The 55442-nt window shown below is 62.0% G+C and carries 55 protein-coding genes (2 of these 55 running past the window's edge); 26 read left to right on the plus strand and 29 right to left on the minus strand.

The features are described 5' to 3' along the window. Together BMI86_RS17340 and BMI86_RS17345 are read left to right on the plus strand one after the other, a co-directional pair. On the plus strand, window positions 1-527 hold the 3' portion of the coding sequence (locus tag BMI86_RS17340; protein WP_078542450.1) for a hypothetical protein. Its footprint begins 25 nt before the window's first position; only the last 527 of its 552 coding nucleotides appear in the window; the start codon falls outside the window, past its left edge; its stop codon occupies window positions 525-527. Window positions 528-602: 75 nt separating this feature from the next. Further along, on the plus strand, window positions 603-980 hold the full coding sequence (locus BMI86_RS17345) for a hypothetical protein (protein ID WP_168173885.1): 378 nt from the start codon (window positions 603-605) through the stop codon (window positions 978-980). 63 nt (window positions 981-1043) lie between these two features. Here the strand turns inward: BMI86_RS17345 and BMI86_RS17350 are convergent, their stop codons facing one another. Both BMI86_RS17350 and BMI86_RS17355 read right to left on the minus strand, forming a co-directional pair. Continuing rightward, window positions 1044-1511 carry a hypothetical protein gene (locus BMI86_RS17350; RefSeq protein WP_078542452.1) on the minus strand — a complete coding sequence of 156 codons (468 nt, stop codon included), beginning with the start codon at window positions 1509-1511 and terminating at the stop codon, window positions 1044-1046. After that, on the minus strand, window positions 1508-4660 hold the full coding sequence (locus BMI86_RS17355; RefSeq protein WP_078542453.1) for a type ISP restriction/modification enzyme: 3153 nt from the start codon (window positions 4658-4660) through the stop codon (window positions 1508-1510). Before BMI86_RS17355 ends, BMI86_RS17350 begins: the two co-directional genes overlap by 4 nt. A 395-nt stretch (window positions 4661-5055) precedes the next feature. Between BMI86_RS17355 and BMI86_RS17360 the strand changes: the two genes are divergently transcribed. Then, window positions 5056-5586 carry an RNA 2'-phosphotransferase gene (locus BMI86_RS17360; protein WP_078542454.1) on the plus strand — a complete coding sequence of 177 codons (531 nt, stop codon included), beginning with the start codon at window positions 5056-5058 and terminating at the stop codon, window positions 5584-5586. Window positions 5587-5633: 47 nt separating this feature from the next. Here the strand turns inward: BMI86_RS17360 and BMI86_RS17365 are convergent, their stop codons facing one another. The 4 genes from BMI86_RS17365 to BMI86_RS17380 are packed head-to-tail and all read right to left on the minus strand — an operon-like array spanning window position 5634 to window position 11049. Further along, window positions 5634-7418, minus strand: a complete 1785-nt coding sequence (locus BMI86_RS17365) for a TniQ family protein (RefSeq protein ID WP_078542455.1) — start codon at window positions 7416-7418, stop codon at window positions 5634-5636. 12 nt (window positions 7419-7430) lie between these two features. After that, window positions 7431-8399 carry an ATP-binding protein gene (locus BMI86_RS17370; protein ID WP_078542456.1) on the minus strand — a complete coding sequence of 323 codons (969 nt, stop codon included), beginning with the start codon at window positions 8397-8399 and terminating at the stop codon, window positions 7431-7433. Beyond that, window positions 8396-10348, minus strand: a complete 1953-nt coding sequence (locus BMI86_RS17375) for a Mu transposase C-terminal domain-containing protein (protein ID WP_078542457.1) — start codon at window positions 10346-10348, stop codon at window positions 8396-8398. The genes BMI86_RS17370 and BMI86_RS17375 overlap by 4 nt, the downstream gene beginning before the upstream one ends. Next, window positions 10345-11049, minus strand: a complete 705-nt coding sequence (locus tag BMI86_RS17380; RefSeq protein ID WP_078542458.1) for a hypothetical protein — start codon at window positions 11047-11049, stop codon at window positions 10345-10347. The genes BMI86_RS17375 and BMI86_RS17380 overlap by 4 nt, the downstream gene beginning before the upstream one ends. A gap of 494 nt (window positions 11050-11543) precedes the next feature. Between BMI86_RS17380 and BMI86_RS17385 the strand changes: the two genes are divergently transcribed. Together BMI86_RS17385 and BMI86_RS17390 are read left to right on the plus strand one after the other, a co-directional pair. Then, entirely contained in the window at window positions 11544-12539 is a 996-nt protein-coding gene (locus BMI86_RS17385; protein ID WP_078542459.1) for an HNH endonuclease signature motif containing protein, read from the plus strand. An 80-nt stretch (window positions 12540-12619) separates the two neighbouring features. Then, window positions 12620-13861 (plus strand): hypothetical protein, encoded by a 1242-nt coding sequence (locus tag BMI86_RS17390; protein WP_143594854.1) that lies wholly within the window; start codon window positions 12620-12622, stop codon window positions 13859-13861. A gap of 84 nt (window positions 13862-13945) precedes the next feature. Here the strand turns inward: BMI86_RS17390 and BMI86_RS17395 are convergent, their stop codons facing one another. The 3 genes from BMI86_RS17395 to BMI86_RS17405 form a co-directional block, all read right to left on the minus strand. Continuing rightward, window positions 13946-14569: a transmembrane anchor protein gene (locus BMI86_RS17395; protein ID WP_078542461.1), complete on the minus strand. Its 624-nt coding sequence runs from the start codon at window positions 14567-14569 to the stop codon at window positions 13946-13948. A gap of 13 nt (window positions 14570-14582) precedes the next feature. Further along, on the minus strand, window positions 14583-15275 hold the full coding sequence (locus tag BMI86_RS17400; protein WP_246831763.1) for a HupE/UreJ family protein: 693 nt from the start codon (window positions 15273-15275) through the stop codon (window positions 14583-14585). 88 nt (window positions 15276-15363) lie between these two features. Continuing rightward, on the minus strand, window positions 15364-15726 hold the full coding sequence (locus tag BMI86_RS17405; protein ID WP_078542463.1) for a hypothetical protein: 363 nt from the start codon (window positions 15724-15726) through the stop codon (window positions 15364-15366). A 78-nt stretch (window positions 15727-15804) separates the two neighbouring features. Between BMI86_RS17405 and BMI86_RS17410 the strand changes: the two genes are divergently transcribed. Together BMI86_RS17410 and BMI86_RS17415 are read left to right on the plus strand one after the other, a co-directional pair. Continuing rightward, window positions 15805-16062: a metal-sensing transcriptional repressor gene (locus BMI86_RS17410; protein ID WP_078542464.1), complete on the plus strand. Its 258-nt coding sequence runs from the start codon at window positions 15805-15807 to the stop codon at window positions 16060-16062. 7 nt (window positions 16063-16069) lie between these two features. Further along, window positions 16070-17389, plus strand: a complete 1320-nt coding sequence (locus tag BMI86_RS17415; protein ID WP_078542465.1) for an MFS transporter — start codon at window positions 16070-16072, stop codon at window positions 17387-17389. A 3-nt stretch (window positions 17390-17392) separates the two neighbouring features. Here the strand turns inward: BMI86_RS17415 and BMI86_RS17420 are convergent, their stop codons facing one another. Then, window positions 17393-18769 (minus strand): ATP-binding protein, encoded by a 1377-nt coding sequence (locus tag BMI86_RS17420; RefSeq protein ID WP_078542466.1) that lies wholly within the window; start codon window positions 18767-18769, stop codon window positions 17393-17395. Further along, the gene (locus BMI86_RS17425) at window positions 18766-19491 is read right to left on the minus strand and encodes a response regulator (protein ID WP_078542467.1); all 726 of its coding nucleotides are present in this window, start codon (window positions 19489-19491) and stop codon (window positions 18766-18768) included. The genes BMI86_RS17420 and BMI86_RS17425 overlap by 4 nt, the downstream gene beginning before the upstream one ends. A gap of 172 nt (window positions 19492-19663) precedes the next feature. On the opposite strand from BMI86_RS17425, the gene BMI86_RS17430 reads away from it, so the two are divergent. The 3 genes from BMI86_RS17430 (at window position 19664) to BMI86_RS17440 (ending at window position 21251) form a co-directional block, all read left to right on the plus strand. Beyond that, complete coding sequence (locus BMI86_RS17430; RefSeq protein WP_078542468.1) at window positions 19664-20191, plus strand: hypothetical protein; 528 nt, start codon at window positions 19664-19666, stop codon at window positions 20189-20191. 56 nt (window positions 20192-20247) lie between these two features. Beyond that, a complete protein-coding gene (locus BMI86_RS17435) occupies window positions 20248-20742 on the plus strand; it encodes a cytochrome b/b6 domain-containing protein (RefSeq protein WP_078542469.1) in 495 nt (164 codons plus the stop codon). A gap of 80 nt (window positions 20743-20822) precedes the next feature. Further along, a complete protein-coding gene (locus BMI86_RS17440) occupies window positions 20823-21251 on the plus strand; it encodes an EF-hand domain-containing protein (RefSeq protein ID WP_078542470.1) in 429 nt (142 codons plus the stop codon). Between the two features lie 364 nt (window positions 21252-21615). On the opposite strand, the gene gyrB is transcribed toward BMI86_RS17440, so the two are convergent. The 9 genes from gyrB to mutM all read right to left on the minus strand — a co-directional run bounded on the left by gyrB (window position 21616) and on the right by mutM (window position 31608). After that, entirely contained in the window at window positions 21616-24066 is a 2451-nt protein-coding gene (gene gyrB / locus BMI86_RS17445; RefSeq protein ID WP_078542471.1) for a DNA topoisomerase (ATP-hydrolyzing) subunit B, read from the minus strand. 81 nt (window positions 24067-24147) lie between these two features. Beyond that, window positions 24148-24768 carry a LysE family translocator gene (locus BMI86_RS17450; protein WP_078542472.1) on the minus strand — a complete coding sequence of 207 codons (621 nt, stop codon included), beginning with the start codon at window positions 24766-24768 and terminating at the stop codon, window positions 24148-24150. Beyond that, complete coding sequence (locus BMI86_RS17455) at window positions 24765-25193, minus strand: VOC family protein (RefSeq protein WP_078542473.1); 429 nt, start codon at window positions 25191-25193, stop codon at window positions 24765-24767. The genes BMI86_RS17450 and BMI86_RS17455 overlap by 4 nt, the downstream gene beginning before the upstream one ends. After that, the gene (gene recF, locus BMI86_RS17460; RefSeq protein WP_078542474.1) at window positions 25190-26248 is read right to left on the minus strand and encodes a DNA replication/repair protein RecF; all 1059 of its coding nucleotides are present in this window, start codon (window positions 26246-26248) and stop codon (window positions 25190-25192) included. The genes BMI86_RS17455 and recF overlap by 4 nt, the downstream gene beginning before the upstream one ends. 52 nt (window positions 26249-26300) lie before the next feature. Beyond that, window positions 26301-27419: a DNA polymerase III subunit beta gene (gene dnaN / locus BMI86_RS17465; RefSeq protein WP_078542475.1), complete on the minus strand. Its 1119-nt coding sequence runs from the start codon at window positions 27417-27419 to the stop codon at window positions 26301-26303. Window positions 27420-27533: 114 nt separating this feature from the next. Beyond that, a complete protein-coding gene (gene dnaA, locus BMI86_RS17470; RefSeq protein ID WP_078521686.1) occupies window positions 27534-28925 on the minus strand; it encodes a chromosomal replication initiator protein DnaA in 1392 nt (463 codons plus the stop codon). Between the two features lie 497 nt (window positions 28926-29422). Then, window positions 29423-29689, minus strand: coding sequence for a 30S ribosomal protein S20 (rpsT, locus tag BMI86_RS17475; protein WP_078542476.1), 267 nt, complete (start codon window positions 29687-29689; stop codon window positions 29423-29425). Between the two features lie 210 nt (window positions 29690-29899). After that, window positions 29900-30676, minus strand: coding sequence for an enoyl-CoA hydratase (locus tag BMI86_RS17480; protein ID WP_075776776.1), 777 nt, complete (start codon window positions 30674-30676; stop codon window positions 29900-29902). Between the two features lie 86 nt (window positions 30677-30762). Then, the gene (gene mutM, locus BMI86_RS17485; protein WP_078542477.1) at window positions 30763-31608 is read right to left on the minus strand and encodes a bifunctional DNA-formamidopyrimidine glycosylase/DNA-(apurinic or apyrimidinic site) lyase; all 846 of its coding nucleotides are present in this window, start codon (window positions 31606-31608) and stop codon (window positions 30763-30765) included. A 76-nt stretch (window positions 31609-31684) separates the two neighbouring features. Between mutM and ubiE the strand changes: the two genes are divergently transcribed. Both ubiE and ubiB read left to right on the plus strand, forming a co-directional pair. Then, on the plus strand, window positions 31685-32437 hold the full coding sequence (ubiE, locus tag BMI86_RS17490) for a bifunctional demethylmenaquinone methyltransferase/2-methoxy-6-polyprenyl-1,4-benzoquinol methylase UbiE (RefSeq protein ID WP_078542478.1): 753 nt from the start codon (window positions 31685-31687) through the stop codon (window positions 32435-32437). 3 nt (window positions 32438-32440) lie between these two features. Then, window positions 32441-33970: a 2-polyprenylphenol 6-hydroxylase gene (gene ubiB / locus BMI86_RS17495; protein ID WP_078542479.1), complete on the plus strand. Its 1530-nt coding sequence runs from the start codon at window positions 32441-32443 to the stop codon at window positions 33968-33970. Here ubiB and BMI86_RS17500 read toward each other — a convergent pair. After that, the gene (locus tag BMI86_RS17500; RefSeq protein ID WP_078542480.1) at window positions 33967-34650 is read right to left on the minus strand and encodes a flagellar hook capping FlgD N-terminal domain-containing protein; all 684 of its coding nucleotides are present in this window, start codon (window positions 34648-34650) and stop codon (window positions 33967-33969) included. The two genes, ubiB and BMI86_RS17500, sit on opposite strands and share 4 nt — an antisense overlap. Before the next feature lie 9 nt (window positions 34651-34659). Then, window positions 34660-36765, minus strand: coding sequence for a flagellar hook-length control protein FliK (locus BMI86_RS17505; RefSeq protein ID WP_078542481.1), 2106 nt, complete (start codon window positions 36763-36765; stop codon window positions 34660-34662). Window positions 36766-36874: 109 nt separating this feature from the next. On the opposite strand from BMI86_RS17505, the gene BMI86_RS17510 reads away from it, so the two are divergent. From BMI86_RS17510 to BMI86_RS17535, 6 genes are all read left to right on the plus strand, one after another. After that, the gene (locus BMI86_RS17510; protein WP_078542606.1) at window positions 36875-37159 is read left to right on the plus strand and encodes a rod-binding protein; all 285 of its coding nucleotides are present in this window, start codon (window positions 36875-36877) and stop codon (window positions 37157-37159) included. Then, entirely contained in the window at window positions 37152-37490 is a 339-nt protein-coding gene (locus BMI86_RS17515) for a flagellar export chaperone FlgN (protein ID WP_078542482.1), read from the plus strand. Before BMI86_RS17510 ends, BMI86_RS17515 begins: the two co-directional genes overlap by 8 nt. Window positions 37491-37698: 208 nt before the next feature. Further along, on the plus strand, window positions 37699-38919 hold the full coding sequence (locus BMI86_RS17520) for a flagellin (RefSeq protein ID WP_078542483.1): 1221 nt from the start codon (window positions 37699-37701) through the stop codon (window positions 38917-38919). 42 nt (window positions 38920-38961) lie between these two features. Further along, window positions 38962-39381: a flagellar biosynthesis regulator FlaF gene (gene flaF / locus BMI86_RS17525; protein WP_152845463.1), complete on the plus strand. Its 420-nt coding sequence runs from the start codon at window positions 38962-38964 to the stop codon at window positions 39379-39381. Next, entirely contained in the window at window positions 39378-39782 is a 405-nt protein-coding gene (gene flbT, locus BMI86_RS17530; protein WP_078542484.1) for a flagellar biosynthesis repressor FlbT, read from the plus strand. The genes flaF and flbT overlap by 4 nt, the downstream gene beginning before the upstream one ends. After that, a complete protein-coding gene (locus tag BMI86_RS17535; protein WP_078542485.1) occupies window positions 39779-40597 on the plus strand; it encodes a DUF1217 domain-containing protein in 819 nt (272 codons plus the stop codon). The genes flbT and BMI86_RS17535 overlap by 4 nt, the downstream gene beginning before the upstream one ends. Before the next feature lie 3 nt (window positions 40598-40600). Here the strand turns inward: BMI86_RS17535 and BMI86_RS17540 are convergent, their stop codons facing one another. After that, on the minus strand, window positions 40601-41593 hold the full coding sequence (locus BMI86_RS17540) for an asparaginase (RefSeq protein WP_078542486.1): 993 nt from the start codon (window positions 41591-41593) through the stop codon (window positions 40601-40603). A gap of 166 nt (window positions 41594-41759) precedes the next feature. Between BMI86_RS17540 and BMI86_RS17545 the strand changes: the two genes are divergently transcribed. From BMI86_RS17545 to BMI86_RS17560, 4 genes are all read left to right on the plus strand, one after another. Then, window positions 41760-42275, plus strand: coding sequence for an invasion associated locus B family protein (locus BMI86_RS17545; RefSeq protein WP_078521682.1), 516 nt, complete (start codon window positions 41760-41762; stop codon window positions 42273-42275). Window positions 42276-42408: 133 nt separating this feature from the next. Beyond that, complete coding sequence (rlmN, locus tag BMI86_RS17550) at window positions 42409-43590, plus strand: 23S rRNA (adenine(2503)-C(2))-methyltransferase RlmN (RefSeq protein WP_078542487.1); 1182 nt, start codon at window positions 42409-42411, stop codon at window positions 43588-43590. Window positions 43591-43649: 59 nt separating this feature from the next. Further along, window positions 43650-44609: an amidoligase family protein gene (locus BMI86_RS17555; RefSeq protein ID WP_078542488.1), complete on the plus strand. Its 960-nt coding sequence runs from the start codon at window positions 43650-43652 to the stop codon at window positions 44607-44609. Then, complete coding sequence (locus BMI86_RS17560) at window positions 44606-45316, plus strand: gamma-glutamyl-gamma-aminobutyrate hydrolase family protein (protein WP_078521588.1); 711 nt, start codon at window positions 44606-44608, stop codon at window positions 45314-45316. The genes BMI86_RS17555 and BMI86_RS17560 overlap by 4 nt, the downstream gene beginning before the upstream one ends. 10 nt (window positions 45317-45326) lie before the next feature. Here BMI86_RS17560 and BMI86_RS17565 read toward each other — a convergent pair whose 3' ends face one another. Next, window positions 45327-46148: an LOG family protein gene (locus tag BMI86_RS17565; protein ID WP_078521586.1), complete on the minus strand. Its 822-nt coding sequence runs from the start codon at window positions 46146-46148 to the stop codon at window positions 45327-45329. Window positions 46149-46229: 81 nt separating this feature from the next. Here BMI86_RS17565 and dapD point away from each other — a divergent pair, with 81 nt between their 5' ends. The 3 genes from dapD to BMI86_RS17580 all read left to right on the plus strand — a co-directional run bounded on the left by dapD (window position 46230) and on the right by BMI86_RS17580 (window position 48774). Next, on the plus strand, window positions 46230-47057 hold the full coding sequence (gene dapD, locus BMI86_RS17570) for a 2,3,4,5-tetrahydropyridine-2,6-dicarboxylate N-succinyltransferase (protein ID WP_078521584.1): 828 nt from the start codon (window positions 46230-46232) through the stop codon (window positions 47055-47057). Then, window positions 47050-47415 carry a hypothetical protein gene (locus BMI86_RS17575; RefSeq protein ID WP_078542489.1) on the plus strand — a complete coding sequence of 122 codons (366 nt, stop codon included), beginning with the start codon at window positions 47050-47052 and terminating at the stop codon, window positions 47413-47415. Before dapD ends, BMI86_RS17575 begins: the two co-directional genes overlap by 8 nt. 198 nt (window positions 47416-47613) lie before the next feature. Then, window positions 47614-48774: a lytic murein transglycosylase gene (locus BMI86_RS17580; protein ID WP_246831761.1), complete on the plus strand. Its 1161-nt coding sequence runs from the start codon at window positions 47614-47616 to the stop codon at window positions 48772-48774. 33 nt (window positions 48775-48807) lie between these two features. On the opposite strand, the gene BMI86_RS17585 is transcribed toward BMI86_RS17580, so the two are convergent. The 4 genes from BMI86_RS17585 to ade all read right to left on the minus strand — a co-directional run bounded on the left by BMI86_RS17585 (window position 48808) and on the right by ade (window position 53464). Then, window positions 48808-49683 (minus strand): DMT family transporter, encoded by an 876-nt coding sequence (locus BMI86_RS17585; protein ID WP_078542491.1) that lies wholly within the window; start codon window positions 49681-49683, stop codon window positions 48808-48810. 87 nt (window positions 49684-49770) lie between these two features. Further along, window positions 49771-50058: an HU family DNA-binding protein gene (locus BMI86_RS17590; RefSeq protein ID WP_075776797.1), complete on the minus strand. Its 288-nt coding sequence runs from the start codon at window positions 50056-50058 to the stop codon at window positions 49771-49773. Window positions 50059-50189: 131 nt separating this feature from the next. Next, entirely contained in the window at window positions 50190-51665 is a 1476-nt protein-coding gene (locus tag BMI86_RS17595; protein ID WP_078542492.1) for an AMP nucleosidase, read from the minus strand. Then, on the minus strand, window positions 51662-53464 hold the full coding sequence (ade, locus tag BMI86_RS17600) for an adenine deaminase (RefSeq protein ID WP_078542493.1): 1803 nt from the start codon (window positions 53462-53464) through the stop codon (window positions 51662-51664). Before ade ends, BMI86_RS17595 begins: the two co-directional genes overlap by 4 nt. Window positions 53465-53565: 101 nt before the next feature. On the opposite strand from ade, the gene BMI86_RS17605 reads away from it, so the two are divergent. Further along, window positions 53566-54417: an SDR family oxidoreductase gene (locus tag BMI86_RS17605; RefSeq protein WP_078542494.1), complete on the plus strand. Its 852-nt coding sequence runs from the start codon at window positions 53566-53568 to the stop codon at window positions 54415-54417. Here the strand turns inward: BMI86_RS17605 and BMI86_RS17610 are convergent. Continuing rightward, window positions 54405-55442, minus strand: partial view of an MFS transporter gene (locus BMI86_RS17610; protein ID WP_078542495.1) — the 3' portion only. It continues 198 nt past the right edge of the window; the window shows 1038 of its 1236 coding nt (coding positions 199-1236); its start codon lies beyond the right edge, outside the window — the gene reads right to left on this strand; the stop codon is at window positions 54405-54407. The two genes, BMI86_RS17605 and BMI86_RS17610, sit on opposite strands and share 13 nt — an antisense overlap.

A 55442-nucleotide genomic window follows, 5' to 3' on the forward strand; every position in this document is an offset into this window, starting at 1 on the left:
GCATCCGTTTCCTCGACTTCGAGGCATGTTCCGTGAGTGCCGCATCCTGGCCCATCGAGATCGGGGTCTCTCGTCTGCTGTTCGGAGAAGAGGGCGTCAGTGTTGCTACTTGGGACAGCACGATCCGACCGGATACAAGTTGGCCGATTTCCGAATGGTCGGAGAAGAGTGCGAAGGTCCACAACATCCCTTTCAATGAGCTTCTTGATGGGCCCGACGCGATCGCCGTCGCGGAAAAGGCATTTGAAGAGCTCCGGGGGTGCGTGGTTCTGTCCGATGCGCCGCCTTATGAGACACTATGGCTGGATCGTTTGCTTGCGCTCATTGGACGCGAGGGAGAGATCTTCATCGAAGACTTTCATGCGGCGTCGTTCCGCTCGTTTTCAGGGCGTGTGCTTGATGATCTCTATGAGTTTCTGGAGCGCCATCGCGCGCCGCACCGGGCGGGGCGAGATAGCGCACGCTTGGCTCGGTCTTGGATGCGGGCATTGGCAAGTGACGCGCAAGGGACGCCTGGCAACAGGTAGTGCGAGGGCGATACTCCGCGTTGCCGTCTACGATCTTGATGGGTTCGTCGAGCGTCTTGAAGCAGACCTATGTGTGTGAATGGCGGATCGATAAGCCGCGACATCGTCGGGCGCCGGCATTTCGCCGGTCAGCGCTTTGCACGCCTGAACATCTTCGAGCGACAACTCGGACAGGGTTGCAATCTGGTCCTGTGTCAGGTTCGCGGCGTCGCGCAGAGCTCGAAGCTTTATCGCAAGATGGATCTTATCTCGAAATTCGGCTTCGCGCTCGGCTATCTCTGGGCGCGCCTCAAGGATGGCGTCTCGGAAACTCTTCATAACCCAATCTTAACACGGTTCGAGCGTCCACGGGAGCCGCGAGTTCCAGAAAGACTGAACGGCGGGCGCGAGATGCAGGTGGAGTTTTTCGGCGGAACAAATGCGATAAACAGGTCGACCCTCGTCGATGCTTAGAGGCTGAGAGACAAAGCGTTGCGACACGAAACGTCGCAAGTGGCTATAAGCTTTCGGAAGCTATCAAAGTTTCGGGATCGAGTAGATATAGCCGCGTGTTCGCATGGTGCCATCTTCAAGCTCAAAGCCACAAACGGCATCGAGGCGCGCGCCTATCAGATCGTTGCGCAGCTTATCTGGCATGGATGCTTCGATCTGGATCTTCGCATTTGCATTCTCGGCCTCATCTCCCGAGTAGCATTTCGACCACTTGTCAGCCAGCCAACTTGGCACGTCCAGCGGCACGCCCAAGTAGTTCCGATCCGGGGTTTCCATGGCAAGACGACGAAACAACTTCGGTATGGGTGCGGACTGCTTCCGGTCCTCTGGCAACGAAACGATCGCCCTAAATCCACTCGCAAAGGAAATGGGATACTCGTTGTCGGCAAGGTCTGGGAGGCTGAAATACCCGCCGCGATGGAGATCATAGCCCACGTAACCGACATAGCCCAAGACACCGACCACCGCTGCACGCCAAATCCACTTCATCATTGACCCTGCCCTTCCTCACTTGTGCTTTCCGTTCCGAGCGTCATGCTGATCGTGCCCATGATCCGGTCGGTCTCGGACAGGATCTTCAGGATGCGCTGATAGTGCTGGATGTCCTCGAAGCTGAGCGCGCGGCCCTTGCGGTCCTTGAGCCATTTCTGGGCGGGCTGGTAGCCGCCGATCCAGAAGTCCCAAGCGCCGTCCGGCACATCGTCAAAACCCTGCGTGTCGTTGATCCAGATACGGCTGCCCTCAAGGCGCGTCTTATCCACGATGTCGTCACCCTCGCCAGTAAAGGGATAGGGGGTCGCGCCGATCGCTTCGGGCTGCATCAGGTGCAGGCGGCGCAATTCACCCCCCTTGGCGGCAATATCCCAGAACTCTGCCGGTGAGGCCGGCCAAGGGATGCGCGGAAAGTCGATCTTCAGGAATTCCGCATAGGTTTCGCGGTAGGCGGGGCAATGCAGCACGCCATAGATGTAATCGAAGGTCGCCACCTCGTCGGGCTCGCCATGTGCGGCATCCGCCGCCAGAGCACGCAGCGTTTTCCAGAGCTTGGGATCGAGGTTGATGCGGCGGGTTTGGTCAAGGTCTTGCTCGGTGGGGTAGAGGTAGAGGGGAAAGACATAGTTGATGTCGTAGGCGTCGTAAGCCTTGTGGGCGCATATCGTTGACGCAACCAGCGCGCCGTTCTGATCCTTGCTTTGCTTTGCAACAACCAGACCCAATGCGCCTTCATGAAGCATGTGCCTCATGACCTTCTCGCGCCACCGCCAAAGAATACGATTGTCGAAATAGGTCCTGCGCATGTCGAAGGGGCGATATACCAGCGAGACAGGATTTGGCGGCGGCTCTTGGGACAGAGAAGCCTTATTCCCCAGTATCCACTGCGCGTAATTCTTCCCCAGCGCATACCGAGATTTCAAAGAAAGTTCGGTGTTCTCGTTTTGCGTCAGATCGTCGAGGTGCGCCTGCAGTTCGGTGTCGTTTTCGGCCAAAGCAAAACCATCCCCCATCGTCACAATGCCAGTCACCGTGACAGAGAGAAGATCGGGAAGCGGAATTCCCTTTTGATATTGCTCCGCAAATTCGGAACGCTGGGGAATATACGCGAACTGCGGGGCTTCACTGGAGACTTTCTGATAGCGCTCGCCTGCGAGATGCTCTTCAGAAAGCATCCGGTTCTTCGAGCTCCGGGAGCCCCACAGCTCTGCATGGTAGACGCTGGCCGGCGTCTTACTACTACCCTTCTTTTTCACCGCAATGATGATCGCAACGCCTTGCTGAATATCGAAGACGTTTTCATCGGCACCACCGTCCGGCGTGACCTCCTTCTTGTTCGCATTCCCGTGCAGATCCAGCACATAGATCTTGTCGAAGGTCTGCATCAGGTGCCAGCGCATGCCCCGGAAGGTGGGGTTGTCGAGATAGCCATGATTGGTGATGAAGCCCAGGACACCCTCGCCGGTCTTCTCGATCAGGCTTTCCGACAGGCGGATGAACTTCACATAGTCGTCGTGCAACCAGTGCTTGCGCTCACCGAAATGCACTCCGTCGACATATTTGTAATCCTCGATCAGACCGTTGATCCAGTCGCCCATGTTCTGGGAAATCCCCGAATAGGGCGGATTGCCGATCACGCACATGATCGGCATCTGGCGCTTGATCGTGTTGGCCTCGCGCGCCTCGCGGGTCAGCCATTGCGCCATGAACAGGTCACGCACGTCGCGCTCACCCTCTTCAAGCGAGTTGGTCAGGTAAACGCCCAGCCGCGGTGCCTTGATCGGCTTGTAGCCAAGTTCCGTCAGCACCATGTCGAGCTTCATGTGGCACATCGCGTAAGAGGCCATCAAAAGCTCGAACCCATGAAGGCGGGGGATCAGGCTTTCCTCGACATAGCCCGACCATTTGCCTGGCGCCATGCCTTGGATCTTCTCGGCAATCCGGGCGATAGCCTCGGCCAGAAAGGTGCCGGTGCCAGTCGCCGGATCGAGAATCTGGACTCGGTGCAGTTCCTTGCGGATGGTGACGGGCTTGCCGTTCTTCGTCTCGCCCGTGTCCCAGTCGGACACGGTGATTTTTGACGTGTCAGCCAGGCCCAGCGGCAGGCCGAATTCGGTCTGCAGCACCTCGTCCACCGCGCGAATGATGAATTTCACCACCGGCTCGGGCGTATACCAGACACCGCGCGACTTGCGCTTGGCGGGGTTATATTCGCTCAGGAAGTCTTCGTAGAAATGGATGAACGGGTCTTGCCGCTTGGTGAGCGAGCCAAAGCCCGCCATGACCTTGGCCATGTCGGTAGCCTGAAAGATATCGGCCAGATCGTCGATCACCCAGACGAGGCGGTCATCGAGGGTCGGCCCGGCGATATAGCCGAAAAGCGAGCGCAGGAACGGGTTGGATTTCGGCAGCAGATGCAGCGCTTCCTCGCGCGAGAAGTCGCTGGGCGTTTCGTCGTGCAGGCGCGCGGCGAACATGCCATAGGCGATGGTCTCGGCGTAGATATCCGCGAATTCATCGGGCTTGATATCATGCAGGAGCTGTTCCTTGAACGCCTTGTATTGGCCCAAGATGTCGGTCAGTCCGGTGCTTTCCTCGGCCTTGATGTCTGCTGTCAGTGACTTGCCGAGGATGTCCTTGATAAGGACCGCCTTGCCCGCCATCAGCTTGGCCAGCGTGGCGGGTGAGCGGATCGTCTGCGGTCGCTGCGCGGCGAAGTCCTTGAGCGCGTGTTCCAGCGCGCCGAAGGCATCGGGGATCGGGCGCCAGCCCATCATTTGCTCGCCGATGGTGACCTCGTGACGTAGCTCTCCGTCCTTGTAGAAGAGGAAAGTCAGGCCGTTTGTGTATATGAGATTGGGCAGCGCCTTGCGGTAGCGATTGAACTGCTCCTTTCCCTCCTTGGCAATATAGCCCTTGAGGTCGATCACAAGGTCTTTTGCCTCGCAGTGGCCTATCACCAGGTCGCCTCGGTGGAACGAAAAATCCGGCGCACCCACATCGGTCAACCGCTTGGGTTCGTTCTGCGACCGGATATCGGGGTCGATGGCGTCGAAGAGCTTTTGCAGGACCGGACGATAGGAGTGCTCGGTCGCGTTGCCCAGTGCGTTGATGGCGACCAAATCGTTGAAATATCCCAGAATATCCATCGTGCCTCTCCCGCAATCGGGGCGAGAATGGCCTGTTTCGCGCGGTTTGCCCATAGGCTTCAGCCGGTTAAATTTTTTTATTGCTCCCCCTGTGCTTTCGTGAGGTATGCCCCTCCACTCACAGTCCTCCGGCTGCGGATAGTCCTACGTTATGACTAAATAGCCGTTTTCGATTTACGTCGTCGATGGCGCCGCTTCATTGGAAGTTCGTTCTTGCTCCCATCGCCTAGCTCAGCAACGAACCTATTCTATTTCTTTCGCCCTCATATTGCCGATTATCGGACTCTCGAGCCGCGCGCTCCAATGTGTTGAAAGGAACCGTGAGTCGGTTCCGCTTTATCCGATCGTCGACGAGCGTTAGCTTCCGGACATCTTGATCCTTTGCAGAGTCCCAGATGAGCAACGACAGCAAATTCCTCGCCCGGGTGTTGCGGCACGCGCCAGACGAGATTGGTCTTTCGCTCGGTGAGCAGGGGTGGGTGCGCGTCGAGGAGTTGCTGCGCGCTATGAAGAAGGCGGGCCGACCACTGACAAGGAGCCAGCTCGAAGAAATCGTCGCGACGAACGATAAGTCTCGCTTTACTTTGAGAGGCGAAATGATCCGCGCAGCTCAGGGCCATTCCGTCGATGTAGATCTTGGCTTGCCTGCTCTTGAGCCCCCGGAAACTCTTTATCATGGCACCGCGTCTCGAAATCTCGATGCGATTTTTGCGACTGGGCTCGTGTCAGGCCGCCGTCGTCAGGTGCACCTTTCGCCAGATCCCGCAACGGCCTCGCGCGTTGGCGAGCGGCACGGAAAGCCGACAGTTCTAAGAGTGGACGCTGGGCGTATGCACGCAGACGGTTATGCCTTTTATCGGGCGGATAACGGGGTCTGGCTGACAGATGAAGTGCCTGCGAGCTACCTCGGGTTTGGTATGACGTGAGCACTGGATTGATCGTGGGGGTGCCTTGTGCCCCCGCAATCAGAACATCAGACGAAAATCAGCTCGGCAGATCTGACGAGGCAACAGCGCCTCGTGTTCTGGGCGCTCTTTGCGCCGACAACCTCGATGCCTCGCTCGCTCAACTTGTTCATGATGTGCCGTGAGCTCGAGCCTTTCGCTTGCGCGATATCACTGACCACAAGGTATCGCCTCTGGAACTCGGAGAGCGCCGTTGGAGTGATCTGAAAGGTTTGAGCGCCTCCCAACCGCGATTGCGTTGCCGCGAGCAGTCCTTCCCGGCACCAATGCGTGACGCATTCGTGTTTCCAGCCCGTAATCTCCGTGACTTCGAGGGCGGTGTAGCTCTTGGGCGATGTCTCCGTCTGTAAGTGTCTTGAGATGACAGCGCGATCAAACTCGATGTCACCAAGGGCTCTCGGCTCTGCGGAATCTCGCGCGACGACCCTGAGATCTGCGATTGCGCGCAGCAGCGCCAAGAGGGCCGTGCGGTCCGTCGTGCGGCGCAAATTGATGTCACGAAACGCAATGAGATCTTCGCTGTCGCTCCAACCGCGACTGGCTTTCGAAATGCGCCTCACCAGCTCGTTCAAGGCTTCCCGGTCATATTCTCCGTCGACCAAGGGTGGGCGCTGGTCTCGGGCAACCTTCTCAACCACTCCAGCTTCGCAGAGCAGTCCGAACTGCTTCTTCGAGATTTCAAGCAGCTCCATGGCTCCTTTCGCGGTCAGGAAGCGGCGTCTGCTCGCGATGGCCTCCGCCACTTCAGTTCGCGGGATCACGGTATGAACATGGCCAAAGCCGGAGCGGTGCTGCTTGCCGAGCAGTCGACCTTCCCGCACGGCTTCCACAATGCGCTCGCCGCGAATGCCGATTTCCCTCGCGGCACTCGTTGCGGTCTGCCACGAGCCTTCGTCTGTGACGACAAGGTTGCCGGTGTAGGTCCCCTCGAATTCTTTCGCGATGACCCGGCCGACGCGCTCTCGAAAGGGTTCGTATTCAGGCGCTCGAAACCTCATCAACCGCTGATACCACTTTCCAAGAATCTCCGGTGCAGAGTTGCCTTGGAGTGAGCTTGCTCTCATCCGCTGCAAGACCGTTTCGTCGAAACCGTCCGGCCATGATGAGAGGGCTGATGCAGCGGGGGCCATGAACGTGGCAGCTTCGCTCGGTGTTTGGGGAAGCGGTGTCTTGCCAGCTTTCCCGGTTCGTGTTTCGACTGAGCCGCTGGCCAGAAAGAACAGGAAAGAGCCGATATCCCCAGGAATCCCATTCTCGAATGGGATTAGGTTGGTCGGTGCTGGTTCGTGCCGCCGATTGAGAAGCACGGTGATCTTGCATTCATAGTCGTCTGCCGGATCTTTGGGAAAGTGCTCGAGGACAAGGCCGCACTCGCAGCTGCGAAAACCTCCTCGGATCGGTGAGAGGCTCTCCTTGCACCGCGGACAGTTCGACTGGAGCCGAAGACGATGATCAGCGCATGCGGAAACAAGGCTATGACGCCAGATCGCTTGCCATGGTTTGCCTTCCGCAATACAGGCAGGACAGATCGCTTCGAACTGGTTGCGTTGGAACCTCCATTCGAGCGCGGGATCGGATGCTGTAGCTGAGGGAGCAATGTGCTCGAGGCTTGCAGATGAAGCGCCGAGGCGCTCGGCATAGTCCGAAAGATTTTCGATCAACGGACGCCCCAAAGGGATTTCCGCCGCCGAGAGGAATTCGCTGACATGCGCGTAGGCGTTCAGGTTCGCGAGCCTTCGGAGAAAGCCGTATAGACTTTCCCCATCCTTCGGTGAATCCGTCCGAAATACCACGGGTCTACGCCGTCAGAACGCTTCAAGCTCGCTGAGCGTGCTCGGCGAGATCGGCAGGTCCGCGTCTTTCATCACGCTTGCATAGGCTCTGAGAAGCTGAATGTCGCTCGGTGGTTCCTCACGTAAGAACAGGTCCGCACTGAGGCCATTTTGTAGACTCGCCTCGGCACCTCGTTTCACGGCAGCCATCGAGAAGGGGGCGCCTGCCTGCAAGGTGAGTGCTGCGGCCAAGATCCTGGCAGTCAGCCCGACGCGGCCTCCGGTGGCCCCATACAAGCGCCTGGCCATGTCGAGATCGTCGAATTCGATCGCTATCGCGAGCTCGGCTTCAATATGCGCGAATAGGCTCAGGACGGCGGAGGTGAAATCCTGCCGATCCAGATTGCTACTCCAAGTATACGGCGGGAAGAGCGTCGTGCGGAGTGCTCGCTCTCGAAACTGCTCGTTGCCGTCTATGATTTTCTGGAATTTCGGTAACCCCGAGAGAATGAGCGTAACCCCTGTCGCGTCGACGATCGCCTTGAAATGGTCTGCTGCGGCTCTGGGGGACAGATTGGCTCCGGGCTCCGCGCAGTGGCTCGCTTCATCGAGGGCGATGAAGTCGATGCCGTCCTGCTGGATTGCTGAGATAAGGCGTTCGCGCACGAGACCTGTTCTGTCTTTAGGCCCGCAGTCGTAGCCAATCGCTTGGAGCATCGCCCGATACAGGTCGCGATCATTCGGCTTCGGGGGGACCACGCCCAAGCCGAAACTCGACGTCGCAATCAATGACCCAGGGCCAGTCGATTTGGCATCGAGTATGTCGCGGAGTTCACTGAGAAGCTCTGTTTTGCCACAGCGCGTCGGACCGAGAAGCGGAACGATGGCGCCGCCTATGCTGCGACCGAGCTTCGATTGCGCGATCATCGCCTCCAGTGTCTCGTCGTAAATTCTGTGCTGGACCCGGACATCGAGTAGGCGAGATGTTAGTGTTTCGTTCATTGCGGTTTCTTGGATTTGACGGACGGCAGCTTGGACGGTCGCGTTACGGGGATAGTTGGGGTGACATCAGCAGCGCCTTCTTGTTCGCCAAGCGCAGGTTTTTTCTTGGATCTCTCGATAATGGCGTCGTTGGTGCGTTTTTGCTCTGCTTTATGCCGAGCCTTTTGATGTTTGGTCCGAGGGGCAGACCGTTCCTTTTCATGTATACCTTCAGCCATTGCTTTCAGGACTTCTTGTGCTGAAAGCGGCTCCGACGGGTCGGGCGAAAGGTGCTTTCGGATCCTCTTCAGTTCCTCGAACGAAATGGCCGGCAAACCTTCTTCTTTTGCAGGCACCAGAAGATGCTCGTTCGAAAGTGGATTCAAAACTGCGATTGCGCGGATGTCGGTCGGGTCTGATCGGATTTCCAACTCATGCCGGGGGCCGAGCTCCCGAAGGAGGGCCCTAAGCTCGGAGGAAGAATATTGAATGCCCTCAAACTCGATGCCGTAGTGGTGAAGTATGCGACGGGCTGTGGATGCGAAGAACATCTCCTGGATTTCACGGACGGTCGGAGGCTCCGGAATCAGGTGCTCTTCGCTGAGTCTGCGCCAACAGGCCGTCGGACTTTCCGCGGTGCGCAGCGCCGATTGGACGCGTCTCTGGGGTCGCCGCGCATGAACGTCGAACCTCCATTTTTGGACGATCCGATTGAGCTCTTCGAATGAAATGCACGCTTCGGTCATGGCGCGCTTGGTGCGTCTGGCGTTCCCCAACTCTGCGGTCGCCGTCGCTCCCGGGAGGGTCTGCAGGAACTGGTTCAAAGTCCTGAAGAAGCGCTCGATGAAGGGTTTTTTCTCCGGATGGCCTGGAATGTTCTTTCGAAATTCAAACTGTCCAACGGTGAGGCAGGCTTCGACCAGTTGACCGGCGTTTTCGTTTCCCTGATCAGAAACGACTGCGAAAGGACGTCCATAGGCTTGATGTCGGTTCTCGATCCCATTCTCATCAAAAAAGGCGTCCAAGGTCGGCGTCATGACTTCGCGCAGCGTCATTGCGGTAAGCAGGCCATTGGGCTTTGAGAGCGCGACCTGAAGCCCAACGACAAAGCCGGTCGCCGCGTCGATCGCTGCGCAGATCGTTGGTCTCGCGACATGGCCTTCGGTATCGATAATCACGAAAATATCGGCTTCGGTGCTGTCAATCTCGACCCGCTCAAGAGGCGCCTCAATTTTCTGGAAGCGACCGGCTTGAATAAGCGCCTTTCTGCTTTCCTCGCTGCCCAGTCGGCGCTTGATCACATCGGCATGGGGCAACGCATCGATCAGGCTCCGAACCACTTTCTCACCGTGAGGAAGCGGCGTTCGCTTCTTCTCTCTGCAAGCTTCAAGATACTTCAGACCTGCATCCCTTGCGACGGCTGCGAGCGTCTTTCGGTCAGATTGAAGATACTGGGTCTCGAGGAGATCGTAGACGATCTCTTCAAACAACCAGTCATGACGCGGCAATCGATTACCCGATTGATGTCGGCGATCATGCAGAGCGGCCTGCCCTTCTCGTAGAAAACTTCGCTGCCAGATCTGGATCGTTCGCGAGGTCGGGAATGCTTTGCCACGGGCCTGAAACTCTGGGTCCTCTCGGAATTCGCGCGTCATCTCCTCAATACGAAGGGACCAGGTCATACCGAGACGCTTGAGCTCGCTGTTCCGCTTGAGAATCCGCTCACGAATTCGCCGTTCGCGCTGCTCCTCGCTATCACCGAGACGATTGCTTTCCGACTGGCCGGCTGAGTTTGTCACCCGCCCCATTGAAATGTGAAGACGAAACTCTTCCACCGGCATCTCGTGGAGATCGCCGGACGGTGATTTCAATAGGACAGCGGGTCGATCGAGCAGCTCGCCCTGGATCTCGTGAGCCTCTTCGTCTCGGAGCAGGAAGCGGCCGTCAAACTTACGCAAACGCATCGTCATAGTGGGAGCACCTCGAGGTGATCGAAGGCGCCATGAGCCAGTGCCAACTCGGACCTTGGAGAGAGAGGAGACGAGCGTAGGTCTGCTCTTAAAACGCCATGCAAGATCGCAGTCAGGACATCGCCTTGGGTCAGATCATTTTTCACGAGTTCGGACAGTTTCGTTGGATTTCGGGCCTGCGCATGGAGTTTTTTCGATGTGCTGGGAGCTAGCTCGCGTCCGACATAGGGGCGTAGATGGCGAGCATTGGTCGTGATGGCTTCGTTTAGCTCCTGATCCGTAACGAGGATCAGCCTTTGTCCAAGCTCAGCGAAAATTTTCGGGAGCCGGACCGTGACCGGATCTTGGTCGAGAAACCGCTCCGGTTTTGTCTCGACATAGACAACGGAGCCATCAGCGAGATGCAGCAAAAAATCCGGGGTGTATGGCTTCACCCGATAGCCGGTGCTGGAGTGCGTTTCGAACAGCTCAGCTTTCGTCGCTGCAGTGCGGCCAGAGTTGATATCAATGCTCATTGGCTGCGGGCGAATACCTTGCACCCTGGGGTCGATCATCGCGGCGCAAGCAAAGGTCGCCTCCAAGTCGCCCTCGACCTGAATTCGCCCGTTGATCTTCGCGCCAGCGAGGATGTTGGCTTTCTTTTTCTGCCCTCGTTTCTGGATGCGCCGGGCAGCGGGATCAGCTGTTTCATCAATCTTCATGCGAATCGCGTTAACGAAATTCGTGTTTTGGTCAATAGATCCGCGAGGTTGCGCCACGCCCGTCCGATTTTTAACATATTGAAAATAAAATGTAATTTTTGGTTTTTGTGTGGATTGTGCGGAGTTGCGCTCACAAAAATTTTTTCAGTGGCTCCGGATCGGTCTCTAATAGGACCTGGTGCACTCAACGAACGGGCCATCGTTCTTGCCTGGTCGCATTGATTTGCTTTCGGTCCACACCGGTCTCTCAGCACCGTGCTTTGATGCTGCGGCTGCACCCTCAGAGCTGACATTAGAGGAGCTCGCATTAAAGCGCGTCGCATGAATGTGCACTGTCCACGTTTGTCGTTGACACACACCTCGCAAAATCGACATTCTCTTGATGCGTCCAGAGCATAAGGCAGCGCCAGACGCTCTATTTCTCGTCTGCCAACAATAACCGGCACCGGACCATTCCGGGGAATGGCCGAGACACCCTTGCACTGGAGAGCAAGATGCCATCCTCGAAAACGCCTGTGGGCGAGCATGACCACCTGTTGGAAATCTACGAAGCCGAAGTCGAGGTCGAATATCGCGGCGAGCGATATCACGTCCGTGACAACGGCGCGGTCTATCGACTAAACGAGTTCCGAAAACGCGCCCGTCCGCTTGACAAGACGTGGACCTTCGGACGCCAGAACCTCATGACCGGCTACTTTCTTCTGGCCGGGGTGCCGATCCATCGCATCGTTTGCACCGCCTTCAACGGCCCGCCACCCTCCGACCAACATGTCGTCGATCACATCGACACCAATCGGGCGAATAACAGACCCGAGAACCTACGCTGGCTCACGAGGCTGGAAAATGCACTTTTGAACGAAACAACTGCCCGCCGCATTGAGCTGGCTTACGGGTCGATAGAAGCGTTTCTAAAAGATCCATCCAAGCCCATAAACGAGACATCCTTTCCCGACGTTTCATGGATGCGGACCGTAACCAAGGAAGAGGGTGCCCGAACCATGTCCCGCTTTGAGGCTTGGGCGAAGAGCGGGGCGGTTCCAAGCGGAGGCGCAATCGGCGAGTGGCTCTACGGCACCCGTGGGCGAGCTGACTTCGAGCCGGAGCCGGAAGAGTATGAAAGCCTGACGCCATCGGCCATCCAAGTTCAGTGGAGGGTCCCGACCGAGTTTCCCGGATGCCCGGAGGCGGTGTCAGAAGATGGGTTGGAGCGATACGCTCAGAACCTCCGGTTCGGAGATGTCTTCGCCCGGAACCGCATCTATCAGAGCTTGGTCGTGCAATGCGCGCTCGTCGAGGGCGGGCTGGTTGTGCTTACCCGGGCTGCGGAAGCTAACGCGATCAAGGACTGGGCTGTCGCTATGATCACGATCCGTGGCGAGTTGTTTGTTCATTGCAGCAAGCATCAATATTTCACGCTTCAGGGAGCGCTAAAGGCCTTCTGCGAGCTGACCGGCGAAAGCTTTGAAGACAGCATCGACGACTATACGTGAAGGGTGCGCGGCGCTATTTCGCGTAACCGCCGTGCGACCTTTGGCGCCGGTTAGGGTAAGTGTCTGAGCATGTGGTGTGAATGTTGTGGCGCAACATCCTATTACTGCCGTTCATTGTGCTCGCCGATGCATATAGTTTTCCGCTATCAGAGACTTTTCGATTTGTTCGCTATGGAGGACAAGGCACTGTGACCGCTCCGCCGCTGATCCTTTACCTCGATACGCAAGATTATATCCGCCTTTTCAACGAACCGGATGATGGTCCTACCCATGCGATCCTCGACCAGCTCATCGTATTTCGGGATCGGGGCGATATCGTGATCGGCTACTCGTGGGCGATCATGCTTGAGTTCATCACACGCCCGACCGACGAGTTCCGTGAAGAACGTGTTCGTAGGGGAAAGTTGGTGAAAGATATCTGCGGGCGGAATGCCTTCCCCTTTTTTTCGGACTTGAAACATGGAGCGCGCTTCCCGAACAACGGCGCGTGGATCACAGGCCGCGATGGAAAATTGATGACGGCCAAGTGGTTTCGGCGTCAGATGGAGAAGCAATACCTTGAAACTCTCGCGGAACAGCGGGGCCTCAACCGCGCCCAGCGCCGACGATTGAAAACGCCATCAGCAATGCGTCAACTGTTACGCGAGAATTCTTCTACATGGGGCACAAAACGGGAAGATTTCAAAGGGTTTCCAGTATCGGATGAGCTTATCGAAAGTGGCGTTCTGACACGCTTTCTGAAAGGTCGATGTTCGGACGCCGAGTTCGAGGAACGGATCAACCGCTGGTTCTCGGATCCAGCCGAGTTCAGCCGGATCGCCTACGACTACGCTGACAAACCGAACCTGTTGGACGAGTTCTTCGGCCCAAGCCTCAACAAAATTGAAGCCGCACTGCAGCAGATGCAAGAAGCCGGTCGCAACTTTGACGATGTGGGGAAGGCTATCCGAGGACATCGCCAGAGCCTGATCGACATGGGTTTCGGTAAACGCACTGCCAGGCGGCTCACTACACCGGCCCCACGGCCAACGCTGGACCCATCAGATGTGGTCCGCAAGATTGAAGATCACATTGGTGAGGGGCGCGCAGGCCATATTGGTCACTACGTGCTCAAGGCGTCCCAGAACAACCGCGGTTTCAAGCGCTCGGATTTTATGGACATCATGCAGATGTGCTACGTGCCGGACTGCGACCTTTTCCGATGCGATAAAGCGATGGCCGATCTTTATCGGGATTACGAACCCTTCGCCGGAAAGCTGGTGGCGAAGTTCACAGACCTACCTGCGCGGATTGAAGCGCGGTTGTGCGACCGCGGCGCATGACTGCTTTCCGTTCTCTCTATCAGAGTGTTGTGGCCGGCCCAAAGCTGCCATTCACCGCTGGACGCGGGAATGGCAGCTCTCAGCTTAACTCGCGTTGATCAGTTCGGCATACTCGCCCCGTAACTGAAGCTTCACCGTCACAGGACTTCCATCGCGGTTGCGCCAGAACCAACCGTGTTGGCCGTCGAAATCGGCAAGGATGCCTCCCTCTGATCCTGTCGAGCCGCGAGCCTTTTCATAGGTCACCGACTCGCCCGAGCCATGCCCGTGCATGTCGAAGTTCACGCGCCCGCCCTCGACCATCATCCGGTATTGCGCGGTCTGTCCCTTGGTCATCACCAGCTTCCACTCGGCCGACTGCCCCGGCTCCAACGTGAAGCTGATCTCGTCGCGCCAAGGTTCGACGTCTTCCGCGTAGGCCGCGCTCACGAACAGGCCGAGAATTCCGTCGATCAGGCTCGACTGGTCCTCGATAGCCGGGGTCATGAGACGGTCCGCTTCGGCTTCTTCGGCGAGCTGGTTCTTGATCTCTCCCATCTCGGTCAGTCCCAGCAAGCGCCCTGCACGGGTCGGATCGATCCCATATTCTGCCGGCAGGACGACGGTGACGAGAATGACCACGGCGGAGATGCCCGCGATGAGCGTCGATTTGAGGAGCTGGGCCGAGCTCGGCAGCTCTTCGAGGGAAGGTCGTTTCGAATTGAACATGTCAGGTCTCCTTTCAGGCGACGAAATAACCGGTGATCTGGTAGCCCATGAGCACGAAGCCCAGGGTCATCATCACGACGTTTGCGGTGTAGGCTTGGCGCAGGAAGGCAGGGCTGCGGCGCCAGTAGCCCATGACGATAAGGATCATGGCGAGCGCCATGATTTGGCCGATCTCGACCCCGACGTTGAAGGCGAGCAGGTTGGGCAAAAGCCCGTCTTGCGCGATATCGTAGTCGAGAATCTTCGTGGCGAGCCCGGTGCCGTGGAAGAAGCCGAAGATCAGCGTGGCGAGCTTGGTATTCGGCTGGAAACCGAACCAGCGCTGATAGGCACCCAGATTGTCGAGCGCCTTGTAGACCACCGAAAGCCCGATGATCGCATCGACGATATAGGCATTCACGCCCCAACCGAACCAGACGCCCAGCAGCATCGTTGTCGAATGACCGAGGGCGAAGAGGCTCACGTAGAGGCCTACGTCTTTCATCCTGTAGAGGAAGAACACGACACCGAGCAGGAAGAGGATATGGTCATATCCGGTCACCATGTGCTTGGCGCCCAGATACATGAAGGGGAGGAGGTTCACGCCCCAGATTTCCTGGATATAGCCTGCGTCGCCTTCGGTGACGTTATGGGCCGAGGCAGCGCTCGCCCAGAGGCTCAGAGCCAAGAGGGCGGTAAGGATGGCGGTCGCGCGCCCTGTGCGCATACGTCCGTCATCCGCAAAAGCGGAAGTCATTTCAGTCTCCTTGGATTGTCCGCGTTGTCAGTGAAGGGTGGCCCGCGAGGGGCCAGCCTCACGCCCGCGGCGGGCGGTCCAGTCGGAAGACCGGTGGCGACCAATGCGATTGTGCTGTGCCACGCCAGGTCGCGAGGCGCGTGTGCTTGATCTGGCTGGACGGACCACTCGGCAAAACGGCCTGACCATGATCGTGGTCCGCGGCCTCATGATCATGTCCATGCAGAGCCCATGCGAGATCTTCTTCGAACCCGTGCGAGTGGCCGTGCTCTGCGATCATTTGCGCGTGATCTTGCAAGGTCTCGACGATCCTGGGGATGTGAGAGGCGGTCGGCGCCACCGTCCAGAGGACGAGGGAAAGGCAAGCAGCCACGACCGCAAGCCGTGCCGCGATGCGCGTTCCTCTTTCCTTCCAGCTCATCTTTGACCCTGCCTCGCTCTGTCGATGCATCTTATGCGATGTCTTGCACTATCCTCCCGGGGAGGTTAGCCCATTGCTATGACAGAACCGCATCTCCACGCAAGTCATTCGAAAGTCGTAACCCGGCTGAAACGCGCCGAGGGGCACTTGCACTCGGTCATTTCCATGATCGAAGACGGAAGGCCCTGCCTTGAACTGGCACAGCAGTTGCAGGCCGTCGAGCGCGCGATCCGGAGCGCGAAACAAGCCCTGATCCACGATCATCTGGATCATTGTCTCGACGCTGAGGACGAAGCGGGGCGGGCGGAACGCAAGGCCATTTCCCGCTATCTATGAGTGCCCCATGCTCGCCATCCTCGCTGACAGAACTTACCGCCATCTCTTTGCCGCGCAGGTCGTGGCGCTTCTGGGCACCGGGCTTGCGACGGTGGCGCTTGGGCTTCTGGCCTATGATCTGGCGGGGAACGATGCGGCGATGGTGCTGGGCACTGTCTTCACGATCAAGATGGTCGCCTATGTCGGGATCGCCCCGGTCGCGGGAGCTTTCGCCGACCGGGTGAACCGGCGGGTGTTGCTGGTCACGCTCGACCTTGTGCGGGCCTGCGCGGCACTGGCGCTGCCTTTCGTGACCGAGGTCTGGCAGGTCTATGGGCTGATTTTCGTGCTGCAATCGGCCTCCGCCGCCTTCACCCCGACATTTCAGGCGACGCTGCCCGATGTGCTGCCCGAAGAAGAGCGCTATACCCGCGCGCTGTCGCTATCGCGGCTGGCCTATGATCTCGAGAATATCGTCAGTCCGACGCTTGCCGCGCTGCTGCTGGCGGTGATGAGCTATAACAGCCTGTTTCTGGGAACGGTCGCTGGGTTCGTGGGCTCGGCCCTGCTGGTCGTCTCGGTGATCCTGCCAAGCCCGCAGGCGGCGACCCGGCGCGGCATCTACGAGCGGACCACGCGCGGCATCCGGATCTATCTCGCGACGCCCCGGCTGCGGGGGCTTCTTGCGGTGAACCTGGCTGCGGCAGCGGCGGGCGCGATGGTTCTGGTGAACTCGGTCGTGCTGGTGCGCGGCGGGCTCAACCTCTCGGACAGCGATCTGGCCTGGACGATGTTTGCATTCGGGGCGGGGTCGATGCTGGCGGCGCTGGGTCTGCCGCGGCTGCTTGATCGTGTGGCGGATCGCCCGGTGATGCTGTCGGGCGCAGGGGGGATGATCGCGGCGCTCCTCGGCCTTGCCGCGGCGATCTGGGCCGCCGGGCTGAGCTGGCCCTTGCTTCTCGCGGCATGGCTGGCGACGGGTCTGGGCTATTCAGCGGTGCTGACACCTTCGGGCCGGTTGCTGAGACGGTCCTCGCATTCCGAAGACCGTCCCGCGCTTTTTGCCGCCCAGTTCGCGCTGAGCCATGCCTGCTGGCTGGTGACCTATCCGCTCTCGGGCTGGCTGATGACCGAATTCGGCGCGATCCCGGCGCTCATCGGGCTGGCGGGGCTGGCGACGCTCGGGCTGATCGTGGCGCTGCGGGTCTGGCCCTCGGGCGATCCGCTGACGCTGGAACATAGTCACGACAACCTGCCGGCGGATCATCCGCATCTTCAGGGCCATCGCACGCATAGCCATCCGCTGGTGATCGACGACCTGCACCCGCATTGGGGCACCCGGTTCTGAGGCTCAGGCGGCCTCGAGCGGCAGGTGGACCCGGGCGCGCAGGCCACCCTCGGCGCGGTTCTCCAAGGTGACGTCGCCGCCATGGGCGCGCAGGATCGCCCGCGCGATCGACAGGCCCAGACCCGTGCCGCCGGTTTCGCGCGAGCGCGAGGTCTCGAGCCGGATGAACGGGTCGAAGACGCGCTCCAGATCCTCGGCATCGATGCCGGGGCCCTTATCCTCGATCACGATCTCGGCCGCCTTGCCCATCGGGTGCAGCGCCACGCGCGTCGCGCCGCCATAGCGTTGCGCGTTCTCGATCAGGTTGCGCAACGCGCGGCGCATCGGCGTGCGTTTGATCTCGGCGCGCAAGGGCCGAGCGTCTGTCAGATGCACCTGCGGCCCCTGCTCGGAAAGTTCCTTCACGAGATCGGCGAGCAGCTCCGACAGGTCCGCGCTTTCCAGCGGCTGATCCGGCGAGACGCCGCGCGCATAGGCCAGGGTCGCCTCGACCATCTCCTGCATCTCGTCGAGCGCCGCGATCATCCGTTCGCGGGTCTCATCCTCATCCACCATCTCGGCGCGCAGGCGCAGCGCGGTGATCGGCGAGCGCAGATCATGGCCGAGTGCTGCAAGCATCCGGGTCCGGTCCGCGATCATCGCGGATAGCCGCGCCTGCATCCGCTCCAGCGCTTCGGAAAGCGCCTGAACCTCGCGCGGGCCATCGCGCGGCATCTCGGGCGGGGCCGCGTCGAGCCCGAACCCGTCCGCAGCGCTCGCCAGCCTGCGCAGCGGGTCGGTGATCCGGCGCAGCCCGAACCAGAGCGCGGCGAGGATCAGCAGGAGCGACAGGAAGGTGGTGCCGAGGATCGCGGGCGGCAGTTGGATATCGGGGCGCTGGAACTCGGCGCGGGTGTTGAGCCACTGGCCCCCGGTCAGGGCAATCGAGATCCGCAGCTCTTCGGGCGCGATCCCCGCCGCGACCATCCTGTCGCGCAGCCAGCTCAGCGCTGCCGGAGGATCGGAGCGGCGCGCGCCATGGGGCGAGAGCGCCACTTCCTCGACCTGCAGGGTTCGATCCGCCCCCACGAGTTGCGTCAACTGCGCCGCCAACGCCGGGGAGTTGCCGCGCGTGGCAAGCGGCGCGGGGTCGGTGCTGAAGCGCACGAGCCGTGAATTGGCCACCGCCAGAATACCCGTGCGGCTGTCTTCCGGCGCGGCTTCGATCGCATCGAGAACCACCGCGCTGCGTTCGAGCAGTTCGGTCTGCTGTGCCGCCCGGACCGCCGCACCCCGCTCGTCGGCGAATAGCCACAGGCTGATCACCTGCGCCCCGACAAAAGCCGCGATGACGAGCAGCGCAAGCTGGCCGGTCAGTGATTTCGGAACAGGGAACCTCATGGCAATTCGCGCACATCCGCGGCGAGGCTGTAGCCCCCCGCGCGGATCGTCTGGATGATCTGCGGATGGGCCGGATCCGCCTCGATCTTGCGCCGCAGTCGGCTCACCTGGTTGTCGATCGTGCGGTCGAACACATCCGCGCTGCGCCCGCTCGTGATGTCGAGCAGCTGATCGCGCGAGAGCACGAAGCGGGGCCGTTCGAGAAAGGCCGTGAGCAGCTTGAACTCGGCGGTGGTCAGCGAGACCGGCTCGCCCCCCTCGCTCTGCACCAGCTCGCGCGTATCGGTGTCGAGCACCCAGCCCGCGAATTCCAGCTTGCGCCCGCCAAGGCTGCCCGCCATCGGCTGGGCGCGCTCGGAGCGGCGCAGGATCGCCTTCACCCGGGCCAGCAACTCGCGCGGATTGAAGGGCTTGGGCAGGTAGTCATCGGCCCCGATCTCGAGCCCGATGATACGGTCGGTCTCTTCGCTGAGCGCGCTGAGCATCAGGATCGGCGGGCCGCCCGCCGCAGACAACCTGCGCGCGACCGACAGCCCGTCCTCGCCCGGCATCATCACGTCGAGGATCACCAGATCGAACCGCCCGGTCTTGAGCGCCGCGTCCATCTCGCTCGCATCGCGCGCGGCCTGCGCGCGCATCCCGTTACGTTCGAGATAGCGGGTGACGGCATCGCGGATCTCGCGGTGATCGTCGACGACGAGGATATGGGGTTGCTCGCTCATGGCCCCGTCATAGCGCGAATTTCGGCGCCGGGGTAAGGATTTGCGTCACGCTTCGTCGCAGGTGGCAGTTTTTGCGACAAACGGATACAAATCTCCCCCCGATCTGGCACATCCCTGCGACAGAGCTGCCCCATCTTGGCCTCATCGAAACACGAACCAAAGAGGCAAGACAATGAAACGCAAGACGATCCTGACCCTTGGTGCCGCCGCGACCGCCGCCGTGATCGGCGCTCTGGCCATCCCCGCCATCGCCGGCGGTTTCGGCCCGAATGGCAACTGGGGCCCGCAGCAAATGATGCGCATGATGCACGGCGCGCAGGGCAGCGCGGAGATGATGCAGCGCGGTCCCTTCGGCGGCCATGGCCCGATGGGCGGCAATCCGATGGCCGATAGCGCGATCTACAAATCCTTCGACACCGATGCCGACGGCACGGTGAGCCCCGAGGAGGCCAAGGCCGGCATCGCAACACTGCAGGCCAAGAATGACGCGGATGGCAATGGCACCCTGTCGAAACCCGAATTCGAGGCGCTCTTCGCCGAGGCGACCCGCGGCTTTGCCGAGCGCCCCTTCACCATGCTCGATGCCGACAAGGACGGGCAGCTCTCGGCCGAGGAACTGACCTTCCCGGTGCAGATGATGGCGCGGATGCAGGCGATGCATGCACCGGCGGCGCCGGCGGCCCCGACGACCGCACAATGACATGACCAGAGCGCGGGCCGGATTGGCCCGCGCCTTCGCCTCGAGAGGACACTGACATGAGCAACGCTACGCCCAAGGGCTATTCCGTCACCCAGATCGCGCTCCACTGGGGCGTGGCTGCCCTGATCGCAGGACAGTATATCTTCAAGGACTCCATCGCGGGGGCCTGGAGCAAAGTCCGTCAGGGCGTCAGCTATGATTTCGATCCGTTGATCCTCGCGCATGTCGTGGGTGGGGGGCTGATCCTCGCGCTGGTCGTCTGGCGGCTTGCGCTGCGGCTCAAACGCGGCGCGCCGCCCCCGCCCGCAAACGAGCCCGGCCCGCTCAAGACCCTGTCGCATGTCGCGCATTGGGCCTTCTATGCCCTGATCGCGGCGATGTCGGTCACCGGTCTCGCGGCCTGGTTCGGCGATGTCGTCGTGGCCGCGCAGGTCCACAATGTGCTGAAGGTCGCGCTGCTCGCGCTGATCGTGCTGCATGTGCTGGCCGTGCCGTTCCACCGCCTCGTTCTCAAGAACAACGTGATGGTGCGGATGATCCGCCCTGAATGACCGGGCCTTCGATCCGCGCCAGTCGCCAAGCGCCCTGGCGCGGGCCGATAGCCCCCACGGAATCACAAAGGATACTTCCCATGAAACTCCCGCTTCTCACCGCGACCTTCCTTCTTGCCGCCAGTGCAACCCTCGCCCAGACCACGCCCGGCGATCAGTTCATGCAAGCCTGGGATCTCGACGGCAATGGCACCGCCACCCTCGCAGAGCTGCAGGAGATGCGCGGCAATGTCTTCACCAGCTTCGACGCCAATGAGGACGGCTATCTCGACGCCGAGGAATATGTGCTCTTCGACGAGGCACGCGCCGCCGACGTGGCGAATTACCAGGACGACCAACGCGCCCAGATGCAGAAAGTCGCCGATGGGATGAGCCTGCCGAACAGTGACCTCGACGGCGATGGCCGCGTCAGTCTCGACGAGTTCCAGGACGGCACGAAGACCTGGTTCGTGAAACTGGACAAGAACGGTGACGATGGCGTCACGCTCTCGGACTTCGAGATGAAGTGAATTCGGAAGACAGGGCGCGCGCCGACACTGTCGCTCAGGCGCGCGTTCCCTACTTTGGCTCGAACCAGACATTCGTGAAAAGCGCAGCGAATGTCTGGTTTCCGCCCTTTTTGTCGCGCCGCGATCAAAAACTGCCGATCGAGCCTCGGACAGAGTCAGCCCCAATCAGACGGTCCTCCTCGGGCTAAGAAAGCCTGTTGTTCAGGAACCGAAACTGGGCCTGAAACCCTTCAAAAAAGAGTGACCAGAAGCCGAGAATCTCTCGAGCTCGCCTTGTAGGCCCAAACCGCGAAAACGAAGCCTTATGGGCGTTTTGCGAAAACTTATGGGCGGCGCGAAACATTATGCGCTGCCCTACACCCGATCAGAAGTCGAGGTTTTCAACCGTGAGGGCGTTTTGCTGGATGAACTCGCGGCGCGGTTCGACGACGTCGCCCATCAGCTTCGAGAAGATGTCCTCGGCCTCGGCCACGTCTTCGATGCGGACCTGCAGGAGCGTGCGTGCGGACGGATCCAGCGTGGTTTCCCAAAGCTGCTCGGGGTTCATCTCGCCCAGACCCTTGTAGCGCTGCAGGCTAAGGCCCTTTTCGCCCTCCTTGAGGATCGCGTCGAGGAGCTCGAGCGGGCCGTGAATGAGGATTTCGCGCTCTTTGCGCACCAGTTTCGCCGGGCGGTCATAGACCTCCTTGAGCTGGTCGGTCTGGCTGCCCAGACGCCGCGCTTCGCCGGAACGCAGCACTGCGCCGTCGAGCGTGCGGACCTCTTCCACGCCGCGCAGAACGCGGGCGAGGCGGATGCCGTGATCCTGCGTCGGACGGCCCTGCCAGCCGCGCTCGTATTCCAGCGCGACGAGGTCGAGACGCTCGGCCACCGAGTTCGCGACGCCCTGCGCATCGCCGTCGATCTTGCCAGGAACCATCGCGCCTGCGATCGCCGCCTGCTCGAGGATGTGATGCGGGTAATGGGTCGGGAAAGTCGCGAGGATGCGCTTGATCAGGCGGGCCTCTTCGACGACGCGCTTGAGATCCTGACCGGAGATTTCTTCGCCGGTGTTGAGCCGCAGAATGGCCCCCTCGACGCCCATGTCGATCAGGTAATCCTCCAGCGCGGTCTGGTCCTTCAGATAGACTTCGGACTTGCCGCGCGCGACTTTGTAGAGCGGCGGCTGCGCGATGTAGAGATAGCCGTGCTCGATGATCTCGGGCATCTGGCGGAAGAAGAAGGTCAGCAGAAGCGTCCGGATATGCGCACCGTCGACGTCCGCATCGGTCATGATGACGATCTTGTGGTAGCGAAGCTTGTCGATGTTGAACTCGTCGCGGCCGATGCCGGTGCCGAGCGCGGTGATCAGCGTGCCGATCTGATCCGAGCCGAGCATCCGGTCGAAGCGCGCGCGCTCGACGTTGAGGATCTTACCGCGCAGCGGCAGCACCGCCTGGTTCTTACGCTCGCGGCCCTGCTTGGCCGAACCGCCTGCGGAGTCACCCTCGACGAGGAAGACTTCGGACAGCGAGGGGTCTTTCTCCTGACAGTCGGCGAGTTTGCCGGGCAGGGAGGCCACATCCATCACCGTCTTGCGGCGCGTCAGTTCGCGCGCCTTGCGAGCAGCCTCACGCGCGAGCGCGGCTTCGATGATCTTGCCGACGATCTGCTTGGCCTCGTTCGGGTTCTCCTCGAACCATTCGGCGAGCTTCTCGTTCACGAGGTTCTCGACCGCCGGGCGGACCTCGGAGGAGACCAGCTTATCCTTGGTCTGGCTGGAGAATTTCGGATCGGGAACTTTCACCGAGAGCACGCAGGTCAGACCTTCGCGCGCGTCGTCACCGGTGAAGTCGACCTTCTCGCGCTTCGCGATACCGCTCTCCTGCGCGTATTTGGTGATCGTGCGGGTCAGCGCGCCGCGCAGGCCCGCCATATGGGTGCCGCCGTCGCGCTGCGGGATGTTGTTGGTGAAGGGCAGCACGGTTTCATGGTAGCTGTCGTTCCACCACATCGCGCATTCGACGCCGATGCCGCGGACTTCGCCGACCATGTAGATCGGGTCCTCCATCACGGCGTTTTTCGAGCGATCCAGATATTTCACAAATTCCCGAACGCCGCCTTCGTAGTGCAGTTCGGTCTTGATCGGCTCGGCAGGACGCTCGTCTTCGATGATGATGCGGACGCCGGAGTTCAGGAAGGCTAGTTCGCGCAGACGCTTTTCCAGCGTGGCGAAGACGAACTCACGGTTCGAGAAGGTACCTTCGGGATCGTCTTCCTTGCTCGACGCGAGGAAACGCACCTCGGTGCCGCTCTCGTTCGGGGCCTCGCCCACGACATGCACATGCTCGACGCATTCGCCATGCTCGAAGCGCGCCTTGTGGATCTTGCCGTCACGCCAGACCGTCAGTTCCAGCCAGTCCGAGAGCGCGTTCACCACCGAGACCCCCACGCCGTGCAGACCGCCCGACACCTTGTAGGCGTTGCCGTCATCGTCGGTGTTGTTGAACTTCCCGCCGGCGTGCAGCTGGGTCATGATGACCTCGGCCGCGGAGACGCCTTCCTCGGCGTGGATATCGACCGGAATCCCGCGCCCGTTATCGCGCACGGAGACCGAAGAATCCGCGTGAATTTTCACGGCGACGTAGTCGGCGTGACCCGCGAGAGCCTCGTCGATCCCGTTATCGACGACCTCATAGACCATGTGGTGCAGGCCCGAGCCGTCATCGGTATCGCCGATATACATGCCGGGCCGTTTTCTCACGGCTTCCAAGCCTTTGAGAACCTTGATGGAATCGGCGCCGTATGCGTTCTTCTTCGGGGTGTCGTCGGTCATGCCTGCCCGTCCTTTATCTGTTGCCGGTTTTATATCGGCTGGGCAGAGGAATGTCACGTGTCAGACACAAGATTTAGGGGGTCACGTCACGGCGATAAGAAGGCCTACAAGGATCATCAGCCCGCCCGCGATCCGGTTCAGCTTTGCGAGCTTGCCGCGGCTTTGCACGAAGCTGCGGATGCGGTCGACGAAGGCGGCGAGGATCAGGTTGCCGGTCAGCGGCACGATGGCCGAAATCAGGCTGACCGTGGCGATGTCGACCCATGTCATCGTGGCGATCGGGAAGAAGCCCGGCAGGATGCCCATGTAGAACAGGATCGCCTTGGGATTGCCGATGATCACGATAAGCCCGGCCACGAAGCCCGCCCACATGCCGGGGCGTGTCAGGCGGCTGTCGGAGCTGATCTGATGGTCGGCATGGCGGATCAGCAACGCGCCCATCCCGACGAACATCGCGACCGCGACCCAGCGCAGGGCTTCGAGGAACCAGCTGAATTCGCCGACCAGCCACGACACGCCGAGGATGGCGAGCGCGGGCCAGATCATGTCGCCAACGGTGACCCCGAAGGCGAGCGGCCAGGCGGCGGCAAATCCGCCCGACATGGCGCGGGCGAGAAGGGCGAGCCAGACCGGCCCGGGGGTGAGGAAGAGAACGAACAGCGCGCCGGAATAGAGCGCGATCTGCGAGAGCGTGAGGGTCATGGGAGGGTCAGGCTTCCGTCGTCGGCCAGCGGCCAGAAGGGGTTATGGGCAAGTTCCCAGACGTGGTGGTCTGGATCGGCGTAATAGCCCGCATAGCCGCCCCAGAAGGTCTTCTCGGGGGCTTTCAGTTCGGATGCGCCCGCTTTGAGCGCGGCGGCGAAGGCGGTATCCACTTCTTCGGGGCTGTCGAAGTTCTGCGCCAGCGTCATCGCTCCGGTGCCCAGTCGCGCGCGGGTGCGTCCCTGATCGGCGGCCAGCGCGGGCAGAGAGAACAGGCTCAGCGCCATCCCGTGGAGCTGGTAGAAGGCGACGTCGTCCTGCTCGGCTTGGGGGTGCCATCCGAGGGCGGCGTAGAAGGCCTTGGACTGATCGAGATCGGCCACGCCCAGTGTGATCAGCGTCACACGTTGCTGCGGATAGCTCATGGCGTCACCTCCCTCACTTCAGAGCCCTGCGGCCCCTCGACCACTTCGAGATATTGCCCGCGGTCCCCAAGCGCCTCGAACAGTTCCGCGCCGGTCCCGGTCATCATCACCTGCGCGCCCATTGCGCAGATTTCGTCATAAAGCGCCGCGCGCCGGCAGGAGTCCAGATGGGCCGCGACCTCGTCGAGCAGAAGCACCACATCCTCGCCCGCAAGCGCCCGCGCATTGGCTAGGATCAGCGAGATCAGCAGCGCCTTCTGCTCCCCGGTGGAGCATTGCGCGGCGGGGGCGTCCTTTTCGACGTAAGTGGCCAGCAGATCGGCACGGTGCGGCCCCTCCAGCGTCCGGCCCGCGGACATGTCACGATGCCGGTTCGCGTCGAGCGCTGCGGCCAAATCCTCGGGGCCTTCGTTCTCAAGGACCAGATGCGCCGCGGGAAATGCCGTCGCCGCATCGGCCTGCGCCTGCATGATCCGCGTCAGGGCTTCGGCCCGGTTCGCCCGGATCGCAGCGCCAGCTTCGGCCATCTGCGCCTCCAGCGCGTGATACCAGTTCGGATCGCGGACCATGTCCTTGAGCAAGCGGTTCCGCTCGCGCATCGCTTTTTCGTAGGCGAGCGTCACCTCGGCATGGGCGGGGGTGAAGCTCATCACCATCCGGTCGAGAAACCGCCTGCGCCCTTCGGCCCCTTCGATCCAGAGCCGGTCCATCGAGGGCACCAGCCACAGCACCCGCAGGATCTGCGCCAGTGCGACCTGCGGTGCCGCCTTGCCGTCGATCTCGACGCGGCGGGATTCACCGGGCAGGGCGGAGGTTTCGATCTCATGCGTATCCGTGACGGCGCGCAGCTTCCAGCCCACGGCCTCGGCGCGGCGCATCAACTCGTCGGCCTGCGCGCGGCGCAACCCGCGCCCCGGCGAGAGCAGAGACACGGCCTCGAGGATATTCGTCTTGCCCGCGCCGTTTGGTCCGTAGATCGCCACGGGCCGCTCGTCGAAAGCGATTTCGGCACGACGATGCGAGCGGAACTGCAATATCTTCAGTTCACGCAGCATCGCGCCTCTTCGTGTTGGTCAAAATATCCCCGCCGGAGGCTCCCGGCAGATGTCACACGCGCATCGGCATGACCACATAGACCGCGGAGGTGTCGCCACCTTCGCGCATCAGGGTCGGATCGCCCGAGGAATTGAACAGGAAGACGGCATTCTCGCGATCGACCTGGCTCGCGATTTCGAGCAGGTATTTCGCGTTGAAACCGATCTCCAGCGGTTCGTCGGCATAGGCCACGACCAGTTCTTCTTCCGCAGCACCGGCATCGGGCGCGTTGACCGACAGCACCAGCTTGTCGGCTTCCAGCGCCAGTTTCACCGCGCGCGAACGCTCCGACGAGACGGTCGCCACACGGTCCACCGCTTTCGCGAATTCGGACGCGTCGACTTCCAGCTGACGGGGGTTCCCGGTCGGGATGACGCGGGTGTAATCGGGGAAGGTGCCGTCGATGACCTTCGAGGTCAGCGTGATCACCGGGGTCGCGAAACGGACCTTGGTTTCCGAGACGGAGACCGCGATTTCCTGATCGTCATCTTCCAGCAGCTTGCGCAGCTCGTTCACCGTTTTGCGCGGCACGATCACGCCGGGCATGCCCGAGGCGCCTTCCGGAAGGCCGGAATCGATACGTGCCAGACGGTGACCGTCTGTCGCGACGCAGCGCAGCACCTGACCGTCTTCGCCGGTCGCGATATGCATATAGACGCCGTTGAGGTAATAGCGCGTTTCCTCGGTCGAGATCGCGAATTTCGACTTGTCGAACAGGCGCTTGAGCACCCCGGCCTTGGCCGTGAAATTCGCGGTGTATTCCGAGGAGGCCATCACCGGGAAGTCTTCCTTCGGCAGCGTGGCGAGGTTGAAGCTCGACCGGCCGGCCTGCACGTTCAGACGCCCGGCGGCCGGATCATCCGAGATCGAGACCAGCGCGCCATCGGGCAGTTTGCGCACGATTTCATGCAGCATGACCGCCGAGACGGTCGTGGCTCCGGCCTGTTCGACCTGCGCGGGCGCTTTGTCGACCACCTCGATATCAAGGTCGGTCGCGCGGAACTGGACGGTGTCGCCTTCGGCTTCGATCAGGACGTTTGCAAGGATCGGGATCGTGTTGCGGCGTTCCACAACGGATTGCGCTTGCGAGACGGCCTTGAGCAGAGCGGCGCGTTCGATGCTGAATTTCATGTCGATCCCTCACGACTTTCCGGGGCTGGCAAGGTAGCACCTCGCGTCACCGGCACAACGGTTTTCGCAGACATTCGGTCGCTTTGTCCGGAGCGTCAAGCCCAGCGGGCCAGATCAGCTTTCAAGGAGGCGGCGGAGCAACTCGATATCTTCGGCGAGCTGCGAATCCGTGCCGCGCAGCTCTTCGATCTTGCGGATGCCATGCATGATCGTGGTGTGATCGCGCCCACCGAAGCGACGCCCGATATCGGGCAGCGAGCGGGTGGTCAGCGATTTCGCGAGGAACATCGCCACCTGACGCGGCCGTGCGATGGCGCGCAGGCGCTTGGGGCCCACGAGATCCGAGAGGCGGACGTTGTAATGTTCCGCCACCTTGCGCTGGATTTCCTCGACGGTGACCTTACGCTCGGATTGGCGGAGCTGGTCCTTGAGGCATTCCTGCGCCAGATCCATCGTGATTTCGCGCCCGATCAGCGAGCCATAGGCAAACAGGCGGGTCAGCGCGCCTTCGAGGATACGCACGTTCGAGGTGATCCGGTGTGCCACGAATTCCAGAACGCCGGGGGCGATCTTCAGATCGGGATACTCGCTCTTATAGGCTTCGGTCTTGGTCTGCAGAATGCCGAGGCGCAGTTCGTAATCGGTCGGGTGCAGGTCGACGACGAGGCCGCAGGACAGGCGCGACTTGATGCGCTCTTCGAGGTCCTTGATCTCACCGGGCGCACGATCCGCCGAAATGACGATCTGTTTGCCCTGATCGACCAGCGCGTTGAACGTGTGGAAGAACTCTTCCTGCGTGGAATCCTTGCCGGCGATGAACTGCACGTCATCGACCATGAGAACGTCGATCGAGCGGAACATCTCTTTGAAGTCCATGATCTGCTTTTCGCGCAGCGCCTGCACGAAGCGATACATGAACTGCTCGGCCGAGAGGTAGAGCACGCGCAGATCGGGGCGCTGGTGCTGCAGGTCATGCGCGATGGCGTGCATGAGGTGCGTCTTACCAAGGCCGACGCCACCATAGAGGAACAGCGGGTTGAAGGTGACGGGGCCGCCTTCGGCGACGCGCTTGGCGGCGGCATGGGCCAGCTCGTTCGGTTTGCCGACGACGAAGCTGTCGAAGGTGAAGCGGGAATCGAGCGGCGCGCCGGGAAGCGGCTCGTCGGGGCGCGGGGTCTTGCGCGGCTTGGCGACAGGGGCGGCCGGGGCAGGGGCCGGAACGGTCGGGCGCGTGGCGCCATTCGCAGAGCCGTTCATGGGGCGGCGCGACGGGACCGAGATGTTGACGCGCTCGGCGGAGACACCCGCCCGGCGCAATTCGCTCAGGATCGGTTCCGCGAAGTTGCGCGAGACCCAGTCGCACATGAATTTCGTCGGTGCTTGAAACGAGGCGATACCGTCCTCGAGGTCGATCAGCTCGAGCGGAGCGATCCAGGTCGTGTAGTTGTTTTGCCCAACAGCTTTTTGAAGCTCATTGCAGACCTGCCCCCAAGTGTCGTCCGTCATTTTTCCGCCCATCGCCAAACACAAATCAGGTGCGTCTTCGTCCCTTGGCTTTGCGGTGAGTCCGGCTGGCAGGCCAAACTCGAATACAAACAGACACGACCTACCTGCCGGGGCTAAAACCCGGTGTCAGGCAGAGTTGCCGAAAGTGAGGGGTTATACCCCCTCGAGAATCGGAATCGCATTTCGCTGGTCGCCGCCAGGCTTTTTCATTTGTCGTGGCAGACTTATTTGCCCTCGACGGCCAGATAAATGCGTCATGTCCCCCAAGGCGACGTGAATCGCAGGTAGAAGCTAGCAAGCTGGTGAGCCCGCAGGCAACCGACCTTTGCGCTTGACGTGAGATTCCCCGAAACGAATCTGAGGGGGCTGCGCAAAACTGCAACAGTTTTGTGTCAAGGCGTTGATTGTCCAAGAAAAAACGCGCCTGCCAGATAGGCAGACGCGTTTTTCTTAAGGAATCCAGCGTATTCCCGAGCCAGTTCGCTCCGGGACGCAGATCAGGCCTTGAGGGCCTTCACGCGCGAAGCGAGGCGCGAGACTTTGCGCGATGCGGTGTTCTTGTGCAGAACGCCTTTGGTGACGCCGCGAGCCAGTTCGGGCTGAGCCGCGCGCAGAGCGTTGGTTGCCGCTTCGTAGTCGCCCGAAGTGATGGCTTCTTCGACTTTGCGGATGAAGGTACGGATGCGCGAGCGACGTGCTTTGTTGACGTATTGGCGGCGCTCGTTCTGACGGGCGCGTTTCTTGGACTGGGGCGTGTTAGCCATGTGTATCTTCCCACTTTCCGGGTCTGTTCAAATCTTTCAATCGCACGACAGACCCCGGGCTCCAGCGAACCTAGATGATTCTAGCCTAAGCGGGCTCCACGCGCATGTGAGGCGGCCTCTTAAGCCAAAATGCGTGAAAGGGAAAGGGGGATAATGAAAAGCGGGGCCGAAGCCCCGCCATCTAGTGTCGTTCGAGTGGCTCAGACGAGCTCACTTGTCGCGGAATTGCGGCTCGCGCTTTTCGAGGAAGGCGGCCATGCCCTCTTTCTGGTCGTCAGTCGCAAACAGCCCGTGGAACAGACGTCGCTCGAACAGGATGCCCTCGTTCATCGTCGTCTCGTAGGAGCGGTTGACCGCTTCTTTCGCGGCGCGAGTGGCGAGCATCGACTTCTCGGCGATCTTTTGCGCCGCGGCCATCGTCTCGGGGATCAGCTTGGCGTTCGGGACGACCCGGCTGACAAGCCCCGACCGTTCGGCCTCGCCCGCATCCATGAAGCGACCCGTGAGGTGCATGTCCATCGCCTTGGACTTGCCCACGAAGCGCGTCAGGCGCTGGGTGCCGCCGATCCCGGCAATCACGCCGAGATTGATCTCGGGCTGGCCGAACTTGGCGTTCTCCGCGCAGATGATGAAATCGCACATCATTGCCAGTTCGCAACCGCCGCCGAGCGCGTAGCCCGCCACTGCAGCGATGATCGGTTTGCGGATGCGATTGATGGCATCCGCTTCTTTGCCGAAGAAGTCGCTCGTGAACATGTCTACGAAGCTCTTTTCCGACATTTCCTTGATGTCTGCGCCAGCCGCGAAGGCCTTTTCCGAACCGGTGATGACGATGCAACGCACCTTGTCATTCTCTTCCGCCGATTTCAGCGCCTCGGCCAGTTCCCCCAGCAATTGGGAGTTCAGGGCGTTCAGTGCGTCGGGGCGGTTGAGCCGGATCAGGGCAACGTAATCCTCGATCTCGACGATCAGGGTCTGGTAGGCCATTCGGTCTTGCCTTTCCTTGTCTCTGAACGGGACTCCTAGCAGAGCATCAAATCAGATCAAGCGTCTTATGATGCGAGGGCGCTGCGTCATTTCTGGCAAGACGGGCAGAAAAAGGTCGAACGTCCCGATTGAACGATGCGCCGGATCGGGGTGGCGCAGGTGGTGCAGGGCGTGTCCTCGCGGTCGTAGACATGGAAGCTGTGCTGGAAGTATCCCAGCTCCCCATCCGCCTGACGATGGTCGCGCAGGGACGAGCCGCCGGCCGAGATCGCCTCGGTCAGCACCTCGCGGATGATCGGCACGAGCGAGGCGAGCCGCAGGTTCGAGATCCGCTTCGCCTGACGCCGCGGATCGATACCTGCCCGATGCAGCACTTCGCAGACATAGATGTTGCCCAGACCCGCCACGACATGCTGATCGAGCAGCGCCGATTTGATCGGGGTCGCGCGGCGTTTGAGCGCCTCGACCAGATAGTCTTCGTGGAAGTCGTTGCCGAAGGGCTCTGGGCCCAGCCCCGCCAGCAGCCAATGGGCCTGCTCACGCTCGGTCAGCACCAGATCCATCGCCCCGAAACGGCGCGCATCGTTGAAGGTCACGCGTCCGCCGCCGGACATGTGCAAAACAACGTGATCGTGCTTGGCAGGCGCCGGATGATCGAGATGAAATTCGCCGAGCGTCACGCCCGACACCAGCATCCGCCCGGACATGCCCAGATGGATCAGCAGGCTCTCCCCGCTGTCGAGATCGGCGAGGATGTATTTCGAGCGTCGCCGCAGACGGTCGATGCGGGCACCTTGCAACCGCTCCGCCATCCGCTCGGGCAGGGGCCAGCGCAGGTCGGGTCGATTGACTTCGGCGCGCTCGATCCGATGGCCTTCCATGGCCGGGACCAACCCGCGACGAACCGTCTCGACCTCGGGCAATTCGGGCATTGTTCCTCCTCATCGCATTGTCTTGGGGCAAAGGGCCCCTATAAGAAGGGGGTGAAATGAGGAACGGCAAGGGCCCATGAGCGCAGAGCAATCAAAGACCACGCATTTCGGTTTTCAGACCGTGGACGAAGATGCCAAGGCAGGCATGGTTCACGGCGTGTTTTCGCGAGTGGCATCGAAATACGACATCATGAACGACCTGATGAGCATGGGCATCCACCGTGTCTGGAAGGACGCGATGATGGATTGGCTCGCGCCGCGGCCGGGTCAGAAGCTGCTCGACGTGGCGGGCGGCACGGGCGATGTGTCCTTCCGCTTCCTCAAGCGCGCAGGCTCGGGCCACGCGACGGTCTGCGACATGACCGAATCGATGCTGCTCGAGGGCCGCAAACGCGCAGAGGCCGAAAGCATGGCCGACAGTCTCGACTGGGTCGTGGGCGATGCGATGGCACTGCCCTTCGCGGATAATTCCTTCGACGTCTACACGATCTCTTTCGGCATCCGGAACGTGACGCGCATTCCTGATGCGCTTTCGGAGGCCTACCGGGTGCTCAAGCCCGGCGGGCGGATCATGGTGCTCGAATTCAGCCAGATCCCGAACGAGATGATGCAGAAGGCCTATGATCTCTATTCCTTCAACGTGATCCCGAAGATGGGCGAGATCGTCGCGAATGACCGCGACAGCTATCAGTATCTGGTGGAATCGATCCGCAAATTCCCGACGCAGGAGGCATTCGCGCAGATGATCCGCGAGGCCGGGTTCGAGAATGTCTCCTATCGGAACCTCTCGATGGGGATCGCGGCGCTGCATTCGGGCTGGAAACTTTAACCGATGCGCGGACCCCATAATATCTGGCGCCTGATCCGGACGGGCGCGACCTTCATCCGCACGGGCGCGATGCATCAGGCGCTCGAAGCGATGGACGCGCCGCCGCGGCTGCGCGCCGTGGCCTATGCGATCAGCGCGCCGTTTGCGTGGCTCGGCTACAAGGGCGATCCGGACCTGCCGCCGGTGACGCGCGCGATCACCGCGCTGGGCCCGGCCTATATCAAGTTCGGTCAGGTCCTCTCGACACGGCCCGATGTGGTCGGCTCGGAGCTGGCCGATCAGCTGCGTGTGCTGCAGGACAAACTGCCGCCCTTCGAGACTTCCGTCGCCAAACGCATGGTCGAGGAAGAACTGGGCGCGCCTGCCGATCAGCTGTTCATGGAGTTTTCCGAGCCTGTCGCCGCCGCCTCGATCGCGCAGGTCCATTCCGCGCGCCGCGCCGATACGGGCGAGCGCGTCGCGGTGAAGGTGCTGCGTCCGGGGATCGAGCGCGCCTTCCGCCGCGATCTCGACGCCTTCCATTTCGCCGCCGCGATGATCGAACGGATTTCGCCCGCCTCGCGTCGTTTGCGCCCGAGCGAGGTGATCAAGCATTTCGAATCCGTCGTTATGGGCGAGCTGGACTTGCGTCTGGAGGCGGCCTCGGCCTCGCAATTCGGCGCGAATACCGAAGGCGATGCCGGTTTCGTGGTGCCGCAGCCGGTCTGGAACCTCTCGGCCAAGCGGGTGATGGTGCTCGACTGGGCGGAGGGGCTGCCGATGGGCGACCCGGACGGTCTGCGCGGGGCGGGCCATGATGTTTCCGGCATTGGCGAGCGCGTCTTGCAGCTGTTTCTCAGCCACGCGCTACGCGACGGTTTTTTCCATGCCGACATGCATCACGGCAATCTCAAGGTGGCCGGGAACGGCGATATCCTCGCTTATGATTTCGGGATCATGGGGCAGATCGACGAATATACCCGCCGGGTCTATGCCGAGATTCTCATGGGCTTCATCCAGCGCGACTATAAACGCGTGGCCGAGGTGCATTTCGAGGCCGGGTATGTCCCCGCCGATCGCGATGTCGACGAGTTCGCTCTGGCGCTGCGCGCTGTCGGCGAGCCGATCTTCGGGATGGACGCGACGCATATCTCGATGGCGCGGTTGCTGGCCTATCTCTTCGAGGTGACCGAGCGGTTCGGGATGCAGACCCAGACGCAGCTGATCTTACTGCAGCGCACGATGGTGGTTGTCGAAGGTGTCGCCCGCTCGCTGAACCCGTCGATCAATATGTGGGAAGTCGCCAAGCCGGTCGTGGAGAAATACATCCGCGAAAGCCTCGGCCCGCGCGCCATCGCGAATGACCTGCGCAAGACCGTGCAGGTGCTGGGCCGCTTCGGGCCGGAACTCCCCGACCTCGTGAAAGCGGCGATCCGCAAACAGACCGAGCCGACGCCGCCCCCCTTGACGGTAACCCGCTGGCGCTACGCGGCGCTGATCTCTGCGGGGACGGCCCTGCTTTTGCTCGGCGTCGTGCTGGGTGAGTTGCTTTAACCCCCTCGCAACGCGCTGACCGTGTCCGCGGCGATCGTGGCGCCGCCTTCAAGCGTCAGCAGCGCGCCGTCCGCGCCGGATTGCACCTCGGTCACGCGCGTGTAGGCCGCGACCGGGTCGGTGCCGATCAAGCTTCCCGAGGCGTAGCTTTGCAGCGCGAAACTGTATTGCCCTGCGCCCAGTAGCTGACCTGCGTCGTTCGTGCCGTCCCAGGCATAGCTGTCGAGTGCGGGCAAGATCGGTTTCTGCGCGACCTGACGCCCGGTGGAATCCGTGACCACGAGAACCGCGGCATCGGCCCCCGATCGCGCGTCTGGCGCGAGATCCACGGGCGTCGCGCCGTCGAAAAAGCTCGGCGCCTCGGCACGCGCCTGCATCCCGACCCAACCCGCCAGTTCGCTCAACCCGCCGAGCCCGATCTGGCCAGACAGAGCGGTCAGAAGGTCGTTGGTCTTCACCTGCTGTTCGACGCCCGAAAAGGTCGCGAGCTGCACCGCGAAATCCGCGCTTTCGATCGGGTTGAGCGGGTCCTGGTTCTTCATTTGAACGGTCAGCATCGTCAGAAAGGTTTCGAAATCCGAACTCAGCGCCGAGGGCGCTTTGGTGCCGGTGCCGTTCTCCGCGGCGGTAATGGCCGACGTGGCGGTGGCAGGCGAGGTGATGGGGGAAGTGGTGGTCATGGTCGTCTCCTACATCCGCAGATCGAGCCCGCTTTGCGGGGGGGCGAGGCGCGCGGTTACGCGTGGGGCCGAGGCAATTGGCGTCTCAATTGGCTCTGCACCCAAGCCGTCGAGCATGTCGGGCCGTTGCTGCGGACGCTCGTCGCGCTGGCTGAACTGAAAATCGAGCGAGCCATAGCCCATGTCGTGCATCTCGCGCGCGAGGGTGTCGATGTGGCGGCGCATCAGGTCGAGCGTTTCGGCGCGGTCGGCCTGTATCGCCACCGTCATGCCGTTCTGACTCGCATGGAGGGTCATGCGCACATGGCCCAATTCCTCCGGCGAGAGCGCAATCTCCACCGGGCGGTCAGGCATCCGCGGCAGCGAGATTCCAATCTGATGTGCGATCGACTGCGCGATCGAAGCGGGGGCGGGGGGCACCGCCGCGCTTGTCTGCCCGGACCCACCCGACGCGGTGATCAGAGGGGCGGAGCCCGCGGCCCATGTCTCTGCTGTCTCACCGACGTGGGCCCGCGTGGCGGTCAGCTCGGGGGCGTCCATATTGCTCTTGGTCGCGCCCAACTCTGCCGTCGTGAGATAGGTTGCCCGTGCGTGATCCATGCGTTTGAGGGCGGGCGCGGGTGAGGCATAGGGTATGGCACCCGAAGGGAGGGGTGCGGCCTCCAGCCGGGTCGACCTCTCGGGCGCCCCGGCCTTTTCATGCTGCGGCGCATCGCTTTGCGCGACGCTCAGTATCGGTGACATGTTCTGCTGAGGCTGAGGGCGCGCAACCGCTCCAGAGGCGCCGACAGTTGACGGGGGGGCGGAGGCCTCGGTCGCAAACTCGTGCTGTGGGGCATTTGCGTTCGCGGCCTGCTGCAGTCTCGAAGAGACAACGCTTGCCTCGACGGGCTGCGGTGCTTCCTTCGCGCCCAATTTGACGTCTGCAGCCTTTGATGCTCGCGTTTTCGCACTGGGCGGCTCGGCGAGCGTGGAGGGCAGTGGAAAGAAGGCCGGCGCTGCCTGGTCTCCTGCGCGTCTCTTCATCCCGGTCAGCGTTGGATCAGTTTCTGGAGCAACGGTGCGCGCAGCCCCAGCTGACGCTTCGGTCGGTTGGGTTTGGGCACTGTTTTGGCCAAAGACGGGCGCGCTCTCAGGTTGTTTGCCTGCCAGAGGGTTATGTGTTGCAGCAGGTGAATGGAAAGAAGGCGCGGCATTCAGGCCCCGCACAAGCGCCATTTCTGAACGACCGTCGGGACGAAGAGGGCCCGAGCTAGTTGCGTTCTCCTGCGGTGTGCTTTTGGTTTCAACGTTCCCTGCCTTTGTCCCCTCTGCATCGGATGCTGTGAGCGTCGGAACTTTCGATGCGGGCTCGGCACGTTGAGTGCTATCAATCCCTGGGACAAACACCACGGGTTTTGACGACACAACTATCGCCGAATTTTCGCCAGTTTCAGCAGGCCTTTGCACCCGACCGCTCGCATCGTGAGGCGCAACGATCGCCGCATCATTTCTAACGAGTATTGAGAGCGTTCCATCTTTCACGAAGCCAGCGTTTTGCATGTCGATCTGTGGCTGAACGGTCATCACGTTCGAGAGTTGCACAGAACGCATTGAGCTTTCCGAAGCCGTGTCAGGGATATTCGTTTCGATTTTGTCCGTCTCCGTGTGAGCAAGCGAAACCCTCTCCTGGTCCCCTTTTTCGTTCAGTCGAGACGTCGCGCCGCCATCATGCGAGACAATGCGCTCCACGGGCTTCTTGTGACCATCGAGCTTTGTGGGATGGTCTGGGGCGACTGTGGGAGCCGATCGCGTCGGGCCGAACGGGCCCTGCGGACCGGGCAGCGCAATCCCAGAATCGCTGCCAACCAATTCTCGAGCACCGGATTCGTTCGTCAGCGCTACTTGAGCATCTTCAGCCTCACACTGCGGGTCCTTGTCGGCCAACGGGTCCGCGCCACCCTCCGGCTCCTCAACCGAGTTAACGCCACGAGGGGTTGCGACGGTTTTTGGCGCGGCCTCTTCTTCAAGCGTGAAGGTCCCGCCCGGCAACTCTGCCGTATCGGTAGGTCTCGCTGCTGCCTTGAGATGGCCGCTCGGGCCTTTCGGCGTTTCTGGAATCGGAAAGGGAATCATGGTCCTCACGACTTCTGTCTGTGTCGAGGCCACTATCGCCGCAGGAACTTACCGATTCTTTACGCCCGACTGGCAGAGTGCAGAAAATTATTTGCAACTGGAGAGTTCGATGCACAGTCCGACCGTATCACCGCTGCCGCACGCGGCTGGCCTCTCTTCGCATGATGCCAAGCTGCTTGAGCAAGCGAAGGCATTAGAAGCCGGGTTCCTTTCGGAAATGCTTAAAGAGGTGGGCATTAAAGCCGCAAGCGGTGCTTTCGGCGGTGGAATTGGCGAAGAGCAATTCACGTCCTTCCTGAGAGCCGAACAGTCCAAGGCCATGGTCGAGGCCGGGGGAATTGGCCTTGCGGAAATCATCTTCGAATCGCTCAAGAACGGAGGGCAGGATGTCTGATACGAATGCTGCGGAAGAGCTGATCTCGCTGCTGCGGCTCGAACGGGAAGCGATCCGTTCGGCGGATTTTTCCGACCTTGTCGGGCTGAGCGATCGAAAGGAGCGCGCGATGGCTGCGCTGACGAAACCTGATGGCGACACGGTCGAGAAAATCCGTGCGCTTGCACGCGAGAATCAGACGCTATTGGCCTCGGCACTTGCGGGTGTTCGCGCGGCGCAGGCTCGTTTGAAAACGATTGTGACGGCGGCGAAAGGCTTCGAGTCCTATGACAAGGAAGGGCGACCGCGGCCCATCCGCCGCGGCAGCGGAGATTTCGAGCGTCGTGCATAAGCTGTTAATCATGAAGGGAATTTGTTGAGAGGTCGGGGGAGGGATTTAGCAGATTGTTAGCCTTTGGAGGGCCATGGTGGCGACGCATCCAAGCGATGGCGCGCCTCACAGCTCAGGAGGCGCATTGGTCAGAAAGCCTTGAGTGCCGCGTCGAATACGCGGCTTTGCAATCGAGTGACGCAAAGCGTCGACACTAAAAGGATAAATCATGTCCAGTATTCTGACGAATACCAGCGCGATGGTTGCGCTGCAGACCCTCAAGGGGATCAATTCCGGCCTCGCCACCACGCAGTCCGAAATCTCAACCGGCAAAGCCGTTGGCTCGGCGAAGGACAACGCGGCGGTCTGGGCGATTTCGAAAGTCATGGAGTCCGATGTGAAAGGCTTCTCGGGGATCTCCGACAGCCTCGCCCTCGGCGAGTCGACGGTCGCTGTCGCCCGCCAGGCGGCGGAAACCGTGACCGACCTTCTGACCGAGATGAAAGGCAAGATCGTCGCCGCGCAAGAGCAGAACGTCGATCAGGCGAAGCTTCAGACCGACGTCGACGCGCTGCGCGAGCAGATCAAATCGGTGGTCGGGGCCGCTCAGTTCAACGGGCTCAACCTCGTCGACGGCTCTTCGGCCGCGACCGTGAACGTGCTCTCTTCGCTCGATCGTGCGTCCGACGGCACGGTGGCCGCCAAGCATATCGGCGTTGCGGCGCAGGATCTGTCGGTTGGCGGTTACGTCGGTGCCGATGTCTTCACCGGCACCGATGGCGTCACCGCGACGACCGATGATGCCTTCTCTTTCTCGCGCGATGCGAACGGCGGCTCGGATGATGACGGCACCGTGGTGATCGTCGATACCAACCTCGCGGCGGGCGACACGATCAACATGACGCTGGGCGACTACGCGGTGTCCTACACCGTGACGGCGGAAGACATCGCCTCCACCACGACGGCGGATGTCGTGGCAGTCGGTCTGAAATCGGCGATTGAGAATTCCGGCGCCAATGTCACGGTCGACTACAATATCGCCAATGCCGGCACGATCGTGATCACCAATGGCGGCGCGGACTCGCTGACCATCACCGGCCAGTATGAAAACGCCGGTGCGGGCGGCCTCGGCCTGCTCAGCTCGATCAATGTCGACGCTGGCAATGGCGGGGATCCGGCACTCGCGCTCACCAATATCGAGACGCTCATCCAGGTTGCGACCGATGCCGCTTCGGCCTTCGGTTCGGCCGAGGGCCGCATCCAGACTCAGGCCGATTTCATCTCGAAGCTGAGTGACTCGCTCAAGGCGGGGATCGGCACGCTCGTCGATGCGGACATGGAAGAGGCCTCGGCCCGTCTTCAGGCGCTGCAGACGCAGCAGCAGTTGGGCATCCAGGCGCTCTCGATCGCCAACCAGCAGCCGCAGAACATTCTCTCGCTGTTCCGCTAAGGCTCGGGTAGGGGCGCCTGCCTTGGCGCCCCCGCTTCCCTCATGTGCTGCGCGCATGATCAGTTTCAGTCACCGGAAGGATTTCCCGTGTACGCGACGACTTTGGCCAAAACGGCCTATTCCAATCCCAGCCAGCCGATGCGCACGCCGCGAGGGCTCGAATTCGAACTCTTCGCCCGGATCACGCGCCGCCTCAAACAGGTCTCTTCGCAAGGTGCTCCTTTTGCCGCGCTGGCAGAAGCGATCTTCGAAAACCGCCGCCTCTGGACCGCGCTTGCGGCGGATGTCGCCGATCCGGAGAATGGCTTGCCGCAAGATCTTCGCGCCCGCATCTTTTTCCTGCACGAGTTCACGCAGGCGCATAGCCGCCTCGTGCTTTCGCAAGACCGGTCGGTCGATGCGCTGATCGACGTGAACACCGCCATCATGCGCGGGTTGCGACAAGACGGGGCAAAGCAATGAGCGGCCTCGTTCTGAAACTCGCCCCGAAAGAGAGAGTGCTGATCAACGGTGCCGTCATCGAAAATGGGGATCGCCGATCGCGACTCGCGATCATGACGCCGAACGCAAACATTCTTCGGCTGCGCGACGCGATCCATCCCGAAGAGGTCAACACCCCGGTCCGTCGGGTTTGCTATATCGCGCAGCTCGTACTCTCCGGTGATACCGATCCGCAAGAGGCGAAGATGCAGTTGCTTCGGGGGATTGAGCAGCTCAGTCAAGTTCTCAAGGATCAAGATAGCCGTGCGCAGCTCAATGCAGCCACGCTCGCCGTGATCGAGAACCAGCATTACCAAGCGCTGAAAGCACTGCGCACGCTTCTTCCACGGGAGGAACGCCTCCTCGCCGCAGGCGCGTCATGACGTATCAGCCGGTCGTCCCTTTCTCCGGGTTTGCGGGGTGGCGGTTTCTCTCGCGCACGATGGAGACGCAGCAAGCCGCTTTCGCGGCGTCGACGGAAAACCAACGCCTCGACAGCTATTTCCGGGAGACGATCGGACAGATCGATACGGCGAAGGCTTTGGTAGATGATCGACGTCTGCTCGGGGTGGCGCTCGGTGCATTCGGTCTCGATGCGGATATCGACAATAAATACTTCATCCGGAAAGTACTCGAGGAAGGCTCTTTGGACAGAACGGCGCTGGCCAACAAGCTGTCAGATAAGAGCTATCTCGCGCTGACCACGGCTTTCGGTTTCGGAGATTACTCCGTTCCGCGAACGAAGCTTTCGACTTTCGCGGATGAGATACTGACGAAATTTCAAACCCGAGAATTCGAGGTCGCGGTTGGCGAAGTCGATAATGACCTGCGCATGGCGATGTCATTGCAGCGCGACCTTCCTGAGCTCGCGGTGAAGGATATGTCCGAAACTGCGAAGTGGTACACGATTATCGGATCGCCATCCCTGAGCCGGGTGTTCCAGACTGCGCTCAACCTGCCACCCAGCGTCGGCGCGCTTGATGTCGATCAGCAACGCGAAATCTATATGTCCAAAGCGCAACGCACCTATGGCACCTCCGACCCCGCGGAGCTTTCCAGACCTGACAAGCTGGAGGTCCTGACGCGGGATTATTTGCTTCGTGCGCAGCTCTCGAGCATGACAAGCGTTTCGTCGCAGAATGTCGCGCTCAGCCTGTTGCGGAACGTGGGGGCGCAGGGCCTGTCCCTTCGGCTCTAGGCTTTAGGGAAACTGCGCGGCACGGCGCAGCTCGCCCGTTTTCAGGCCGCGCCAATTGGTGATCGGGCCGGTCAATCTGCGATGCACCACGGGCGCGTTGGCATCCAGCGCACCGAGGCGGATCAGCAGCGCGATCATCGCCGCTTCCGAGGCCCGGGTCGCGCCATCAGTGATCTTCAGAGCGACGCCGCGTTTCTGATCCGGAAGCATGGCGACGTAGACGCCTTCCGCACCCGTTTTGACGGCGACGCGCCCGTTCGACTCTCGCATGATCTCGGTGCAGGCGCGGCCTTCGCCCGCGACGAGCTCCGGATGCTCCATCATCGCGTCGACCAGACGGGTCGCAGCGCGCGCCCGCAGATCGCCGTCGGAAGTCGCTGCCGCGAAAAATTGCATGGCGCGCCCGAGACCGGCGAGGCTGGTCGCGAAATTCGGGGCCGAGCATCCGTCGATCCCGTAGCGCGGCGAGGTCTCTTCGGTCACCTCTTCAAAGGCGGATTTCACGGCCCGCTGCACCGGGTGGTCGATCTCTACATAGTCAGGGCCGCCGCCCAGATGCTTGTTCAGTGTCAGGAACCCGGCGTGTTTTCCCGAGCAATTGTTATGCGCTTGGCAAGGCGCGTGATCCGAGCAGATCAGATGCTTCTTCTCGGCCTTGTCGCGCGGCAGATGCGCCCCGCAGCGCAGGTCGTCATCGCCCAACCCAAGCGTCGCGAGCCAGTCTTCGACCGCCGCGCGGTGCATATGCGCTCCGGAATGGCTCGCGCAGGAGAGGGCGAGCTGGCGCGTCGTCAGCCCGGCGGCCTCCGCCGCGCCGCTTTCCAGCAGCGGTAAGGCCTGGATCATCTTCACGGAAGAGCGCGGAAAAATAATGGCTTCGGGATCGCCCCAAGAGGCTTCGATCCCCTCCGGGCCGAAGATCACCGCATGGCCGTGATGGACGGATTCACACATCCCCCCGCGCCACAGCTCGATCATTGCCTTCGGTGCCGTCATCGCCTGCCTCCTATGCGCGAAATCTCGCCATCGCGGGGTTTTACCCCTAGGCTTTTTTAGGTTAAATGAGTGTTATCGAGAGGAAAACGCATTCGCCACCGAAAACAGGGTGACCGGCCCGGGCGATGCAGAGGCAACCTGACAGCTGGAGGCTGTAAGCATGATGATGAAGGGTCTGCGGATCGCGGCGGTCGCCGCGCTCATGATCGGGGCGGGGCATGGCGCGATGGCGCAGGAAAGCACCAACCGCGTTGCGGCGAATACCGATTGGAGCGTCTTTGTAGATAACGACCCGAAAGAGTGCTGGGGCGTGTCGAAACCGAAGAAGACGGTCAACACCAAAGGCGGCAAGGTCGTGCAGGTGAACCGCGGGGATATCCTGCTGTTCGTGACCTACCGTCCGGGCAAGAAGCCCGAGATTTCGTTCATGGGCGGCTATCCTTTCGCGGATGGCTCGACGGTCGATCTCGAAGTCGGCGGTCAGAAATACACGCTCTTCACCGATGGCGGCGGCGCTTGGGCCGGATCGCCTGAAGAGGACGCGAAGATCATCGGCGCGCTCAAGGCCGGGTCCGACGTGAAGCTGACGGGGCGTTCGAGCCGTGGCACCCAGACCGAGGACACGTTCTCGCTGATGGGCTTCACCGCCGCGACCACCGAAGCCGAGCAGCGCTGCCAGTAAGCCGCCCTCGCGCCTGACATTGGAGCCCCGGCCATGCGCCGGGGTTTTCGCGTTCGAGCCAAAAGCGCGACGCCCCCTGTTAATGCAGGGGCGAATCCCCTATATGAGGCGCCTCATTTCAAGGAAACATGCGATGACCCAGTCTCAGGCTCCGATCACGCAAGACGTGCACACGATCCCGCGCAAGCTGCCCGAAGGCGGCAAGGTGAACCTCATCGGTCTCACCCGTGACCAGCTGCGCGCGGCGCTGATCGAGGCGGGGACGCCCGAGAAGCAGGCGAAGATGCGCGTCGGCCAGATCTGGCAGTGGCTCTATTACTGGGGCGTGCGCGATTTCGCGGCGATGACCAACCTCGCCAAGGATTACCGGGCGATGCTGGACGAGAAATTTGAGATTACCCTCCCCGAAATCGTGTCGAAGCAGGTCTCCGAGGACGGGACGCGGAAATACCTCCTGAAGATCGCGGGCGGCCACGAGGTCGAGGCGGTCTACATCCCCGAGGAAAGCCGCGGCACGCTGTGCATCTCGAGCCAGGTGGGCTGCACGCTGACCTGTTCGTTCTGCCACACCGGTACGCAGAAACTCGTGCGAAACCTGACGCCCGGCGAGATCGTCGGGCAGGTGATGCTCGCACGCGACGATCTTGGCGAATGGCCCGAGAAGAACAGCCCGAAGAACGAGACCCGTCTGGTGTCGAATGTCGTTCTTATGGGGATGGGCGAGCCGCTTTATAATTTCGAGAATGTCCGCGACGCGATGCAGGTCGTGATGGATGGTGAAGGCATCAGCCTCAGCCGTCGCCGGATCACGCTGTCGACCTCGGGCGTGGTGCCGGAGATCGCGAAGACCGCCGAGGAGATCGGTTGCCTCCTGGCGGTGTCCTTCCACGCCACGACCGACGAGGTGCGCGACAAGCTGGTGCCGATCAACAAGCGCTGGAATATCGAGACGCTGCTGAACGCGCTGCGGGAATATCCGCGCCTGTCGAACTCCGAGCGGATCACCTTCGAATACGTCATGCTCAAGGGCGTGAACGACAGCGACGAGGACGCGCGCCGACTGGTGAAGCTGATCCGTGGCATTCCCGCGAAGATCAACCTGATCCCGTTCAACGAATGGCCGGGCGCGCCCTATGAGCGCAGCGATTGGGAGCGGATCGAGAGCTTCGCCGACATCATCTACAAGGCGGGCTACGCCTCGCCGATCCGCACGCCGCGCGGCGAAGACATCATGGCCGCCTGCGGTCAGTTGAAATCGGCGACCGAACGGGCGCGCAAATCGCAGGCGCAAATTCAGGCGGAAGCGGGGCTTTAAGGGAACCCGCTTCGCCGCTTCTGCATTGACGCTGCGTGTGGGAAGTAACCGGAGACGTCATGACGCGAGAGGCCATCGCCCCGCTTCCAAAGCCCTGTAATGCCGAGGGAAAGCCGCGCCGCACTGGCGTGGAGATCGAGTTTGCCGGGCTCACCGAGGCGCGCATCGCGCAGATCGCCGCGCAGGCCCTTGGGGGTGAGGCGCGGCGCAGCGACGGTCAGGACTGGGAAGTCACCGGCACGAAGCTCGGCGATCTGCAGGTCTATCTCGACATTTCGGTGCGCAAGCAAGCCGACGGTGCTCTCAAGGAGCTTGGTCTGCGCATCGGGCGCGAGGTCATTCCGGTCGAGATCGTGACCGAGCCGCTGGACCGCGAAGGCCTTCTGCAACTCTCTGATTTCATTGAATTGCTGCGCAGCGAAGGCGCGCAAGGCACGGGGCGGTCTCTGCTCTATGGGTTCGGCCTTCATCTCAACCCGGAGATCGCATCGCGCAAGGCAGAGGATATCGTTCGCCCGCTTCTGGCGTTTGCGCTGATCGAGGAGTGGATGCGCGAGACATGGCCGATCGAGAGGACGCGCGAAGTGCTGCCTTTCACCGCGCCCTATCCGAAGAAGCTGATCGAAGATCTGGCGCGGCTCGGCCCGGATGCTGCGCTCGACGAGGTGATCGTCACCTATCGCAAGCACACGCTGTCGCGGAACCACGGGCTCGATATGCTGCCGATCTTCTGCGAGCTGCGGCCCGATCTGATTGCACCGGAGGAAGGGAAGGGGGGCACCGTTTCACCGCGTCCCGCCTTCCATTTCCGTCTGCCCGATTGCCGTATCGACGATGAGACCTGGTCACTCGACAGCGAATGGCGCCGCTGGTGGTTCGTGGAGACGCTCGCGGCGGAGCCCGAGCTGTTGGGCCTGATGTGCCGCGAATGGTTGACGGCGAAGACCGAATTCCATCTGCTGGGCGGGAAATGGGTCGAGACCTGCGAGAAAATTCTGAGGCTTGCCGGGCATAGATGAAGCCCCTGATCGGCATATCGACATCGCGTCGCACCGGGTGGCGGGTCTACCCGTTCATCGCCTTCGGCGTCTGGCTGGCGGGCGGGCGCTCGGTCCGCTGGGTCGCGGGCAAACGCGCCGAGGTGCAGCATGTCGACGGCGTGATCGTGGGCGGCGGCGATGATATCTCACCGGAGCTGTATGGCGGCGATCTGATCGCGAGCGCGGTGCTCGACCCGGCGCGCGACGAGCTGGAGAAATGCCTCGTCGAGGAAGCGATGGCGCAGGGCAAGCCGGTGCTGGGGATTTGCCGCGGCGCGCAGATGATCAATGTCGCGCTGGGCGGCGATCTGCATCAGGACGCCTACGATCACTACAACGCGCATAAACATACGACGCTTCTGCCGAAGAAGGATGTGCGCGTCGAACCCGGTTCGCGGCTTGGCGCGCTGGCGGGGCTCGCGCCGATGCGGGTCAACGCCCTGCACAGTCAGGCCGTGGATCGCCTGGGCGACGGGTTACGGGTTGCGGCGCGCGACGGCTCGGGGATGGTGCAGGCAGTCGAGCGGGTCGAGGAGCCTTTTGCGCTGGGCGTTCAGTGGCACCCGGAATACCTCACCTATGCCCACCGGCAGCGTGCGCTGTTCCGGGCGCTGGTAGCGGCAGCGCGCGCAAGCCATGAGCACCGCGCGCAATTGCCCGAGGTCAGCGCCGAGGCGAAGGCCTGAGCGCCGCGCCTCAGCAGTTCTCGTAATTCCAATTGTCGATGATCGCGACCGCATCCTTGGCGCTCTCGACGAAGCTGACCAGATCAAGATCCTCGGGCGAGATCGTCCCGGCCTCGGCCAGCCGATCCCAGTTGATGATCTCTTCCCAGAACTGGCGCCCGAACAGGATGAAGGGGATTCTCGACATCCGGCCCGTCTGGATCAGGGTCAGCGCCTCGAACATCTCGTCGAGCGTGCCGAAGCCGCCGGGGAAGACGCACACGGCGCGGGCGCGCATCAGGAAATGCATCTTCCGGATCGCGAAATAGTGGAAGTTGAAGGTCAGATCGGGCGTGACGTATTCGTTCGGGGCCTGCTCGTGCGGCAGCACGATATTGAGGCCGATCGACTGTCCGCCCGCCTCATGCGCACCGCGATTGCCCGCCTCCATCACGCCGGGGCCGCCGCCGGTGCAGATCACGTTCTCTCGGCCGTATTCCTGCATCGAGCGTTCGGTCATCTCGCGCGCGAAGATGCGCGCCTCTTCGTAGTAACCCGACAGTTCCGCGAGATATTCGGTTTTCGCGTTGGCCTTGTTCTCGGGCGCGGGGATGCGCGCGCCGCCGAACATGACGATGGTCGACTCGATGCCGCGCTCGTCCATGATCAGCTGCGGCTTGAGCAATTCGAGCTGCAGCCGCACCGGACGCAACTCGTCGCGCAGCATGAAATCCACATCCGTATAGGCCAGCCGATAGGCGGGTGCGCGGGTCTGTGGCGTGTCTGGAATGTTCTTTGCGGTCTGCGCGTCGTCCCGCGAGTGGCGGAACGAATGCGTCGTGTCGTCCTTCATGGGGCACCTGCTCATTGCGCGTTTCGCTTTGACCAACTATAGCGTGAACGCTGTAAAGGCCACCTGAAAGAGGATTTGCCCATGTCGAACGCCGCGCTCGAAACTGCAATCGAAGCCGCTTGGGAAGCCCGCGACACCATCACGCCCTCGACCGGCGGTGAGACCCGCGAGGCCATCGAAGATACGCTCAACGCGCTGGATCGCGGCGAACTGCGTGTTGCGGAGAAACGCGAGAACGGCGACTGGCATGTGAACCAATGGGCCAAGAAGGCGGTTCTGCTCGGCTTCCGTCTGAAGGACATGGAGCAGCAGGATGGCGGCCCGCAGGGCGGCCACTGGTGGGACAAGGTCGACAGCAAGTTCAAAGGCTGGGGCGACAAAGAGTGGAAAGCCGGCGGTTTCCGCGCCGTGCCGAACTGCATCGTGCGCAAGTCGGCCTATATCGCGCCGGGCGTTGTGCTGATGCCCTCCTTCGTGAACCTCGGCGCCTATGTCGACGAGGGCACGATGGTCGACACCTGGGCTACCGTCGGCAGCTGCGCGCAGATCGGCAAGGGCGTCCACCTCTCGGGCGGCGTCGGTATCGGCGGCGTGCTGGAGCCGATGCAGGCCGGCCCGACCATCATCGAGGACAACTGCTTCATCGGCGCGCGCTCGGAAGTCGTCGAAGGCTGCATCGTCCGCGAAGGCTCGGTCCTGGGCATGGGCGTCTATATCGGCAAGTCGACCAAGATCGTCGACCGCGAGACCGGCGACGTGATGTATGGCGAAGTGCCGCCCTATTCGGTCGTCGTCTCGGGCTCGATGCCTTCGAAGAACGGCATCAACCTCTATTGCGCGGTGATCGTGAAGCGCGTCGATGCGCAAACCCGGTCGAAGACCGGCATCAACGAGCTGCTGCGTGACTGAGAAGCCGGAAAAGCCGAAGAAGAAACCCTCGCGCCAGCAGGTCTTTACCCTGCTGGTCGAGGTTGGTCGTTCGCCCAATGACGGTCTGCCAAAAGGCGCGTCCGGGGCGGGGCTGCTGTGCTATGCCTCGGGCGTGGACGAGGCAGAGGCCGTGCGCGAGACCGTGGCGATCCTCAAGCACGCCGAGATGGCGCCGCTTGACGTCACGGGTTACGGCACGCTCGCGGAGCGCGAGAAACAGGGCCATGAGATCGACGATGCGGAGCGTGAATTGATGCAACGCGCGCTCGACGAGAACTCCGTGATCATCGCTCAGATGGAGCCGTTTTTCGGCAACGACAAGAAGCCGCTGCAGTAAGCCATTGAGTGTCTTTTGACGCCCGTTGAAACCTCACGAACCGTTGATACACTGGTTCAAAGAGCAAAACAGCGAGCAGGCACCATGGCAATTCCCGGCAAGATCATCCCACTGACATTTATGGCATTTTCTGCGCTTTCGGCCTGCGCGGGGCCTCCCGAATCCTCGCCCCGGCCGCTGGCGCGGGGCAGCGCGCCCGTGGCAGACCCGATCCCGCGGACGGACGCCGCGACGGAAGCGCGTTTCGAGTCCTTCCTCGCGGGGTTCAAATCCCGTGCGCTGGCGAACGGCATCACCGAATACACCTGGAATCGCGCGATGGCCGATGTGCGCTACAATCCCAAGGTGATCGAGCGCGACCGCTACCAATCGGAATTCACCAAGTCGATCTGGGATTACCTCGACAGCGCGGTTTCGGATGAGCGCGTCGCAACCGGCAAGCAGATGCTGCGCCAATACGACGGGCAGCTGAACGCGATCGAGCGCAAATACGGCGTCGACAAAGAGGTCGTCGTCGCGATCTGGGGCATGGAAAGCCGCTACGGCGCCTATCGTGGCAAGACCGCGATCATCCCCGCGCTGGCGACGCTGGCCTATGACGGGCGGCGCGGCGAGTTCTTCGCCAAGCAGCTGATCGCGGCGCTCAAGATCATTCAGTCGGGCGACGTGGACGAGCGGCACATGACCGGCTCTTGGGCCGGGGCGATGGGCCACACGCAGTTCATCCCAACCTCCTACCTGTCCTATGCAGTCGATTTCACCGGCGATGGTCGGCGTGATATCTGGTCGGAAGATCCGACCGATGCGCTGGCCTCGACGGCGGCCTATCTGGCGCGCTCGGGCTGGTCGAAGGGGCAGCCCTGGGGCGTCGAGGTCATCCTGCCCTCAGGCTTCAACTACGGCCTCACCGGCAAGGGTACGAAGAAGAGCCCTGCCGACTGGGCGGCGCTTGGCGTGCGCTCGGCCACGGGCGGCACGGTGCCGAATTACGGTTCGGCGTCGATCCTCGTGCCAGCGGGCGCGAAGGGGCCCGCCTTCATGATCTTCGGCAACTTCCGCGCGATCTCGCGCTACAACTCCGCCGACAGCTACGTGATCGGCGTGGGGCATCTGTCGGATCGTCTGAAAGGGAAGGGGCCCTTCGTGCAGGATTGGCCCCGCACCGGCAAGCCGCTCAGTTCCAAGCAGAAGGTCGAGCTGCAGGAGCGGCTGACCGCGGCGGGCTTCGATACGGACGGCACGGACGGCAAGATCGGTGCGAATACGTCGAAGGCGATCGTGGCCTTCCAGAAATCGCGCGGTCTGCCGCCCGATGGCTACGCCACGCTGGAGCTGCTGCAGGTGCTGCGCGGCTCGTGAATTGCTAGGCGTAAAGTTCAGGGGCGCGGGGGGTTACCTCCGCGCCTCCTGCTTTGAGATCTGCACCGCGAGAATGCCGCCTGCGATCACCAGAACGCCAAGCGCGTCGTGCCAGTCGACATGCTCGCCCAGCACCGCCCAGGCGATCGCGACGCCGAAGACCGGCGTGAGGAAGTGGAAGGTCGCCGCGCGCACCGCGCCGATGCGGCCCACCAGCCGGAACCAGACCCAGGTCGCCATCAACCCTGGTACGATCACCGTGTAGGTGAAGGCGAAGGCCAGTGTCGGCGTCACCTCGACGGAGAGATGCTCGGTGAAGGCGGAGACCACGGCGAGGCTCACAGCCCCCACCAGCATCTGCAGGCCGACGATCATCAGCACGCCGCCACCGCCGCCGCTCGCGCCGCGTACGGTGAGCGTCGCCACCGCCAGGGCCAGTGCGCCCGCGACGCAGAGGCCGAGCCCGAACGGGTCGATCCCGCCTTGCAGCCGTGCGCCCATGATGATGCCGACGCCCGCGAAGCCTGCCACCAGCCCGGCGATGCCGAGGGGCGGAATCCGGTCGCGAAAGACGATCCAGCCGAGTGCGCCGACGATCAGCGGCATGGTCGAGGCGATGATCGCCGCGACCGAGGCTTCGACCGTGGTCATCGCGACCCAGTTAAACCCTAGGTAGAGCGCGTTTTGGCAAATTCCGAAGATGATCGTGGCGCGCCATTGCGCCCGGCTCAGCCGCCAGCTTTGGCCGAAGGCCAGTGCCAGCGCGATGCCGATCCCCCCGGACAGCGCGAAGCGCAGGGCAAGGGCTGCAAGGGGCGGAGCCTCTGCCACGATGATATGCGTGGATGTGAAAGCCGAAGACCACATCAGGGCAAAGGCGAGCCCCATTCCGATCGCGCGCAGATCCATCTTTCCTCCGGGCCTGAAAAAGGGCGCCCCGATTGCTCGCGAGCGCCCTAAAAAATTGGCTGTCCCTCGATTGAGAGAGTCCTGCGATCAGGAGTTAACGCTGTCCTTGAGCGCTTTCGCCACGGTCACTTTGACCTGCTTGTCAGCCGGCTTCTGCATCTGCTCGCCGGTGGCCGGGTTGCGGACCATGCGCTCGGGGCGCTCGCGGCAGTAGACTTTGCCAATGCCCGGCAGGGTAACGGCGCCGCCGTTCGACACTTCTTTGGTGACGACGTCGGTGATCGCGTCGAGTGCGGCCGAAGCCGTCTTCTTGTCGGCGTCCATCGCCTCGGCGAGGGCTGCCACCAGCTGGGTCTTGGTCATCGGTTTCGACATATTCGTTCCTCTCTCCGCCCCGGTAATCCAGGGTCAATTTCGTCCGCGTTGCACGGTTGGTGGGCCATGTTCCACACGTTTTTATTGAGCATGGCAAGCCCTTTTCCCAGAATGGGCGGGTTTTTCCCACGTCACAGAAAAGCTGTTTCCTCGAAGCTACGCAATTTCCTGCTGTGAATCCGATCCAGAGGCATCTCGCGAAGTTTCTCCATCGCGAGGATGCCGATCAGCAAATGGCTCGCCACTTGCGTGCGGTAGAATTCGGTCGCCATGCCCGGCAGCTTCAGCTCGCCATGCAGCGGTTTGTCCGAGACGCAGAGAAGCGTGCCGTAGGGCACCCGGAAACGGAAGCCATTCGCCGCGATCGTCGCGCTTTCCATATCGAGCGCAACCGCGCGCGACTGGCTCAGGCGATGGACCGGGCCGGATTGGTCTCTCAACTCCCAGTTGCGGTTGTCGATGGTCGCGACAGTGCCGGTCCGCATGATCCGCTTCAGCTCGTAGCCTTCCAGCTTCGTCACTTCGGCCACCGCTTCCTGCAGCGCGATCTGGATCTCGGCCAGCGCCGGGATCGGTACCCAGACGGGCAGATCGTCGTCGAGCACATGGTCTTCGCGTAGATAGGCATGGGCGAGCACGAAGTCGCCCAGCTGCTGCGAATTGCGCAGGCCCGCGCAGTGCCCGACCATCAGCCAGGCATGCGGGCGCAGCACGGCGATATGGTCCGTCGCGGTCTTCGCATTAGACGGGCCGACGCCGATATTGACTAGCGTGATCCCGCCGCCATCCGCACGCTTGAGGTGATAGGCGGGCATCTGCGGCAGTTTCGCGAGGCCCGGAATCTCGTCCTGCGGGTCGGTGATCTCTTGATTGCCCGGCGCGACGAAGCTGGTGTAGCCCGAGTCCTTTTCGCCCAGCAGGCGCCGCGCGACGGCCTCGAACTCATCCACGTAGAACTGGTAGTTCGTGAACAGGACGTGGTTCTGGAAATGCTCGGCCTTGGTGGCGGTGTAATGCGACAGGCGCGCCAGCGAGTAATCCACCCGCTGCGCGGTGAAGGGCGCTAGGTGGCCCGAGCCATCCGGGTTCGGCCCCGCCATGCCGTTGACGATATCGTCGTTCATCCCCGCAAGGTCCGGCACGTCGAACACGTCGCGCAGGCTGAAATCGAGCACGCCTTCCTGCGGCACCGTCACTTCCGGATGCGCGGCCACGGCGAAATGCACCGGGATCGGGGTGTTGGAGGGGCCGATCGTGACCGGGATATTGTGGTTCTTGATCAGCAGACCCAGCTGCTGCGTCAGGTAGTTGCGGAACAGGTCGGGCCGCGTGATCGTCGCCGTGTAGGTGCCCGGCAGCGCCACATGGCCGAAGCTCAAGCGGCTATCGGCCTTGATATGCGAGGAGACGGAGATGCGCACCTCCGGGTAGAAAGCGCGAAAGCGGTTCCGCGCGGTTTTGCTCTCGAGCGTTTCGTTGAATTTCTCGAGCAGGAAGGCGGTCGCCTCGTCATAGAGCGCCTCGAGCCGGGCGACGGCCTCGGCGGCATCGGTAAAGGTCTCCGCAGCTGCAGTTTCCGGGGTGATGAGTTCAAGTGTTTCGTTCATTCAAAAAGATCCGTCAGTTCAAAACGCGTCACGTCGACGAGGCCCAGATCCGAAATGCGGATCTCGGGAATGACGACGAGCGCGAGCAGCGAATGCTGCATGTAAGCGTTGTTCAAAGTGCAGCCGCAGGCGGCCATCGCCTCGACCATCTTGGCGGCGCGTGCGGCCACCGTTTGCGCCGGATCGTCCGACATCAGCCCTGCGATCGGCAGCGGCACGGCGGCGATCTCTTCCCCGTCCTTCCAGACAGAGACCCCGCCGCCCATCTCGCCAAGCGCATTGGCGCAGGCCGCCATCATCTCGCGGTCGGTGCCGACCACGATCATGTGGTGGCTGTCATGCGCCACGGTAGAGCCCATCGCCATGCGCCCCTTGTAGCCGAAGCCCGAGACGAAGCCGTTGGTGACGCCGCCTGTGCCCTGATGGCGTTCCACCAGTGCAATCTGCGCGATGTCCTTGGCGCTGTCGGGCTGGGCGAGCCCGTCGGCGACGTCCAGCTCCGCCGTCAGCGCCTTGGTGGGGGCCTGGTTCTCGACGACGCCGATCACGCGGGCGGTGACCGTGTTGGCCCCCTCCGGGGCCGCGATCTCGAAATCCGCTGCCGTCAGGGTCTTGCCCAGATGCACCGTGTTGCGGGCGCTGTCGGGCCAGTCGTAATGCGGGCAGTCCACCAGCAGCTCGCCATCCTTCGCGACCGTCTTGCCCCGCGCGATGACCTGCTCGACAGGCAGGGTCGCCAGATCCGAGGTCAGAATCACATCGGCCCGGCGGCCCGGGGTGATCGAGCCCAGTTCGCGCTCCAGCCCGAAATGCGTCGCGGTGTTGAGCGTGCACATCTGCAGCGCGACCAGAGGATCGGCCCCGCACTCCACCGCATGGCGGAAGACGCGGTTCATATGCCCGTCATTCACCAGCGTACCGGAATGGCAGTCGTCGGTGCACAGGATGAAGTTGCGCGGATCGAGACCCTTCTCGGTGACGGCGGTGATCTGCGTCTCCACGTCATACCAAGCCGAGCCGAGCCGCATCATCGAGCGCATCCCGTTGCGCACCCGGGCGATTGCGTCGGCCTCGCAGGTGCCCTCGTGATCGTCGGCGGGTCCGCCCGCGACATAGGCGCGGAACGGCGCGCCCAGATCGGGGGAGGCGTAATGCCCGCCCACGGTCTTATGCGCGTTCTGCGTCGCCGCGATCTCGGCCAGCATCTTCGGGTCGGCATTGATCACGCCGGGGAAGTTCATCATCTCGCCCAGACCGATGATGCCGGGCCATGTCATCGCCTCGGCCACATCCTCGGGGGTGATCTCGAAACCGGTGGTCTCCAGCCCCGGCGCGGAGGGCGCGCAGGAGGGCATCTGGGTGAAGATGTTGACCGGCTGCATCAGCGCCTCGTCATGCATCATCCGCACGCCGTCGAGCCCCAGCACATTCGCGATCTCATGCGGATCGGTGAACATGCTCGTCGTGCCGTGCGGGATCACCGCGGCGGCGAATTCGGCGGGCGTGAGCATGCCGCTCTCGATATGCATATGCGCGTCGCAGAGCCCCGGCACCATGTAGCGCCCCTCGGCCTCGATCACGTCGGTGTCGGGTCCGATTGCGTCCGACAGGTCGGGGGCCACGGCGGCAAAGCGCCCTTCGGCCACGGCGATATCGTAGCCGTCGAGCACTTCTCGGGAGTGGACATTGACCCATTTGCCGCCCCGGATCACGAGGTCGGCGGGTTCGCGCCCGGAAGCCACGGCAATCAATCGCGGTGCGGCTTCGGGCCAGGATTTAATCTTGTTCTTCTGTTCCATGTCCAAGCCTGTCATTGCGTGCGGGAAGGTTCAAGAGACGTTGTTATGCCTTCACACAGCCTCTACCTATGACGGATGACAGAAACGCAAAGGAGGCCGTGATGCCGACGCTTCTTTCCATCGGACATGGCTATTCGGCCCGTGCGCTTGCGCCGCTTCTTCTGGCGCGCGGCTGGCGGGTGATCGGCACCACGCGAAGCGTAGATAAGGCGGAAATGCTGCGCAGCGAAAGGGTGGAGCCGCTGGTCTGGGAAGGCGGGCCTCTGCCGCTCGATCAGGTGACGCATTTGCTGACTTCCGTAGCCCCCGGACCCGAGGGCGACCCGGTTCTCGCTGCGCAGCATTCCGAAATTGCTGCATCGCAGCATCTGGAGTGGATCGGCTATCTTTCGACGGTCGGCGTCTATGGCGATCAAGCGGGCGGCTGGGTCGATGAGGCAACGCCGCTGACCCCCTCGACCAAGCGCGGACAGGCGCGGGTGGAGGCGGAGGCGGCTTGGGGCGCGCTCGCCGCAGCCCATGACCTGCCGCTGCATATCTTCCGGCTCGCGGGGATCTACGGACCCGGGCGCGGACCCTTCGAGAAGGTACGGCAGGGCACAGCCCGGCGGATCGTCAAGGAGGGGCAGGTCTTCTCGCGCATCCATGTCGAGGATATCGCGCAGGTGCTGCTGGCCTCGATCGACAATCCCGATCCGGGCGCGGTCTATAATGTCTGCGACGACGATCCCGCCCCGCCGCAGGACGTGATCGCCTATGCGGCTGAGCTGCTCGATCTGCCGCTACCGCCCGAGGTGCCGTTCGAGAAGGCAGATCTCAGCCCGATGGCGCGCAGCTTCTATGCCGAAAGCAAGCGGGTGCGGAACGACAAGATCAAGCGCGACCTTGGCGTCACGCTCCGCTACCCGGATTACCGCGAAGGGCTGCGCGCGCTGCTCGATCAGGCGGGCTGAAGCTCGACCCGTTTCTCGCGCACCGGCAGGTGCACGATGGCCGAGAATGCGCCGACGCCCACGCCGACCCACCAGACCAGCGTGTAATCGCCGTAGATGTCGTAGAGCTTGCCGCCCAGCCAGACGCCGAGGAAGGCGCCCACCTGGTGCGAGAAGAAGACGATTCCGTAGAGCGTGCCCATGTAGCGCAGCCCGTAGATATGCGCGACCAGCCCCGAGGTCAGCGGCACGGTCGCGAGCCACAGCGCCCCCATCGCGAGCGAGAAGATCAGCACCGTCGCGGGCGTCATCGGCGTCAGGATGAAGGCGCCGGCCACGAAGGTCCGCAGCAGATACACCCCCGCCAGAAGGTATTTCTTCGACCAACGCTTGCCCGCCCAACCCGCGAAGATCGTGCCCGCGATATTCGCGAGGCCGATCACCGAGATCGCGGCGGCGCCGAGCGCTGAGGTCGTCTCGATCCCGATCCCGGCCAGCAGCGATCCGGGCGGTACCGCGCCGCACATCTCGGTCACCATCGCGGGGAAATGCGCCGTTATGAAGCCCAACTGATAGCCGCAGGAGAAGAAGCCGAGGAAGATCAGCGTATAGGACGGATCGCGGAAGGCGCGCGTCAGCACGGTGCCCATGCTCTCGGCCAGCTCTTCGCGGCTGGCGCGTTCAGAGGCGCGGATCAGCGGCAGGAAGGTCAGCGAGGCGAGGATCACGGCGGCGAAGATCACGAAGACCGTCTGCCACGGGAAATGGCCGAGCAGAAGCTCCGCCATCGGGGCGCCGAAGACCTGCCCGGCCGAGCCTGCCGCCGTCGCTATACCCAGCGAGAGCGAGCGGTTCTCGTCCGAGGTCGCGCGGCCCACCACGGCGAGGATCACGCCGAAGCCCGTACCCGCGATGCCGAAGCCCACGAGGATTTCCAGAAGCTGATGCTGCCCCGGCTCCATCGCGAAGGCCGAAAGCACGAGACCGAGCGCATAGACCAGCGCGCCGAGGATGATCGCGAGCCGGTCGCCCCAGCGCTCGGCAAT

It is taken from the genome of Thioclava sp. DLFJ5-1 (genome assembly GCF_002020115.1).
Classification (GTDB): Bacteria; Pseudomonadota; Alphaproteobacteria; order Rhodobacterales; family Rhodobacteraceae; genus Thioclava; species Thioclava sediminum.

Excerpts from the sequence above, each read along its gene's own strand:
- BMI86_RS17350 (WP_078542452.1), bottom strand. The coding sequence starts at position 1,511 with ATGATGAAGTGGATTTGGCGTGCAGCGGTGGTCGGTGTCTTGGGCTAT.
- BMI86_RS17355 (WP_078542453.1), bottom strand. The coding sequence starts at position 4,660 with ATGGATATTCTGGGATATTTCAACGATTTGGTCGCCATCAACGCACTG.
- BMI86_RS17360 (WP_078542454.1), top strand. The coding sequence starts at position 5,056 with ATGAGCAACGACAGCAAATTCCTCGCCCGGGTGTTGCGGCACGCGCCA.
- BMI86_RS17370 (WP_078542456.1), bottom strand. The coding sequence starts at position 8,399 with ATGAACGAAACACTAACATCTCGCCTACTCGATGTCCGGGTCCAGCAC.
- BMI86_RS17375 (WP_078542457.1), bottom strand. The coding sequence starts at position 10,348 with ATGACGATGCGTTTGCGTAAGTTTGACGGCCGCTTCCTGCTCCGAGAC.
- BMI86_RS17380 (WP_078542458.1), bottom strand. The coding sequence starts at position 11,049 with ATGAAGATTGATGAAACAGCTGATCCCGCTGCCCGGCGCATCCAGAAA.
- BMI86_RS17385 (WP_078542459.1), top strand. The coding sequence starts at position 11,544 with ATGCCATCCTCGAAAACGCCTGTGGGCGAGCATGACCACCTGTTGGAA.
- BMI86_RS17390 (WP_143594854.1), top strand. The coding sequence starts at position 12,620 with ATGTTGTGGCGCAACATCCTATTACTGCCGTTCATTGTGCTCGCCGAT.
- BMI86_RS17395 (WP_078542461.1), bottom strand. The coding sequence starts at position 14,569 with ATGTTCAATTCGAAACGACCTTCCCTCGAAGAGCTGCCGAGCTCGGCC.
- BMI86_RS17400 (WP_246831763.1), bottom strand. The coding sequence starts at position 15,275 with ATGCGCACAGGGCGCGCGACCGCCATCCTTACCGCCCTCTTGGCTCTG.
- BMI86_RS17405 (WP_078542463.1), bottom strand. The coding sequence starts at position 15,726 with ATGAGCTGGAAGGAAAGAGGAACGCGCATCGCGGCACGGCTTGCGGTC.
- BMI86_RS17410 (WP_078542464.1), top strand. The coding sequence starts at position 15,805 with ATGACAGAACCGCATCTCCACGCAAGTCATTCGAAAGTCGTAACCCGG.
- BMI86_RS17415 (WP_078542465.1), top strand. The coding sequence starts at position 16,070 with ATGCTCGCCATCCTCGCTGACAGAACTTACCGCCATCTCTTTGCCGCG.
- BMI86_RS17420 (WP_078542466.1), bottom strand. The coding sequence starts at position 18,769 with ATGAGGTTCCCTGTTCCGAAATCACTGACCGGCCAGCTTGCGCTGCTC.
- BMI86_RS17425 (WP_078542467.1), bottom strand. The coding sequence starts at position 19,491 with ATGAGCGAGCAACCCCATATCCTCGTCGTCGACGATCACCGCGAGATC.
- BMI86_RS17430 (WP_078542468.1), top strand. The coding sequence starts at position 19,664 with ATGAAACGCAAGACGATCCTGACCCTTGGTGCCGCCGCGACCGCCGCC.
- BMI86_RS17435 (WP_078542469.1), top strand. The coding sequence starts at position 20,248 with ATGAGCAACGCTACGCCCAAGGGCTATTCCGTCACCCAGATCGCGCTC.
- BMI86_RS17440 (WP_078542470.1), top strand. The coding sequence starts at position 20,823 with ATGAAACTCCCGCTTCTCACCGCGACCTTCCTTCTTGCCGCCAGTGCA.
- gyrB (WP_078542471.1), bottom strand. The coding sequence starts at position 24,066 with ATGACCGACGACACCCCGAAGAAGAACGCATACGGCGCCGATTCCATC.
- BMI86_RS17450 (WP_078542472.1), bottom strand. The coding sequence starts at position 24,768 with ATGACCCTCACGCTCTCGCAGATCGCGCTCTATTCCGGCGCGCTGTTC.
- BMI86_RS17455 (WP_078542473.1), bottom strand. The coding sequence starts at position 25,193 with ATGAGCTATCCGCAGCAACGTGTGACGCTGATCACACTGGGCGTGGCC.
- recF (WP_078542474.1), bottom strand. The coding sequence starts at position 26,248 with ATGCTGCGTGAACTGAAGATATTGCAGTTCCGCTCGCATCGTCGTGCC.
- dnaN (WP_078542475.1), bottom strand. The coding sequence starts at position 27,419 with ATGAAATTCAGCATCGAACGCGCCGCTCTGCTCAAGGCCGTCTCGCAA.
- dnaA (WP_078521686.1), bottom strand. The coding sequence starts at position 28,925 with ATGACGGACGACACTTGGGGGCAGGTCTGCAATGAGCTTCAAAAAGCT.
- rpsT (WP_078542476.1), bottom strand. The coding sequence starts at position 29,689 with ATGGCTAACACGCCCCAGTCCAAGAAACGCGCCCGTCAGAACGAGCGC.
- BMI86_RS17480 (WP_075776776.1), bottom strand. The coding sequence starts at position 30,676 with ATGGCCTACCAGACCCTGATCGTCGAGATCGAGGATTACGTTGCCCTG.
- mutM (WP_078542477.1), bottom strand. The coding sequence starts at position 31,608 with ATGCCCGAATTGCCCGAGGTCGAGACGGTTCGTCGCGGGTTGGTCCCG.
- ubiE (WP_078542478.1), top strand. The coding sequence starts at position 31,685 with ATGAGCGCAGAGCAATCAAAGACCACGCATTTCGGTTTTCAGACCGTG.
- ubiB (WP_078542479.1), top strand. The coding sequence starts at position 32,441 with ATGCGCGGACCCCATAATATCTGGCGCCTGATCCGGACGGGCGCGACC.
- BMI86_RS17500 (WP_078542480.1), bottom strand. The coding sequence starts at position 34,650 with ATGACCACCACTTCCCCCATCACCTCGCCTGCCACCGCCACGTCGGCC.
- BMI86_RS17505 (WP_078542481.1), bottom strand. The coding sequence starts at position 36,765 with ATGATTCCCTTTCCGATTCCAGAAACGCCGAAAGGCCCGAGCGGCCAT.
- BMI86_RS17510 (WP_078542606.1), top strand. The coding sequence starts at position 36,875 with ATGCACAGTCCGACCGTATCACCGCTGCCGCACGCGGCTGGCCTCTCT.
- BMI86_RS17515 (WP_078542482.1), top strand. The coding sequence starts at position 37,152 with ATGTCTGATACGAATGCTGCGGAAGAGCTGATCTCGCTGCTGCGGCTC.
- BMI86_RS17520 (WP_078542483.1), top strand. The coding sequence starts at position 37,699 with ATGTCCAGTATTCTGACGAATACCAGCGCGATGGTTGCGCTGCAGACC.
- flaF (WP_152845463.1), top strand. The coding sequence starts at position 38,962 with ATGTGCTGCGCGCATGATCAGTTTCAGTCACCGGAAGGATTTCCCGTG.
- flbT (WP_078542484.1), top strand. The coding sequence starts at position 39,378 with ATGAGCGGCCTCGTTCTGAAACTCGCCCCGAAAGAGAGAGTGCTGATC.
- BMI86_RS17535 (WP_078542485.1), top strand. The coding sequence starts at position 39,779 with ATGACGTATCAGCCGGTCGTCCCTTTCTCCGGGTTTGCGGGGTGGCGG.
- BMI86_RS17540 (WP_078542486.1), bottom strand. The coding sequence starts at position 41,593 with ATGACGGCACCGAAGGCAATGATCGAGCTGTGGCGCGGGGGGATGTGT.
- BMI86_RS17545 (WP_078521682.1), top strand. The coding sequence starts at position 41,760 with ATGAAGGGTCTGCGGATCGCGGCGGTCGCCGCGCTCATGATCGGGGCG.
- rlmN (WP_078542487.1), top strand. The coding sequence starts at position 42,409 with ATGACCCAGTCTCAGGCTCCGATCACGCAAGACGTGCACACGATCCCG.
- BMI86_RS17555 (WP_078542488.1), top strand. The coding sequence starts at position 43,650 with ATGACGCGAGAGGCCATCGCCCCGCTTCCAAAGCCCTGTAATGCCGAG.
- BMI86_RS17560 (WP_078521588.1), top strand. The coding sequence starts at position 44,606 with ATGAAGCCCCTGATCGGCATATCGACATCGCGTCGCACCGGGTGGCGG.
- BMI86_RS17565 (WP_078521586.1), bottom strand. The coding sequence starts at position 46,148 with ATGAAGGACGACACGACGCATTCGTTCCGCCACTCGCGGGACGACGCG.
- dapD (WP_078521584.1), top strand. The coding sequence starts at position 46,230 with ATGTCGAACGCCGCGCTCGAAACTGCAATCGAAGCCGCTTGGGAAGCC.
- BMI86_RS17585 (WP_078542491.1), bottom strand. The coding sequence starts at position 49,683 with ATGGATCTGCGCGCGATCGGAATGGGGCTCGCCTTTGCCCTGATGTGG.
- BMI86_RS17590 (WP_075776797.1), bottom strand. The coding sequence starts at position 50,058 with ATGTCGAAACCGATGACCAAGACCCAGCTGGTGGCAGCCCTCGCCGAG.
- BMI86_RS17595 (WP_078542492.1), bottom strand. The coding sequence starts at position 51,665 with ATGAACGAAACACTTGAACTCATCACCCCGGAAACTGCAGCTGCGGAG.
- ade (WP_078542493.1), bottom strand. The coding sequence starts at position 53,464 with ATGGAACAGAAGAACAAGATTAAATCCTGGCCCGAAGCCGCACCGCGA.
- BMI86_RS17605 (WP_078542494.1), top strand. The coding sequence starts at position 53,566 with ATGCCGACGCTTCTTTCCATCGGACATGGCTATTCGGCCCGTGCGCTT.